This window comes from Streptomyces sp. CoH27, from assembly GCF_020181035.1.
GTDB lineage: Bacteria > Actinomycetota > Actinomycetes > Streptomycetales > Streptomycetaceae > Streptomyces > Streptomyces camelliae.
In genome coordinates this window covers 141,008-197,033 of record NZ_JAIQYY010000016.1, presented here as the reverse complement: position 1 = coordinate 197,033, position 56,026 = coordinate 141,008, and the positions used below count along the sequence as shown (strand labels likewise).

The following is a 56,026-nucleotide window of genomic DNA, read 5'->3' as shown; positions in this document are numbered from 1 at the left end:
GATCGTGGTGCATTCTCGGCCCGGACACAAGGGGCTTCGTTACTGGGTAGTAACGGCCGGATAACCGGAGGACGACCGACCGATCTCGGAGTGCGACGCACGGTGGCAACTCTGGGCAGAGCAAAGCCGTTGATCACTGGACGAAACCAGACAGATCAACGGCCCTGATTTACTCGGAGTAACAGCACCCGCGATTACCAAGATTTGGTAAAGCGCTGCCGCCCTGACGTCTCGTCGGCAAATCTTTCACCCCGGCATCACAAGCCGTGGCGTTTAGTGACTGGTCAGAACAGCGCCCGCGCCAGCGCCCGGCGCGCCCCGACCACCCGCGGGTCGTCGGGGCCCACGACCTCGAACAGCTCCAGCAGCCGCACCCGCACCCGGTCGCGGTCGTCGCCCGCTGTGCGCCGCACGGCGTCGATCAGGCGTCCGAAGGCGTCCTCGACATGCCCGCCGACCAGATCCAGGTCGGCGGCGGCGATCTGCGCGTCGGCGTCGGCCGGCTTGTCGGCGGCCTCCTGGCGCACCTTCTGCGGGTCGAAGCCCTGGACCCGCTGCAGCAGCTCGGCCTGCGCCAGGCCGAGCTTGGCCTCGGGGTGGGCCGGGTCGTCGGCCAGCACGTTCCTGTAGGCCTGCACCGCGCCGGCCAGGTCACCGGCGTCCAGGGCGTCGGCGGCGGCGTTCAGCGCCGCGTCGTACGGCCCCGCCTGCTCCTGCGCGGGTGCCGCCTGGCCCGGCTGGGCGTCCGGGTCGACCGTCAGGCCGGTGAGCCCGAACCGCTGCTCCGCGACCTGCACCAGCTGGTCCAGGGTCTGCCGGATCTGCTGCTCGCCGGCCGCGCCCTGGAACAGCGGCAGCGCCTGCCCGGCGACGACGGCGAACACCGCCGGGATGCCCTGCACCCCGAACTGCTGCATCAGCATCTGGTTGGCGTCGACGTCGATCTTGGCGAGGAGGAAGCGCCCGTTGTACTCGACGGCCAGCCGCTCCAGGACCGGGCTCAGCTGCTTGCAGGGCTGACACCACTCGGCCCAGAAGTCGATGACGACGGGAACCTCGGCGGAGCGCTGAAGGACGTCCCGCTCGAATCCGGCCTCGTCGACGTCGATGACGAGATCGGCCGGGGCGACGGCCCCCGTACCGCCCTGCCGGGCGGCTTCGGCGCGCGTCTGCTCGGCCTTGGCCTTGGCCTCCTGGGCCGCCTTCACCGCGGCGAGGTCGACGACGCCGCTCATGGACATGTTCCGTGGCTGCATGCGTCTATCCTCCCCCGTTCCCGCCCCTGAATGAAAAAGTCGTGCGCCGGGGCGCCGGGTCCCCACCCCACGCCTCGTGATCGCGCCCGTGTACGTCCGTCACGAGCTTTCGCTACGACTCGTAGCGTAATGCCATGGGAACCCCGCGCGACACCACGCCCCGGTGATCTCCCTCACGACACCACAGGACCCGCCGGTTATGGTCGGGGGATGCAGAGCCGCACCCCCGCCAGCCGTACCGGGCGCCCGCGCAGCGCCGCCGCGGACGCCGCGATCCTGGCCGCGACCCGGGAGGCACTGGTGGAGCTGGGCTGGTCCAAGCTCACGCTGGGAGACGTGGCGACCCGGGCGGGGGTTGCGAAGACGACCCTCTACCGCCGCTGGGCCGGCAAGAACGAACTCGTGGTCGACGCGGTGGCGGAACTCTTCGACGAGCTGGAACTGCCCGACCGCGGCAGCCTGGCCGCCGACATCGAGGGCGTCGTCCTGCAGTTCGCGGCGATCCTCGCCCGCCCGGAGGCCAAGAGCGGCCTGATGGCGGTGGTCGCCGAGGCCACCCGCGACGACGCCCTGCGCGAGCGCATCCGCCGCTCCATCGTGCAGCGCCAGATGCGGCTGGTCCTCCAGGGCCGCGCGCGGGCACAGAAACGGGGCGAACTCCCGCCGGAACCCGATCCGCGGGAGGCCGCCCGCACGGTGGACCTCATCTTCGACGTGGTGGCGGGCGCGGTGGTGCACCGCACCCTGGTGAGCGGCAAGGCGGCGGACGAGGAGTGGGTACGCAGCTTCACGCGCGTGCTGCTGGGTGGCCTGGCCTCGTCCGCCTGACCTCGCTCAGAAGCCCGCCGGCTCCGTGTAGACCCCCCATTCGTCCCGCAGCACCCCGCAGATCTCGCCCAGCGTCGCCTCGGCGCGTACGGCGTCCAGCATCGGCTCGATCATGTTGCCGCCCGACCGGGCCGCACCCAGCAGGGCGTCCAGCGCGGAGCGCACCGCGGCTTCGTCCCGCGCCGCCTTCCGGGCCCCGAGCACCCGCACCTGCTCCCGCTCCACCTCATGGCTGACCCGCAGGATCTCCAGGTCCCCGGTGACCGAGCCGGTGTGGACGTTGACGCCCACGACCCGCTTGTCGCCCTTCTCCAGCGCCTGCTGGTAGCGGAAGGCGGACTCGGCGATCTCGCCGGTGAACCAGCCGTCCTCGATCCCGCGCAGGATCCCGGAAGTGATCGGCCCGATCGGGTGACGCCCGTCCGGGTGAGCCCGAAGCCCCCGCTCCTTGATCTGGTCGAAGATCTTCTCCGCGTCCGCCTCGATCCGGTCCGTCAGCTGCTCGACGAACCACGAACCCCCCAGCGGATCCGCCACGTTGGCGACGCCGGTCTCCTCCATCAGCACCTGCTGCGTGCGCAGCGCGATCTCCGCGGCCTGCTCGCTCGGCAGCGCGAGGGTCTCGTCCAGGGCGTTGGTGTGCAGCGAGTTGGTCCCGCCGAGCACGGCCGCCAGCGCCTCCACGGCCGTACGCACCACGTTGTTGTACGGCTGCTGCGCGGTCAGCGAGACACCGGCCGTCTGCGTGTGGAAGCGCAGCCACTGGGCCTTCTCGGACTTCGCCCCGTACACGTCCCGCATCCACCGTGCCCAGATGCGCCGGGCCGCACGGAACTTGGCGATCTCCTCGAAGAAGTCCACGTGCGCGTCGAAGAAGAAGGACAGGCCCGGCGCGAACACGTCCACGTCCAGGCCGCGGCTGAGCCCCAGCTCGACGTACCCGAACCCGTCCGCGAGCGTGTACGCCAGCTCCTGCGCGGCCGTCGCGCCCGCCTCGCGGATGTGGTAGCCGGAGACGGACAGCGGCTTGTAGGCGGGGATGCCGGCCGCGCAGTACTCCATGAGGTCGCCGATCAGGCGAAGATGGGGCTCGGGCTGGAAGAGCCACTCCTTCTGCGCGATGTACTCCTTGAAGATGTCGGTCTGGAGCGTGCCGTTGAGGACCGACGGGTCCACGCCCTGGCGCTCGGCGGCGACCAGGTACATGCAGAAGACGGGTACGGCGGGCCCGCTGATGGTCATGGAGGTCGTGACGTCACCGAGCGGGATGTCCTTGAACAGGACCTCCATGTCGGCGGCGGAGTCGATGGCGACCCCGCAGTGCCCGACCTCGCCGAGCGAGCGCGGGTCGTCGGAGTCGCGGCCCATGAGCGTCGGCATGTCGAAGGCGACGGAGAGCCCGCCACCGCCGTTGCCGAGGATCATCTTGTACCGCTCATTGGTCTGCTCGGCGTTGCCGAACCCGGCGAACTGCCGGATCGTCCAGGTACGGCCGCGGTAGCCGGTCGGATGGAGCCCGCGGGTGAAGGGGTACTCCCCGGGCCAGCCGATCCGCTCGAATCCCTCGTACGTGTCGCCCGGTCGGGGCCCGTACACCGGCTCCACGGGGTCGCCGGAGAGCGTGGTGAAATCTGCGTCCCGCTTGCGGGCCGCGTCGTAGCGGGCCTGCCAGCGGCGGCGGCCCTCCTCGATGGCGTGAGCGTCCATACCCCCGAATTTACTTGGACGTCCTAGTAAATGTCGATGGCAGACCGCCGTACGCACGCGTACGGCGGTGGGGTCGCCCGGTGTCTCAGGCCTTCGCGGCGGCCGGGACCTGGCCGGCGACCTTGGCCTCCAGCTCGCGGCTGATCCTGCGCTCGACGAAGAAAGCAGCGGTGGGAATCGTCCCGGCCAGCAGGACCCACAGCTGCCGGCCGACCGGCATCTTGGCCTTGGAGCCCAGGTCGAAGGCGACGACCAGGTAGACGACGTACAGCCAGCCGTGGGCGATGGCGACGACCCGGGTGACGTCGGCGGCACCGCTGATGTCCAGCCCGTACTTCGCGATCATGCTCAGGCACAGCAGTACCAGGAGGACACCGGTGGTGTAGGCCATGACGCGGTAGCGGGTCAGCACGCTTCGTTTCATGCGATCGAGCGTAACCGCCCGAAAAACCCCCGCGACGGCGGGGACCACTACGCCCTTACGCGCCAGCGTGTCAGGACGCTCGGATCACCTCCGCAGCAGCGGAGACCAGCCTGCTGACCCAGGCAGAGCCTACTCCTCCTCGAAATCGTGCGCCGCGATCCGCAGCGGACGGAGCATCGCGAAGATCTCCGTGCACTCCTCCGCGTCGTAGACGCCCAGCCCGAAGTCCATGGCCATCAGGTCGCGGGTGGCCGCGTCGACCACCTCACGGCCCTTGTCGGTGATCACGGCGAGCGTGCCCCGGCCGTCGTTGGGATTGGGCCGCCGGGCCACCAGACCGGACTTCACCAGGCGGTCCACGGTGTTCGTCACGGACGTGGGATGGACCATGAGCCGTTCACCGATCTTGGACATCGGCAGCTCACCGGCCTTGGAGAAGGTGAGCAGCACCAGGGCCTCGTAGCGCGCGAACGTGAGTCCGTACGGCTTGACGACCGCGTCCACCTCGGCCAGCAGGATCTGCTGGGCCCGCATGATCGAGGTGATCGCGGCCATGGACGGCACGTTTCCCCAGCGCTGCTTCCAGAGCTCGTCGGCGCGGGCGATGGGGTCGAACGGAAGGCTGAGAGGCTTCGGCACGTCATCAGACCCTACCCGCCGGTCATATACCGGTCAGCCCCGTCTCGCCGATCGGTCGCCTCCCGTTCCTCGCCGGTCGCCTCTCGCCCCTCGGCCACCTCCTGCCCCTCGGTCGCCCGGGCAGCGACGGCCAGCGCGCAGCAGCACAGCGCCCCGGCCGCCCCGGCACCGGCGACCGCGGCCCGCACCCCCACCGCCTGAGCCGCCACCCCTGCCAGCGTCATGCCCACGCCCTGGACGGTCATCAGCCCGGCGCTGAGCAGGGTCATGGCCCGCCCGCGCTGCTCCTCCGGCACGGCCCGCACGAACCACTGGTCCAGGCCCAGGGTGTACGCCGACCCCGCCCCGGACACCACCAGGAGCAGCAGGGACGCGACGAGCCCGGGGCGCAGGGCGTAGCCGAGGTAGGGCAGGAGGGCGAGGCAGACGAGCGGGAGCGCCACGCGTTCGCGTGTCACGGGCCTCAGCCGCGCCCCGGCGAACAGCTCGCCGGCCACCGTACCGACGGGCAGCGCACACATCAGCAGCCCGAGCCCGGCGGATCCGCTGCCGAGCACGTCGGCGTACGGCGCGGCCAGCGCCTCGGGTACGACGGAAAAGGCGGCCGGGATCCAGAACAGCAGGAGCAGGACGCGGATCCGCCGGTCGGCGAGGAGCCGGCGCAGACCGGGCGCGGGGCCGGAGGCGTCGTACCGGCTGCGGGCCGGGCGGTGGCGGGTGCCGCAGCGGAGCAGGGCGGCGGAGGCGAGGAAGGTGCCGACGGTGATGAGGAGGGCGTGGCGGGGGGCGAGGACGGTGAGGAGCAGCCCGCCGAGGCCGTAGCCGACGAGCAGGGAGCTCTGGGCGACGATCCGCAGCAGAGAGCGGCCGAGCACGAACAGATCGCCGTCGCCGAGGACGTCGGCGAGGGTGGCCATCCGGGTGCCGGCGAACACCGGGGAGACGACCGCGAGAGCGCAGCGCAGCGCGAGCAGCACGCCGATCCCGGTGCCGGGGACGGTCATCACGGCCGCGCAGCCCGCGCACACCAGATCGCAGCCGACCAGCACGCGCCGGGCCGGGAAGCGGTCGGCGAGGGGCGCGAGCACGGTGCCGCCGACGGCGTACGGCAGGAAGCCCAGGGCGAAGGTGAGCGCACTGAGCAGGGGCGAGCGGGTGAGGTCGTAGACGAGGACGGACAGGGCGATCTCGCTGACGATCACGCCGAGCATGGACAGTACGTGGGCGGCGAAGACGGCCCGGAACTCGGGCACGGCGAAGACACGGCCGTAACCGGCGGGCGCCGGGGCCGTCTGCGGTGGTGCGGACATGCGAGGAGCGTGCCCGGGAGGCGGGCGGGGCCCTAGAGTTTCGGGTCCAGCCGAATGTTCAGGGGGTGTTCATGCCGTCACTTCTGCACTTCGGCGACGAGGACTTCCTGCGCTGCCGGTTCGCGATCTCGCCGATGTGGGAGACGCAGGAGGCCGTACGCACCCTCAAGCGGCCGGACCGGCACGGCTATCACGCGCCCTGGCTGCGCCGTATCCGGGAGGCGGCGGCAGGGCTCGACCTGGCTGCGCTGTGGCTGCTGATGCCCCGCCGGGGGCACTCCCCCGACTGGCTGGGGCCGCCGCCGATAGGTCCGGCCGCCACGTTCGAGGAGGAGATCGCGGCCGTACGGACGTCCGACCCGCAGGCCGCCCGCGAGGACACCGCGCTGTCGCTGGCCTGTACCCCGGGCGCGCTTGAGTCACGGCGCGGGCGGGCCTGGCTGGCGGATCCGGCGCGGATGATCGCGGAGCTGGCGGACGCCATGGAGGAGGCCTGGCAGGTGCTGGTCGAGCCGGACTGGCCGCGGCTGCGGGCGCTGCTGGAGGCGGACGTGGCCTTCCACTCACGGCGGCTGGCCGAGGTGGGCCTGGGCACGCTGCTGCCGGAGCTGGACCCGAGGCTGTCCTGGGACGGCCGCACGCTGACGCTGGCCCTGCGCACGGAGTATGCCCGTGACCTGGCCGGCCAGGGCCTGGTGCTGATGCCGAGCGTGTTCTCCTGGCCCGATGTGATCACCGGCTTCGAGCCGCCGTGGCAGCCCACCGTGGTCTATCCGGCGCGGGGCCTGGCGGGCCTGTGGACGGAGCCGGGCGCGCGCACGGCCGCGTCACTGGTACGGCTGCTGGGCCGCAACCGGGCCGGGATCCTGACCGCCCTGGCCGAACCGGCGACCACGACGGCGCTGGCCCACCGGCTGGGCCTGGCCGCGTCGTCGGTGTCGTCCCACCTGACGGTCCTGCGGGACGCGGGCCTGCTGACGGCGCGGCGGTACGGCCATCAGGTGCTGTACGAGAGGACGCCGCTGGGGGTGGCGCTGGCTTCCGGGGACTGAACGTCGTCCGGGCGCGAACGGCGCCGGGCGGCGGGCGTTCCCGCGAGCGGCGCCTTGAAGAGGGCGAGGTACACGGCGACGACCATCAGCAGCGGACACGGATAGGCCACGGTGTCCGCGTACGGCCCGAACAGGCGGAGCAGCGACTCCTGTCCCAGCCCGGTCACGCACAGGGTGAGGACCGTCGCGCGCACCACCAGCTCCGCGACCCAGTTGGCCAGGGCGCGCTCAGGGGTGATGCCCCGCTCCCGCCACAGCCGCTGCCGGTCGAGGGTCCAGGCGGTCGCCCAGCCGCTCAGCGGCCCCAGCAGCAAACGGTTGCTGAGACTCATGATGTTCCCCCAGGTCAGAACGTGCTTCGAATGATCGATCAAAGCATCGACCGGGAAACGTACATCGGCGTGGGCGACCGCTCAAAACGAGGGTCCGGCTAGCCGGCGAGGTGCCGTTCGACCGTCTCGACCTTGGAGGTCAGGCCGTCGGTCACGCCGGGCCGGATGTCGGCCTTGAGGACGAGCGACACGCGCGGGGCGCGCTCCTCGACGGCGGCGACGGCGCGCTTGACGACGTCCATGACCTCGTCCCACGACTCGCCCTCGATCGAGGTGAACATGGCGTCGGTGCGGTTGGGCAGCCCCGACTCGCGGACCACGCGGACGGCGTCGGCGACGTACTCCCCCACGTCCTCGCCGACGCCGAGGGGCGTCACGGAGAAGGCGACGATCATGCGTTCACGACCCCTTCCTTGCGGGCGCGGGCCGCGATGACGGCGTCCTCGGCCTCGCGGCGCAGCGTGCGCTCGATGATGAATCCGCCACCGGGGATGACCGAGTAGGCGAAGTAGAGGGCGGCCTTGCCCTTGTTCCACTTGGTGCGGTTCCAGGCGTCCGCCCAGAACAGGACGTAGAGAACGAACAGCACGCCGTGGATCGGGCCCAGCACCGGAGCGACGTCGAAGCCGCTGTCGACCGTGTACTTGATGACGGTGCAGGCCGCCAGGATGATCCAGGAGATGCCTTCCGGTACGGAGATCAGACGGAGGCGGCGGATGGCGGAGGCTGTCTTGAGGTCCACGGGTCACCTTCGGTGGGAGAGTCGCTGACGGCGCGAGCGCTGTGTGATCCGCTTTGTGAACGGAAGCACAAACGTCCGGCCATTGTGGCAAACGCTGCCCGTAGGGGTCCGCTCAGGGTCGGTGTCCACCTATGGGCCCTGTTCCGTCCACCCGCGCCGCCGCTACTTTCGCTGCGTGGCGATGTTCCGACTTCAAGGCAGCAGGGTGCTCGCCGTCGACATGACCGGGGACGCCGTGAAGGCGAAGAACGGCTCGATGGTCGCGTACGACGGGCAGATGTCCTTCAAGAAGCTGACGGGTGGCGGTGAGGGCCTGCGGGGGATGGTGACCCGCCGGCTCACCGGTGAGCAGATGACGGTGATGGAGGTGAAGGGGCATGGGACGTGCTGGTTCGCCGACCGGGCCTCGGAGATCAACCTGGTGAGCCTCCAGGGGGACAAGCTGTACGTGGAGTCGAGCAATCTGCTCGCGACCGACGCCGGGCTGCGGACCGGGACGACGTTCACGGGGCTGCGGGGCGCCTCGCAGGGCAACGGCCTGTTCACGACGACGGTCGAGGGGCACGGGCAGGCGGCCATCATGTCCGACGGCCCGGCGGTGGTCCTGCGCGTGAGCCCGCAGTACCCGCTGATCGTGGACCCGGGGGCGTACATCGCCCATCAGGGCAGTGTCCGGCAGTCCTTCCAGTCCGGTGTGACGTTCCGCACGTTCCTCGGGGAGGGCGGGGGCGAGGCCTTCCAGATCCGGTTCGAGGGCGACGGACTGGTCTATGTGCAGCCGAGCGAGCGGAACACGATCGCGGGGGATCTGTAGAGATGGCGTTCCGGGAGATCAACTCCAAGATGGTCGAGGCGACCGTGGTGCCGGGGCAGCGGCTGTTCAGCCAGCGCGGGGCGATGCTCGCCTACAAGGGGGACGTGTCCTTCACGCCGAACATCCAGGGCGGCCAGGGCGGGCTGATGTCCATGCTCGGGCGCCGGGTGACGGGCGAGGCGACCCCGCTGATGACGGTGGAGGGCAGCGGAACCGTCTTCTTCGGGCACGGCGGCCACCACGTCCACGTCATCCAGCTCACGGGCGACACCCTGTACGTCGAGGCGGACCGGCTGCTGGCCTTCGAGGGCACGCTGCGGCAGGGGACGATGTTCATGGGCTCGCAGGGCGGGGTGATGGGCCTGGTCCGGGGTCAGGTCACCGGGCAGGGCCTGTTCACCACCACGCTCCAGGGGCAGGGCTCGGTCGCCGTGATGGCGCACGGCGGGGTCTTCGAGATCCCGATCACCCCGCAGCACCCGGTCCATGTCGACCCGCAGGCGTACGTCGCCCATCACGGCGAGGTCCGCAACAGACTGTCGGCCGCGCTCGGCTGGCGCGAGATGGTGGGCCGGGGCTCCGGCGAGGCCTTCCAGCTGGAGCTGAGCGGCAGCGGCACGGTGTTCGTCCAGGCATCGGAGGAGAAGCTGTGAGCACGTACCCGGCCCCCGGTGCCCCTGTGGTGTACGACCCGATGACGCTGCCCGCCGACGACAACGTGAACAGGTACACGTTCTGCGTGGAGCTCAAGAGCGGTGAGTGGTTCCTGCAGAAGGGGAAGATGATCGCCTATTACGGGGCGATCGAGTTCAACGGGATCGGGCACGGGCGACTCGACCGACTTGTCCGCACCTCGTTCCATTCGCCACTGCACGCGAGCGACTGGGTCGTGGCGCACGGCTCGGGCAAGATGCTGCTCGCCGACCGGGCCTTCGACGTCAATTCCTATGACCTGGACGACGGGAACTTGACCATTCGCTCGGGCAACCTGCTCGCTTTTCAGCCAAGTCTCGCGCTGAAGCAATCGATCGTGCCGGGTTTTCTGACCCTTATCGGAACCGGCAAGTTTGTCGCCGCATCTAACGGTCCGGTGGTGTTCATGGAACCTCCGATCCGGGTCGATCCGCAGGCCCTCGTCGGGTGGGCCGACTGCCCGTCACCGTGCCATCACTACGACCACGGTTATCTGACGGGTGTACTAGGCGGTCTACGTGCGATGACGGGCTTCGGCGGGGTGTCCGGGGAGGAGCACCAGTTCGAGTTCGTGGGCGCCGGAACGGTGCTTCTGCAGTCCTCGGAGAGCCTCATGGGCGAGGTTGCGACGGGGGTTGTGCCATCCGAACCGGGGGTACCCGGGGGTGGCACTCCGGGTCCGGGCGGCCACGGTCCGCAATCATCCGGGGCACCGCGCCTTCCCGGACAGCTCGGCGACCTCCAGCGTCGCTTCGGGCTGTGAGCGGTAGTCTGCGGAGTGTGACGTCGAACGCGTGCGCACTGTCACATCATCCGAAGTAGTTCGTCATTCAACTTCTTAGGTAGACTTCATTCATGGAGACCGAGACGGCCACGCGCTGGCTGACCGATGCGGAGCAGTGCGCCTGGCGCACCCACCTGGAGGTCAACAGGCTGTTGACGTACCAGCTGGAGAAGGATCTGCAGCCGTTCGGCCTGACGATGAACGACTACGAGATCCTCGTGAACCTGTCCGAGTCGGACGACGTACGGATGCGGATGAGCGATCTCGCCTCCGCGACCATGCAGTCCAAGAGCCGGCTCTCGCACCAGATCACGCGGATGGAGAACGCGAATCTCGTGCGCCGCGAGAACTGCGAGTCCGACCGCCGGGGGCTGTACGCCGTACTGACCGAGCACGGCATGGAGACGATGAGGAAGGTGGCGCCACATCATGTCGCCTCCGTGCGACGGCACTTCATCGATCTGCTGTCGCCGGAGGCACTGACGGAACTGGACAAGGCCCTCAAGCCGATCGCCCAGCACCTGAGGGGGCAGCGGGGGCGCCCCTGAGCCTGGCTCGGGATCGGCCGGCCGGCGGTCCCTCAGCCCTGCGTGAGGCCCGCCACCAGCTGGTCCGCCGCACGATACGGGTCCAGTTCGCCCGCGACGATGCGCTCCGCGAGGGCGCTGAGGCGGCGGTCGCCGTGCAGGTCGCCGATGCGCTCGCGCAGCGCCGTGACCGCGATGGTCTCCACCTCGCGGGCGGCGCGGGCCCGGCGGCGCTCGGTCAGCACCCCGTGCTCCTCCATCCACGCGCGGTGCTTCTCCAGGGCCTCCACGACCTCGTCGACGCCTTCCGCGCGGGCCGCCACCGTCTTCACGATCGGCGGACGCCAGTCGCCGGGGCCCCGGGCCTCGCCCAGGCCCAGCATGTGGTTGAGCTCGCGGGCCGTGGCGTCGGCGCCGTCCCGGTCGGCCTTGTTGACGACGTACACGTCGCCGATCTCCAGGATGCCCGCCTTGGCCGCCTGGATGCCGTCGCCCATGCCGGGGGCCAGCAGCACCACGCTGGTGTCCGCCTGGGAGGCGATCTCCACCTCCGACTGGCCGACGCCGACCGTCTCGACGAGGATCACGTCGCAGCCCGCCGCATCCAGCACCCGGATCGCCTGCGGGGCCGCCCAGGCCAGGCCGCCCAGGTGGCCGCGGGTGGCCATCGAGCGGATGTAGACCCCGGGGTCGGAGGCGTGGTCGGACATGCGGACGCGGTCGCCGAGCAGGGCGCCGCCGGAGAACGGGGACGACGGGTCGACGGCCAGGACGCCGACCCGTTTGCCCTGTTTGCGATACGCCGTGACGAGCGCGGAGGTGGAGGTCGACTTGCCGACGCCCGGCGAGCCCGTCAGGCCCACCACATAGGCGTTTCCGGTCAGCGGGGCCAGTGCCGCCATGACCTCCCTGAGCTGCGGGGACGCCCCCTCCACCAGGGAGATCAGCCGGGCCACGGCCCGCGGCCGGCCGTCCCTGGCCTGGGCCACCAGAGAGGAGACGTCCTGCATCACACAGCTCCGTTCACTTCAGCGACGTAAAGGGGAACTCAGGCCTTCGGCACGCGCACGATCAGGGCGTCGCCCTGGCCGCCGCCACCGCACAGCGCGGCCGCGCCGACGCCACCGCCGCGCCGCTTGAGTTCGAGCGCCAGGTGGAGCACGAGACGGGCGCCGGACATGCCGATCGGGTGGCCCAGCGCGATCGCGCCGCCGTTGACGTTCACCTTTTCCGTGGACACGCCGAGGTCCTTCATTGACTGCACGGCGACCGCGGCGAAGGCCTCGTTGATCTCGATGAGATCCAGGTCGGAGACGTCCAGGCCGTCCTTCTTCAGGGCGTGCTGGATCGCGTTCGAGGGCTGCGACTGCAGGCTGTTGTCGGGGCCGGCCACATTGCCGTGCGCGCCGATCTCGGCGAGCCACTCAAGGCCCAGCTCCTCGGCCTTGGCCTTGCTCATCACGACCACAGCCGCCGCACCGTCCGAGATCTGCGAGGAGGTGCCGGCCGTGATCGTGCCGTCCTTCGTGAACGCCGGGCGCAGCTTGCCCAGGGACTCTGCGGTGGTCTCGGCGCGGATGCCCTCGTCCTTGCTGAACAGGACGGGCTCGCCCTTGCGCTGCGGGATCTCCACGGGGGTGATCTCGGCCTCGAACAGGCCGTTCTTCTGCGCGGCGGCGGCCCGCTGGTGGGACAGGGCGGCCACCGCGTCCTGCTCCTCGCGGCCGATGCCGAGGCGCGCGTTGTGCTTCTCGGTGGACTGGCCCATCGGGATGTTCTCCCACGGGTCGGTCAGGCCGTCGTAGGCCATCGCGTCGAGCATCTCGACGGCGCCGTACTTGAAGCCCTCGCGGGACTTCGGCAGCAGGTGCGGGGCGTTGGTCATGGACTCCTGGCCGCCGGCCACCACGATGTCGAACTCACCCGCGCGGATCAGCTGGTCGGCGAGCGCGATGGCGTCGAGGCCGGACAGGCACACCTTGTTGATGGTGAGCGCCGGGACGTTCATCGGGATGCCGGCCTTGACCGCCGCCTGACGTGCCGGGATCTGGCCCGCGCCGGCCTGGAGCACCTGGCCCATGATCACGTACTGCACCTGGTCGCCACCGATCCCCGCACGGTCGAGGGCGGCCTTGATCGCGAAGCCGCCGAGGTCGGCCGCGCTGAAGGACTTGAGGGAGCCCAGGAGTCGTCCCATGGGCGTGCGCGCGCCCGCGACGATCACAGAGCTGGTCGTTCCAGAAGGCATGAGCTGCGATCCCCTTACCGGCCTGCACAGCCGAGGAGTGAACGAGGGTTTACTTCGAATGTACTGAGTGGCACTCCGTGCCGTCATCGGGCCGTCGGTGTGATCGCGCGCACGTTGCGTAACCATCCGCCGAGCGCTGCACTGAATCCATGCTGACGCGAATCGACCACATCGGGATCGCCTGCCACGACCTCGACGCGACCGTCGAGTTCTACCGGGCCACATACGGCTTCGAGGTGTTCCACACCGAGGTCAACGAGGAACAGGGCGTGCGCGAGGCCATGCTCAAGATCAACGAGACGTCGGACGGCGGCGCCTCCTACCTCCAGCTGCTGGAGCCGACCCGCGAGGACTCCGCGGTCGGCAAGTGGCTCGCGAAGAACGGGGAGGGCGTCCACCACATCGCCTTCGGCACGGCGGACGTGGACGGCGACGCCGCGGACATCCGCGAGAAGGGCGTACGGGTGCTCTACGACGAGCCCCGGCGCGGCTCGATGGGGTCCCGGATCACCTTCCTGCACCCCAAGGATTGCCACGGGGTCCTGACAGAACTGGTCACTTCGGCCCCGGTTGAGTCCCCTGAGCACTGACCCCCGTACATAAGGGCCGGTAGGGTTGGGGGCGGTCGTCGCTCATCCCAGGGCGACCGTATGCCGGGGTCCGGGTTTCGGGGGACGAGCGTCGGGGCAGCAGCCCGTGCTCCGCCGCCAGTCTGACACCATTCCCCGGGGGCCCCGTTCGGCGGATGGACGGGGCTCGTTGTAGAAGCCGACCAGGGGACGGATGGGACCGCGCAGTGCGGGGCTACGAGAGCCAGGAGCGAGAGCCGGCGGCTGACGTCGACCACCTCTCTCGGTTCGAGGCCGAGATGAAGCGGCTGAGGACCGAGCGGGAGAAGGCGATCCAGCACGCCGAGGACCTCGGCTACCAGGTCGAGGTGCTGCGCGCCAAGCTGCACGAGGCGCGCCGCACCCTCATGACCCGGCCCGCCTTCGACGGCGGTGACATCGGCTACCAGGCCGAGCAGTTGCTGCGTAATGCCCAGATCCAGGCCGACCAGCTGCGCCAGGACGCGGAGCGGATGGCCGCGGAGGCCCGGGCGCAGACCCAGCGGATCCTCCAGGAGCACGCCGAGCAGGCCGCCCGGCTCCAGGCCGAGCTGCACCAGGAGGCGGTGAACCGGCGCCAGCAGCTCGACCAGGAGCTGGCCGAGCGCCGCGCCACGGTCGAGTCGCACGTCAACGAGAACGTGGCGTGGGCCGAGCAGCTGCGTGCCCGCACCGAGTCGCAGGCCCGCCGGCTCCTCGACGAGTCCCGCGCGGAGGCCGAGCAGGCGATGGCCGCCGCCCGCGCGGAGGCCGAGCGGCTGACCGAGGAGGCCCGGCAGCGGCTGCAGAACGACGCCGAGGCGGCGCGCGCGGAGGCCGAGCAGATCCTGCGCCGGGCCCGTACGGACGCCGAGCGGCTGCTGAACGCGGCGTCCACGCAGGCCCAGGAGGCCACCGACCACGCCGAGCAGCTGCGCACCAGCACCGCGAGCGAGTCGGACGCCGCCCGCCGGCAGGCCGCCGAGCTGAGCCGGGCCGCCGAGGAGCGGATGGCGGCGGCCGAGGAAGCGCTGCGCAAGGCGCAGGCCGAGGCGGAGAAGCTGGTCAGCGAGGCCGAGCAGGCCGCCGCCAAGACCCTGTCGAGTGCCGAGGCGGCGGGCGAGGCACGCACGCGTACGGCGAAGGAGCAGGTCGCCCGGCTGGTCGAGGAGGCCACCAAGGAGGCCGAGACCACCCGGTCCGAGGCCGAGCAGCTGGTCGCGGACGCCCGCGCCGAGGCCGAGAAGATCGTCACCGAGGCCGGCGAGAAGGCCCGTACGATCACCGCCGAGGAGACGGCGACCCAGCTGGGCAAGGCGGCCAAGACCGCCGAGGACGTCCTCAACAAGGCCTCGGAGGAGGCCAAGAACACCACCAAGGCCGCCGCCGAGGAGGCCGAGCGGATCCGCACCGAGGCCGAGGCCGAGGCGGACCGGCTGCGCGCCGAGGCGCACGACATCGCCGAGCAGCTCAAGGGCGCGGCGAAGGACGACACCAAGGAGTACCGCGCCAAGACGGTCGAGCTGCAGGAGGAGGCCCGCCGGCTGCGCGGCGAGGCCGAACAGCTGCGCGCCGACGCGGTCGCCGAGGGCGAGTCGATCCGTGCCGAGGCCCGCCGCGAGGCGGTCGCGCAGATCGAGGAGGGCGCCAAGTCCGCCGAGGAGCTGCTGGCCAAGGCCAAGGCGGATGCGGACGAGCTGCGTAAGAGCGCGACCGCGGACAGCGAGAAGGTCCGCACCGAGGCCATCGAGCGGGCCACGAGCTTGCGCCGGCAGGCCGACGAGACCCTGGAGCGCGGCCGTGCGGAGGCCGAGCGGCTGCGCACCGAGGCCGAGGAGCAGGCCGAGACGGTCCGTACGGCCGCCGAGACCGCCGCGCGCGAGCTGCGCGAGGAGACCGAGCGCGCCATAGAGGCCCGCCGCGCCGAGGCCGCCGGTGAGCTGACCCGGCTGCAGACCGAGGCGCAGGAGCGGCTCGCGTCGGCCGAGCAGGCGCTGGCCGAGGCCCGCGAGGAGGCTGCGCGGATCCGCCGGGAGACCTCGGAGGAGTCCGAGCGGCTGCGCGCGGAGGCCGCCGAGCGGATCCGCATGCTCCAGCAGCAGGCCGCCGAGGAGGCCGACCGGCTGCGCACCGAGGCCGCGGCCGACGCGTCCGCCTCCCGCGCCGAGGGTGAGTCCGTCGCCGTACGGCTGCGTTCCGAGGCCGCCGCCGAGGCCGAGCGGCTGAGGACCGAGGCGCAGGAGACCGCCGACCGGGTGCGCGCGGAGGCGCAGGCCGCCGCCGAGCGGCTCGCCGCCGAGGCGTCCGAGACGCTGGCCGCCGCGCAGGAGGAGGCCGTCCGGCGCCGTCGCGAGGCCGAGGAGACCCTGGGCTCCGCCCGCGAGGAAGCCGACCAGGAGCGGCTGCGGGCCCGCGAGCAGAGCGAGGAGCTGCTGGCCTCCGCCCGCAAGCGGGTCGAGGACGCGCAGGCCGAGGCGATCCGGCTGGTGGAGGAGGCCGACCGGCGCGCCGGCGAGATGGTCTCCGCCGCCGAGCAGCACGCCCAGCAGGTGCGGGACTCGGTCGCCGGGCTGCACGAGCAGGCGCAGGAGGAGATCGCCGGGCTGCGCTCGGCCGCCGAACACGCGGCGGACCGCACCAGGCGGGAGGCCGAGGAGGAGGCGGACCGGGTCCGCGCCGACGCCTACGCCGAGCGCGAGCGGGCGAGCGAGGACGCGAGTCGTATCCGCCGCGAGACGGCCGAGGAGACGGAGGCCGCCAAGGCGCTGGCCGAGCGTACGGTCGCGGAGGCGATCGCCGAGTCCGAGCGGCTGCGCGCGGATGCGGGCGAGTACGCCCAGCGGGTGCGCACCGAGGCCTCCGACGCGCTCGCCGAGGCCGACCAGGCGGCGGCCCGTACCCGGGCGGACGCCCGCGAGGACGCCAACCGCATCCGCTCCGACGCGGCCACCCAGGCCGACACCCTCATCACCGAGGCCCGGAGCGAGGCTGAGCGGCTCCAGAACGAGACGATCGCGGAGGCCGACCGGGTGCGCACGGAGGCGCTCGCCGAGGCCGAGCGGCTCCAGTCGGAGACGGCCGCGGAGGCGGAGCGGATCCGTACGGAGGCGTCGGAGACGCTCGCCGAGGCCGGCGAGGCGGCGGCCCGCGCCCGCGCGGAGGCCCGCGAGGACGCCAACCGCATCCGCTCCGACGCGGCCACCCAGGCCGACACCCTCATCACCGAGGCCCGCAACGAGGCCGAGCGGCTCCAGAACGAGACGGCCGCCGAGGCCGAGCGGGTCCGTGCGGAGGCGGTGGCGAACGCCGAGCAGCTGGTCAGAGAGGCCACCGACGAGGCGGAGCGGCTGCGCGCCGAGGCCGCCGAGACGGTCGGCTCGGCCCAGCAGCACGCCGAGCGGATGCGGGCCGAGTCCGAGCAGCTCCGGGCGGACGCGGAGGCGGCGGCCGAACGGCTCGTCAGCTCCGCGCGCGAGGAGGCCGAGCGGACCCTGGACGAGGCTCGCAAGGAGGCCAACAAGCGGCGTTCGGAGGCGGCCGAGCAGGTCGACACGCTCATCACGGAGACCACGGCCGAGGTCGACAAGCTGCTCACCGAGGCGCAGGAGCAGGCGCTGAAGACGACGGCGGACGCGGAGGCGCAGGCCGACACGATGGTGGGCGCGGCCCGCAGCGAGGCCGAGCGGATCGTCTCCGAGGCGACCGTCGAGGGCAACTCCCGGGTGGAGAAGGCCCGGACGGACGCGGACGAGCTGCTGGTGGGCGCCCGCCGGGACGCGACCGCGATAAGGGAGCGCGCGGAGGAGCTGCGCGACCGCATCACGACCGAGATCGAGGAACTGCACGAGCGGGCCCGCCGCGAGGTGGCCGAGACGATGAAGTCCACCGGCGACCGCTGCGACGCGCTCATCAAGGCCGCCGAGGAGCAGCTGGCCAAGGCCGAGGCCAAGGCCAAGGAGCTGGTGTCGGACGCCAACTCCGAGGCGGGCAAGGTGCGTATCGCCGCCGTCAAGAAGGCGGAGGGGCTCCTGAAGGAGGCCGAGCAGAAGAAGGCCAGCCTGGTCAAGGAGGCCGAGGAGCTGAAGGCCGAGGCGATCCGGGAGGCCCGGCGCACGGTCGAGGAGGGCAAGCGCGAGCTGGAGATCCTGGTGCGCCGGCGCGAGGACATCAACGCCGAGATCTCCCGTGTCCAGGACGTGCTGGAGGCATTGGAGTCCTTCGAGGCCCCCTCGGCCGGCAAGGACGGCGGAGTCAAGGCGGGTGCGACGGTCGGCGCCCCTCGTTCGGGTGGCAAGCCGTCAGACGGGTAACGGGAGCGCGGCGTTCCGGTAACGTCTGGGGGCTTTGCCCGAGTCCTTGGCCAGCCGTCCGGCCGTCAGCCACCCAAAAGGGGTCTCATTCTCCAGATCAAACACGTATCCGCGTGATGACACACCGCTTCGGCCCCTAGGATTCCACCTATCACCTCACCGGTCTCATTCGACAGGAACCCCATGAGCGACACTTCCCCCTACGGCTTCGAGCTTGTGCGGCGTGGGTACGACCGCGCTCAGGTGGACGAACGTATCTCCAAGCTCGTCTCCGACCGTGACAGCGCTCTCGCCCGGATCACCGCCCTGGAGAAGCGCATCGAGGAGCTCCACCTCGAAACGCAGAACGCCCAGGCCCAGGTCACCGACGCCGAGCCGTCGTACGCGGGTCTCGGCGCGCGGGTCGAGAAGATCCTGCGCCTGGCCGAGGAAGAGGCCAAGGAGCTGCGTGAGGAGGCCCGGCGGGCGGCCGAACAGCACCGCGACCTCGCCGAGTCGGCGGCCCAGCAGGTCCGCAACGACGCCGAGTCCTACGCCGCCGAGCGCAAGGCCAAGGCCGAGGACGAGGGCGTCCGGATCGTCGAGAAGGCCAAGGCCGACGCCTCCCAGCTGCGTGCCGAGGCGCAGAAGGACGCGCAGTCCAAGCGCGAGGAGGCGGACGCCCTCTTCGAGGAGACCCGCGCCAAGGCCGCGCAGGCCGCCGCCGACTTCGAGACGAACCTGGCCAAGCGCCGCGAGCAGTCCGAGCGCGACCTGGCCTCGCGTCAGCAGAAGGCCGAGAAGCGGCTGGCGGAGATCGAGCACCGCGCCGAGCAGCTGCGCCTGGAGGCGGAGAAGCTGCGCACCGACGCCGAGCGCCGCGCCCGCCAGACGGTGGAGACGGCCCAGCGCCAGGCCGAGGACATCGTGGCCGACGCCAACGCCAAGGCCGACCGCATCCGCTCGGAATCCGAGCGCGAGCTCGCCGCGCTGACCAACCGCCGCGACAGCATCAACGCCCAGCTGACGAACGTGCGCGAGATGCTGGCGACGCTGACCGGCGCGGCGGTCGCTGCCGCGGGGACCACGACCGACGACGAGCCCATCTCTCGTGGGGTGCCGGCGCAGCAGACCCGGTGACACCTGTGCTCGACGGTCGCTGAAGAGACCGAAGCCCTCTTCCACTCCGGTGGCAGGGGGCTTCGGCTCGTCTTAGCGTGGCCGCATGATCGAGCTGGCGGGCCTGACCAAGCGGTACGGCGAGAAGCTGGCCGTCGACGGGCTCACCTTCGCCGTCCGGCCGGGCATCGTGACCGGGTTCCTCGGGCCCAACGGGGCCGGGAAGTCCACCACGATGCGGATGATCCTCGGGCTGGACCACCCCACCGCCGGCGATGTCCGGATCGACGGCAAGCACTACGACCAGCTGGCGGACCCGCTGACGTACATCGGGGCGCTGCTGGACGCGAAGGCCGTGCACGGCGGCCGGAGCGCCTACAACCATCTCCTCTGTCTCGCGCAGAGCAACGGGATCCCGAAGCACCGGGTGGGTGAGGTGCTGGAGACCGTGGGGCTCACGGCCGTGGCGAGGAAGAAGGCCAAGGGATTCTCGTACGGCATGGGGCAGCGGCTCGGTATCGCCGCGGCGCTGCTCGGCGACCCGCGGATCCTGATGTTCGACGAGCCGGTCAACGGGCTCGACCCCGAGGGCATCCACTGGATCCGGAACCTGATGAAGTCGCTGGCCGCACAGGGCCGGACCGTGTTCGTTTCGAGCCATCTGATGAGCGAGATGGCGCTGACCGCCGATCACCTCGTGGTCATCGGGCAGGGACGGCTGCTCGCGGACACCTCCATGGCCGAGTTCATCCGGCAGAACTCACGGTCGTACGTGCGGATCCGCTCGCCCCAGCGGGAAGAGCTGCTGGACATCCTGCACGAGGCCGGGATCACCGTCGTCGAGGCGGGCGGAGGCGCGCTGGAGGTGGACGGCGGCAAGGCGGAGCAGATCGGCGAGCTGGCGGCGCGGCACGGGATCGTGCTGCACGAGCTGAGCATCCAGCAGGCCTCGCTGGAGGAGGCGTTCATGCGGCTCACGGCGGAGACGGTGGAGTACCACGCGCAGGCCGGCCCGGGCCCCGCCCCGCAGGACTGGGGCGCCGACTGGAAGGGGGTGTGAGCCATGACGGCCGTACGGGTGATCCAGTCGGAGTGGACGAAGATCCGGTCGGTGGCGTCGACGGTGTGGACACTGTCGCTGGCGGTGGTGGTCACGATCGCGCTCGGGATGCTCATCTCCGCGCTGTCGAGGAGCCAGTTCGACCGGATGCCGGTCCAGGACCGGCTCTCCTTCGACCCCACCCGCGTCAGCTTCGCGGGCATGACGCTGGGCCAGCTCGCCGTGATCGTGTTCGGGGTGCTGGTCGTGTCGAACGAGTACAGCACCGGCATGATCCGGGTCTCGCTGGCCGCCGTGCCGCGCCGGGGCACCTTCCTGTTCAGCAAGGTCGCGGTGGCCGCCGCGCTCGCGCTGGTCGTGGGCATGGCGACGAGCTTCGCCGCGTTCTTCCTCGGGCAGGCGATGCTCGGGCCGTACCGGGCGCACCTCGGGGACCCCGGGGTACTGCGCGCGGTGGTCGGCGGCGGGCTGTACATGACGCTGATCGCGGTGTTCTCCATGGGGGTCGCCGCGATGCTGCGCTCGCCGATGCTCTCGCTCGGCATCCTGATGCCGTTCTTCTTCCTGATCTCCACCATCCTCGGCAACGTCGACGCGACGAAGAAGATCGGCCGGTTCCTGCCGGACCAGGCGGGCAGCCGGATCATGGAGGTGGTGCCGAGGATCGGCGACGACCGGCCGTACGGGCCGTGGGGCGGGCTCGGGATCATGGTGCTGTGGGTGATCGCCGCGCTGGCCGGCGGGTATGTGCTGCTGAAGCGCCGGGACGCCCAATAGGACGCTCAGTAGACGGATTCCCTACGCTGCGTAACGCCTGGGCTTTACTTTCTTTTGGGCGGAACCGTCAGCCACTCGATATCCTCCTAACCCTTACGGGGGCGTGGGTGCCCTGCTGTCCTGAACCTTTTGATGGGTGCGGAGCATGATCGAGGCTGTAGGCCTGACGAAGCACTACGGCGACAAGACCGCCGTGCACAACCTTTCCTTCCAGGTGCGGCCCGGAGCCGTGACCGGCTTCCTCGGGCCGAACGGCTCGGGCAAGTCGACGACGATGCGGATGATCCTCGGGCTGGACAACCCGTCGTCCGGCACGGTGACCATCGGCGGCTACCCCTACCGCAAACTGCCCAACGCGGCCCGTCAGGTCGGCGCGTTGCTGGACGCCAAGGCCGTGCACGGCGGGCGGTCCGCGCGCAACCACCTGCTGAGCCTCGCGCAGCTGTCGGGCATCCCGGCCCGGCGCGTGGACGAGGTGCTCGGGGTCGTCGGTCTCCAGGGCGTGGCCAAGAAGCGCTCCAAGGGCTTCTCGCTCGGCATGGGCCAGCGCCTCGGTATCGCGGCCGCGCTGCTCGGCGACCCGCAGGTGCTCCTCTTCGACGAGCCGGTCAACGGCCTCGACCCCGAGGGCATCCTCTGGGTCCGCAACCTGATGAAGGCGCTCGCGGCGGAGGGCCGTACGGTCTTCGTCTCCTCGCACCTCATGAGCGAGATGGCGCTGACCGCCGACCACCTCATCGTGATCGGGCGCGGTCAGCTGCTCGCCGACATGAGCGTGAAGGACTTCATCTCGGCCAACTCCGCCGACTTCGCGCGCGTCCGCACCCCCGACACCGAGCCGCAGCTCCGCGAGAAGCTCACCTCGGCCCTGACCGAGGCGGGCGGCCACGTCCTGCCGGAACAGGACGGCGCGCTCCGGGTGACGGGCCTCCCGCTCCCCCGCATCAGCGACCTGGCGCACGAGGCGGACGTACGCCTCTGGGAGCTGTCGCCGCACCAGGCCTCGCTGGAGGAGGCGTACATGCGGATGACGCAGGCCGCCGTGGACTACCGCTCCACGGTCGACCAGAAGGCGGGCCTCCAGCAGCCGCTGCCGCCGGGCGCCCAGCCCCCCATGCCGGTCCCCGGCCAGGGCCAGCCCGGCTGGTACGCCCCACCGCCGCCCCAGCCCACCGTCTCCGGCCCGTACGGCGTCGGCCAGGCGCCGGGGGCGGGCCAGGTGGCGGGTGCGGGTCAGGCGCCGGGCGCGGGTCCTGCGGCTCCCGCCGGCCCGTACGGCGCCGGCCAGCCGGGACCGTACGGCGCCCCGGGAACCCCGGCCGCCAACCCGTACGCCCAGGCGGCCCCGCAGGCTGCTCCGCAGGGCCAGCCGCCGGTCGCCGCCCCGCAGCCTCCGCAAGCCCAGCCGCCGGTCGCCGCCCCTCAACCTCCGCAGAGCCAGGTACCGGGCGCGGCCCCAGCAGCCCCCGCCGCTCCCCCGGCACCGGCACCGGCGCCGGCCCCCGCCGCCGGAACCCCCGCTCCCGCACCCGCACCCGCCGACCTGACCAAGCCCGAGGACGCCCGATGAGCACGCACCAGCCCCCGATGCCGCAGGCCCCCGCCGCCGCGCCCGCATGGCAGGCGGCGCCCGGCGGGTCGTACCCCGGATACACCTCGCCGATCCCCGTCGTGCGCACCCACCTCGGGCACGCGCTCGCCTCGGAGTGGACGAAGATCAAGTCGGTGCGGTCGACGATGTGGACGCTCGGCGTGTTCGTGCTGCTCGTCGTCGGCATCGGCCTGCTGACCGGCGCCTTGGTCAAGGCCCACGCCGACAGCTCCAACATGGACGGCCAGAACCCGCTCACCTTCGGCTTCTTCGGCCTGCTGCTCGGCAGCATGTGCATCATCACGCTCGGCGTGCTGACCACGGCCTCGGAGTACGGCACCGGCATGATCCGTACGACGATGACCGCGTGCCCGAGCCGGACCCGGATCCTCGCAGCCAAGTCGATCGTGTTCTTCACCGTGGCCTTCGTCGTCACGCTGGTCGCGTCCGCCTTCGTCGGCATGATCCACGCGTCCATGCTGAGCGGCACCGGCGCCCGCACGCCCTCTGGGAGTGACTGGCTGAAGGACACCGTCGGCGTCAGCCTCTACATCGCGTTGCTCGGGCTGCTCTCGCTGCTCGTCGGCTCGATGATCCGGCACTCCGCCGGCGGCATCACGATCATGATCGGCGCGGTGCTCGCGCCGCTGGTCATCGCGCTGTTCATGGCCACGTCCTCGCTGCACTCGGTGCAGGAGTTCCTGTTCAAGTACTCCATCCCGAGCCAGCTGGGCGTCTTCTACGACAACACCCTGAGCGGCTCCGGCCCGACCGGCTGGGACCCGCTGTGGATCATGCTGGCCCTGACGGCGGCCGCGTACGCCGGCGCCTTCGCGCTGCTGCAGAAGCGGGACGTGTGAGCCTGACAAGTCCGACCGCTTGACCGACCGAGGGCCTCCCGGGCGTATGACGCCGACGGGGGGCCTTCGTGTTTCACCGTCGGACCCACTCCTGCACACAGGAGGCGCACAGAAAATCCATAACCTTCTGTACGAGCCCACCCGTGTATGCGTAAGGTAAAGCCGCGCATGACCGGATCATGACCAATCCGCGTCCGAGCGCGCACGCACATCACTCAGCGACCGGGGGAACACCGTCGCTCACGGGGAGGGGTTGCTTCACCATGCCGTCGTACCGGCCGTCCGTACGCGCCATCCAGTAAGAGCGCTCTCTGCTCCCAGACCGTCGGCCTCCGCCCGGCGCACCCCCTGAGGAAGAAAGGGACGCTCTTTTGCGCTCCAAGCCTTGGTTCCGCCTGCGCGGATCACGAAGACCAGGGAAGTTCACCTCCGCCATAACCTCCGTGGCCGCGCTGGCCGTTGTGGCGGGGCTCGCGGTGCGCCCGGGGTCGACCCCGCCCCACGCCAAGCCGGTGGACGATTCCTACCCCTGGTATCAGGACACGGCTGCCGAGCAGTTGCGGCAGGACCAGTGCCTGATGGCCGACGTACTGCGACTGGGCGGGCCGTCGATGGCCGCGACCGCGCAGGACGGCCTCAACCAGCCCGCCGACAAACTCCATGTCCTGGCCAACCGGGACCACTGGGAGAAGACTCCGCTGGCCGTCGCGTACCAGAAGGACCGGGACGCGGCGAGCAAGCAGATGGACGATCTGGCTGCTCAGCGGGAGGGATGGAAGAAGCCTCTCGACGGCCTGGTGACCCCTGGCGGGTTCACGGACGCCGCGTTCCACTGGCCGCCCGACGGTGAGCAGAGCTTCTACAACCAGACCGGTCTGAGCAAGTGGGTCGCCGACCGGTTCTGGATGAACGACTACGACTTCTACCAGGACGACACTCCCAAGTCCGACGACGCGACCCTGAAGGCCGTCGACACCATCGGCAACCCGCTCTACGGCAAGGACCCGGACCCGACCGGAACAACCCAGCAGGAGTGGAACCGGGCGCTGGCCGAGCACAACGCGTTCCAGTGGATGCACGGCGGCCCGGCCACGAACGCGGGCGCGGACGACGCGCGGATCTTCCTGTCCTCCGGTGGTTTCCCGCGTACCGCTCCGCAGCCGGGCACGCCGGAGTACCGCATCGCGGTGGAGGACGTGAAGTCCCGCTTCGCCGCGTGCGGTTGGCGTGACCCGCTGGACCCCGACAGCGTACTCGGGGACGTCACCTCCACCGCGGCCGGCGAGTGGCAGCAGGAGGTCTCCTCCCAGGCCACCCAGCGCAACCAGATCCTGGACGCGAACAAGACCGCCGTCGACGCCCTGGCCAAGGGCGCGAAGGCGCTCAGCGACATGCTGGGGCACTCCTGGGTCGCCGACCACCTCACCCGCTGGCAGGACTACTGGTCCCCGGGCGGCATCGGCTGGATCGGTGACTCCTCGCTGGTGATGAGGGTCGAGGCGGCCAAGGGCAAGTGCCTGGACGTCCAGGGCAGCGGGACGGCCAACGGCACCCCGGTGCAGATCTACACCTGCAACAACAGCGCCGCCCAGGAGTGGAAGCTGTGGGGCTCCTACGACGGCGGCTACTCCCTCTACAACACCAACGCGCGCAAGTGCCTGGACGTCGCGGGCGGCAACAACGCCAACGGCACGAAGATCCAGCTCTGGACGTGCAACGGCAGCGCGCCGCAGCAGTGGCAGTTCGACGTCCGCGCCGCCGGTGAGCTGCGCAACGCCGCCACGAACAAGTGCCTGGACCTGCACACGTTCACCAACGGCAACGACACCCAGCTGTACACGTGCAACGGCACCGACGCGCAGAAGATCCGTATCGTCCCGCAGGGACATGACGGTGACGGCAAGCTGGACTACCCGGACAAGGCCCAATTCACGAAGGCCACTGCCGGTGTCTCAGCCGCGCAGGCGGGCGCGAAGAAGCAGCTCGCCGTGCTCCAGGGCCAGTTGGCGGCGGCGCAGAAGGCCGGGACCAGCTCCGACACCGCGCTTCAGGCCGCGTACGGCATCGCGGACGCGGCTGGTGCGCCGCGGGGTCGTGGCCTGCTGGTGGGCCAGCAGAAGGCGCAGGTGACCCGGGGTGCGGTGGCCGCGCTGACGGCGCTGGAGAAGGCCGGTGAGACGGCCGAGGCCGCGACCCGCGCCTCTGCCGGTGACAGCGCCACCATCGCGCAGCGGGCGCTGGCCCAGGCGGCGCAGGCGAAGGCGGAGTTCCGCAAGGAGGCCGCGAAGGCCGCCGAGGAGCAGGCCAAGGCCGCGGCGGATGCGGCGAAGGTCCATCGTGACAACGCCAAGGCGGACAAGGAGACCGCGGAGTCCAAGCTCGCCGTCGCTCTGAAGGCCGAGGGCGATGCGAAGGCGGCCGCCGCCGACGCCCACGCCAAGCGGCTCGACGCCGAGGCCCAGGAGAAGACCGCCAAGGCCGAGAAGGAGACGGCGGCGGCCAAGCAGGCCGAGGCCGCGGCCGACAAGACCGCCGCCCAGGACCAGGCGGCCAAGGCCAAGGACGCCAAGGACAAGGCCGACGCCGCCGAGAAGACCGCCGAGAGCAAACGCGACGACGCCAACACCGCCCGCGACAAGGCCAAGGCCAAACGCGACGACGCCTGGGACGCCGAGCAGAAGGCCGACGCCGCCCGCGCCAAGGCCGACGCCAAGGACGCCTACGCCGACAAGGTCGACTCCGGGGACGCCGCGACCGCCGCCCGCAACGCCGCCAACGACGCGGACAAGGCCGCCGACGACGCCGAGACCGCGGCGAAGAACGCCCGCGCCGACGCCGACGCCGCCACCCAGGCCGCAGCCGACGCCGACGCAGCCGCCACCCGTGCCGAAGCAGCCGCCAAACGCGCCCGCTCCGACGCCGACGCAGCCCAGGCGGACAAGCTGAAGGCGGACGCGGCGGTCAAGACCGCCACCAGCGCCGCAGCCGACGCCATCAAGGCCTCCCAGGACGCCGCCACCGAAGCCAAGACGGCCGTCAAACTCGCCGACGAGGCCGAAGCGCACGCCAAGGACGCCAAGTCCCAGGCCGACGCGGCCAACACCGAGGCCGGCAAGGCACTCGCAGCCTCGGCGAAGGCGGCGGGCTACGCGCACGTCACCGCCCAGGCCGCCGTGGACGCGGGCAAGGCAGCTGAGCAGGTCGCCAATCCGGCCAACGACGCGATCCAGCTCGGCTCCGCGTACGCCGACACCGACTCCGCCGCAGGCCTGGTCGTCCTGACCGGACAGGCCTCCAAGTCCATCGCCGACCAGCAGCAGGCCGTCGCCGACGCCCACGCCAAGAACGCCCAAGCGGAAGCGGACGCGGCCAAGAACCTCGCCGACCAGGCCAAGGGCGACGCCAAGGAGGCCTACCAGCACGCCGCCAACGCCGCCCAGTACGCCGCCGACGCCCGCACCTACTCCAAGGAGGCACTCGGCTACGCCGCCGACGCCGCCAAGGCCGCAGCAGCCGCATCGGCATCCCTGGCCCGCACCATCGACTACGACAAACAAGCCGCCGACGACGCAGCAGCCGCCGACACCGCCGCCGGCAACGCCGAGGGCTACGCCAAGGACGCCCGCGCCTCAGCCGACGCCGCCGCACTCGACGCCGCCGCCGCCCGCAGCGCAGCCGCCCAGGCCGAACAGGACGCCAAGGACGCCCGCGCCGCCGCCGACCGCGCCGACGCGGCGGCAACCGAGGCCGAACAAGCCGCCAAGGACGCCGCCAAGTACGCCAAGGAAGCCCAAGACGCGGCCGACCGCACCGAACAGGAGGCTGCCAACAAGCAGGTCTCCACGGGTGCCGGTACTGGCACCGGCGGCGTCTTCTACGTCATCGACGAAGTGAAGTCGGAGATTCTCTCCGGGAAGCAGACCAAGAACTGCGCGCTCACTCTCCAAGGCTGCGACGTTGCATACAAGGTCAACGCCAAGCTGGTCGTCGACTTCTACCTGTGCGCCGACGACACCGCCCTCGCCACCGCTGCCGGCTGCCCGAAAGCGGCGTGGCAGTGGCTCGACCGCAAAACGGTGACGGCCGAGGACGTCGACTGGGAGCACCACTTCACCGCTGGTCAAATCACCCGCCTGGGCTGGCAGAACCTCTTCGGTGACACCCTCGGCAGCGTCCTGTACGACGTGATCCTCGGCGACGCCATCAAGTGCTTCCACGGGTCGGCGACGGCGTGCGCCTGGACCGCTGCCATGTTCGTCCCACTTGAGAAGCCTCTGGCCGCGCTCGCCGACGCTGTCAAGGCAGTGGACGCCTCCATGCGTACCGGCATCGGAGTCGCCGACGCACTGAAGGCGCTGCGCACGCTGGACGTCGACGCAGGGGCGCTGGCAGGTATCGAGCGCTCGGCGAACCTCTCCGAGGAGTTGCGGACCGCCTGCCGGACCAACAGCTTCCCCGGCACCACCGAGGTGCTCATGGCGGACGGCTCACACCGGCCCATCAGCCAGGTGGGTGTGGGGGACCGAGTCGAGGCCATGGATCCGGCCACCGGCCAGTTGCAGCCCCGGCAGGTCACCGACACCTTCAAGCACGACACCAAGCGGCTGGTGGACATCACCGTTGCTGACGGGGGGAGGCTGGCCAGCACCACCGGCCACAGGTTCTACGTGGTGGACCGAGGGTGGACGCTGGTTTCCGATCTGCACGTCGGCGACCGCCTGCGCACCCCGGACGGCTCCGTCCACGCGGTGACCGCCCTCCTCGACCGCTCGGGCCTGACTCCGCGCAGGGTCTACGACCTCACGGTCGACGACCTGCACACGTTCTTCGTGCTGGCGGGTGCCACTCCGGTCCTAGTCCACAACTGCAAGGTGGCGTTGGGGTGGCAGAGGGGTGGGAAACTCGACGAGTGGGCCGCACTGCCCGAGAACAAGTTCACCACCTTCTCCAACGTGTCCCCGAGGGACTTCGCCCGTATTGCGGAAATGGCCATCGCAGACCCGAGCGTGACGCTGCACATCAACATGACGGGACTGGCCAACGAGGGAACCTTCATAGAAGCTGCCCAGCGTGGCCTGACGGCCGGTGAGGCCGGACGTGCCACGGACTACGAGATGTCCATGATCGCGAGGGCCCTCGCCAATGGTCAACGCACGTGGGAATCGGTCAAGTTCTATTCCCCGTCGGGTCCAGATGGAGCCATGGTGCTGGATGCCCCGACATCTATGCCGGATCTATCGGTGTTGAAGGGAGACCTTAGCCCTGTGAGGGGTTCGGTCATCGGTTACTGTCACTGCTGAGGAGTCGACCGTGGATACCCACCGGAAAGACCTGTACCCGGACGTGACCGCTGCGGGCGGCCTTGTAGCGGCGATGAAAAAGGCCGCGAACCTGGGAATGGGTGAAATCTGGCCAGTTCCCTCGCCTACCGACGAAATTATCGGTATCGAGACGGCAAGGGGCACCGTGTCAGTCGTTCCCGCGACCGAGGAGCGACTGTTCCGGGTGCGTGTTCATATTCCCGGGATCCTCTGGGACGTTCCCGGGTTCAATTGGGAGATCGGCTCGACGGACGACTTCGGGTTGCTCGTGGAGGCGGTCGTCGCATGGCGGGAAGGCGTACCGCTCGACGAGTTGGCAGCGAGATTCACGTTCCTGGAGCTCGATGAGTTCGCCAGGGCGATCGAGAGGGGAGAGCCCACTTCTTTGCAGTGGGCCGACCTTCTGTCGACCGAATTTCACCGGAGGCAATGGAACCTTCTGCGTCGCCTCCAGGCAGACGAGGTACTACGGCATATGTTCCCGACGATCTCGCACGGTGCCGTCCGCCTGTGTGTGGATCTGTTCGACGGAGCGAGCCGTCAGGTCCTGGTGTACGAGCCGGACGCAGAGCGTTATGAGGTCATCCGCCCCGGGGTACCCGGGGCGGACTGGGTCGAAGTGCCGACCGGTGATCTGATCACCTACCTGCGAGCTGCCCTGGGCCAGGAATGATCTCGGCAGATCGATGAGGTCGAAACCCCGGCAGGTAGTACCTGGCGGGGTTTCTTCATGCTATTTACGCGTATCCCGCCGCCGGTACGCCCGCTGCGGGACGCGGAGTTGAGCCGGGCGGTCGTGGCGGAGAGCGAGGATCACGCCGCCGGCCTGGAGGCCGCAGCTCCGGGCCTGGACGTCGGCCTGGAGCAGATCGTCGTCCAGGCCCACGCCGATCTCGGCTTCCGTCCTTTCCTGCAGGCGCTGAAGGCGTCCCGCATGGAGATCGGGAAGGAACGCTACGACCGGTTCCTCGGCCTGGCCGAGCGGCTGGGATATCCGCTCGCGGTCGTACGGAGCAGGCCGTCACCTGGGCAGACCCCGACCTGGGGTTCCGCCTGTTCCTGCGGGCTCTGACGGAACTGGCCCTGCCCCTCACCGAGGAGCAGTACGCCCAGTGCGAGGCCATCGCTCAGCGGTTCGGATACGGCGAGTTCCACCTCCTCCAGGCCGAGCAACTGATCCGGCGGAGCTGAACGGCTGGATCATGGAGTTCCCGTATGCCAAGTCGCCGACGGGACTCGTCCGGTTCGAACACGGCTACGTCAAGGGTGGGAGCGAATGTGGCATGACTGACGGGAACCCTGAACACCTCTTCATCCGCGCGGGAGCCGGCCGGTCCCTGACCGAGTGGGCACAGTCCTTCGCCGACGGCGGCTTCGCGTCCCGGCCGGCGTTGCGCAAGCACGTCAAGCGGGGACTGGAGATCGCCCGGAGGGCGGCGAGGTTTCTCGGCCCCCGTTGGGTGGTGCGCTACTGGGACGAACAGCACCAGGACGAGAAGTTCGTTTGCTGGGGTTGCGACCGGTTCCACTGGACGGCCGACACTCACGCCAACCCGCCGCACCCGCTCGACATCACCGTGGAGGGTGAAGCGGGGATGGACCCCTTGCGTGCCGAGGCGTCCGGGTACTTCGCCCCCGACGACCCCGCCGCCGGCCTGCATCTCCCCGACGACCTCGTCACCGCCTTCAAGGCATGGGTACGGCAGATCGACAAGACGTTGGAACTGGACCTTCCATACCAGGAGGAGGACAGGCACGACGACGAATGGCAGCGCCTCTTCCGCGAGGGGAGGGACCTTTCGGAACAGCTCGCCCGCGAGCTGGGCCCGGCCCGTACCGTCACCTACAAGGGACTGGCCAACGGCGGGCCGGCCACACTCACGTCGGAGACCTGGCAGGGCGACCGGCAGGTGAAGCCTCGCTGACGGCCGCGGTCAAGATCCTGATCCGCCGTCGCTCGTGCGGGACTGTCTCGACGACCGACCGGACCGACAGACAAGGGCTGGCCTAGAACCTCGGCCCGTTCCTGGACCGCTGCGCCCTCGTGGTGCGGCGGTCCTTCGCGTTCCAGCAGGCCTTGTGCCAGTGGCGGCGGTCGTCGACGCCCGCATGTTCCGGCCAGGCCACCACGTGCGGGACGCCGGAGGGGATCAGCTGGTCGCAGCCGGGGCAGCGGTAGGTCTTGCCCTGCGCGCTCGCCCCGGCGACATGGCGCACGCTCCAGTCCTCGCCCTGCCAGCTCTCGGACGACTGCCAGCCGCCGTACCGGCCGGCGCTGTCGTCCTCGGCGCTCCGGCCCGACGATCCGGCTGCCTTCGGTCGGTTGCGACGCGGGGACACGGGACACCTCTCGGGGCTATACAGGAAACACGGGCTTCGTCCAGCGTACGCGCCGCAAGGCGGGGTACGCGAAGGGCACAAACTCGCCCAAGTCCCCCTCCGGGGCCCTTCATTCTGAAGACAATCCGCAAATCTCTCCGCCAGGCCGTGTCCTGGGCACGTGTCAGACGGTTATGCCGAGTGGGGGAGCTCCGAGCCGGAGCCAAGGAAGCAGGAAATGCGATGTACGTAGGAAGCTTTGTGCTGGGCGCCCAGTTCCCGGGCCAGGGTCCGGGAGAAGCCCTGCACCGGGCGGTCCGCTCCGCGGAGGTCGCCGAGGAGGCCGGGCTGGACGCGGTCTGGCTGGCCGAGCACCACTTCGTGCCGTACGGCACGTGCCCGTCCGCGGTCACGCTGGCCGCGTATCTGCTCGGCCGTACCCAACGTGTCCGCGTCGGTACGGCAGTCAGCGTACTGCCCACCGCGCACCCGGTGGCCCTCGGCGAGCAGGCCGCGCTGCTGCATCTGACGAGCGGCGGCCGGTTCACGCTGGGCGTGGGCCGCGGTGGGCCCTGGGTGGATCTGGAGGTGTTCGGCGCGGGACTCCAGGCGTACGAACACGGTTTCCCGGAGTCACTCGATCTGCTGCTGCGCTGGCTCCGGGAGCCCCGCGTGGGGGCCGACGGGGAGCGGTTCCGGTTTCGCGAGGTGCCGGTCGTACCCCGCCCCGCGGACGGTCTGACGGAGACGCCCGGGCCCGAGGTCGTCGTCGCCTGCACCTCCCCGGCGAGCGTACGGCTGGCCGCCGAGCGCGGGCTGCCGATGCTGCTCGGCATGCACGTCGGGGACGAGGAGAAGGCCGAGATGGTCGCCATGTGGCGGCGCTACGCCCTCGCGGCGGGCCGGCCGGGCGAGGAGATCGTGGACGCCGCCCATGTCTCGGCCGGGGTGTGCCAGCTCGCGGACCGGCGCACGGACGCGGTGGAGACCCTGCTGAAGGCGATGCCGGGCTGGCTGAAGCAGGGCCTGGAAGCGCATGTGACGGTCGACGGCCGGGTGCGCGCGATGCGCGATCCGCACGCCTACACCGAGCTGCTCTGCGGGCTGCACCCGGTGGGCACGCCGCGGCTGGCCGCCGACCGGCTCGCGGCCACCTCCGAGCGCACCGGAATCTCCCGTTTCGCCCTCCTCGTGGAAGGCTCGGGCGATCTCGCCGCGACCGAGGAGAACCTCCGGCGGCTGGGCGCCGAGGTGCTGCCTCAGCTGCGCTGACCCGGCCGGCCCGCGCGCAAGCCACCTGGGGGGCTTGCCGCCCCAGCACTGAATGCACCTCCCGCGAGTGGAGCGGCAAGCAAGCGCCTCACTTGCTCCCGTAGGGTCAGCAGTCCCGAAGCTCCGGCGACTGGTTCAGCAACTGGCTGCGCACCGACGTGAAGCGGGCCAGCGTCTCGTCCGCGGCCGGGTCCAGCGGGAACACCGCGACCCGGTGGCAGTTCTGGAAGGCGAGACGCACACCGAAGTGCCGCTGCAGCGCGCCGCGAATGGCGTCACTCGCGAGCGCACGCAACAGCTGACCGCGTGCCTGCTCGTCCGGCGGGGGCGTCAGGTTGTCGGCGAACGGACCGCCGTCGACCTTCAGCCGCGCCACCAGGGAGCTGATCATCTCCCATGCGTAAGGCAGGGAGGTCCGGACGCAGTCGACGAATTCAGCTTCGTCGACCTCGCCTCGCTCGGCCTGTTCGAGTAGGGCCGGTGAGACGTCGAGCGACATGGGTTCTCCTCTCGCACCCCCGCGGGGAGCAGGGGTTGCCGGACAGGTAAGGGAGTTCGCGATGTCGAACACGCTCAGTACATACGCCGCGACCTCACGTTCCCTACGGTAGGCAACCGTCGGTGACCACACCAGCAGAATGCGTATATGGAACGGTCCGCTCTGAAACACAATCGGCCATGGATCGACCAGGGATGAACAAGAGTTTCCAGGGACAATTGGGGCGATACACAGGGAGCAGGACGGGCGCATCGCATGCACCGGCGCGCGTCGAGTAGCGTTGCCGACCATGCGTCTCGTCATTGCCCGATGCTCGGTCGACTACGCCGGCCGGCTCACCGCCCACCTGCCCTCGGCACCCCGCCTGATCCTGGTCAAGGCGGACGGCAGCGTCTCCATCCACGCGGACGACCGGGCCTACAAGCCCCTCAACTGGATGTCGCCGCCCTGCACACTGAAGGAAGGCAGCGACGAGGACGAGGGCGTCTGGACGGTCGTCAACAAAGCGGGCGAGAAACTGATCATCACGATGGAGGAGATCCTCCACGACTCCTCGCACGAACTCGGCGTGGATCCGGGTCTGATCAAGGACGGCGTGGAAGCACACTTGCAGGAGCTGCTCGCCGACCGCATCGAGACGCTCGGCGAGGGCTACACGCTGATCCGCCGCGAGTACATGACGGCCATCGGCCCGGTGGACATCCTGTGCCGGGACGCGGACGGCCAGACGGTGGCGGTGGAGATCAAGCGCCGGGGCGAGATCGACGGCGTGGAGCAACTCACCCGCTACCTCGACCTGTTGAACCGCGACCCCCACCTCGCCCCGGTCCGTGGCGTCTTCGCCGCCCAGGAGATCAAGCCCCAGGCCCGCGTCCTCGCCACCGACCGCGGCATCGACTGCCAGATCCTGGACTACAACGCGCTGCGGGGCATCGAGGACGACAAGCTCCGCCTCTTCTAGCGGGTCGTGTCCTCCGCCGCCCCCTTCGTTCGGACGAAGGCGGGCGGCGGAGGAGCGTCAGGCCACTGTGGGAGAGGACTGCGGCGCGCTCTGGGAAGCCGGTGCGCTGCTCGTCGCGGTGCCGGCCGTCGTGCCCGTGGAGCCCCCCGTGCCGGTGCTGCCGGTGGAGCCGCCCGTCGAGGTACCGCCGGTGCCCCCGGTCGTGCCGGTGCCGCCGGTCGAGCTCCCTCCGCCGGTCGTCGTGGAGCCGCCGGTGGAGCCTGTGCCCCCGCCCGTCGAGGTACCCCCGGTGCCCCCGGTCGTGCCGGTGCCGCCGGTCGAGCTCCCTCCGCCGGTCGTCGTGGAGCCGCCGGTGGAGCCTGTGCCCCCGCCCGTCGAGGTACCGCCGGTGCCCCCGGTCGTGCCGGTGCCGCCGGTCGAGCCACCCGTCGAGGTACCGCCGGTGCTCCCGCCCGTACCGCTGCCACCCGTCGAGCCGCCGCTCGAACCGGACGACCCCGAGGGCTTGGTCGGCGAGGGCGACGTCGTGCCGGAGCCGGTCGGGCTGATGCTCTCCGACGGGCGTGCCGGGTCCGTCGACGGGGTCGAGCCGCCCGGCGTGCCGCCCGTGCCCCCGGCCCTCGGCCGGCCGGTCGCCCCGCCCGTCGTGCCGCCGGTGCTCTGGTTCGGGTCCGCGCCCAGGGTGCCGTCGCCCGTGCCCTGGCTGACCGAGGGGTTGACGTCGACCTTGCCGGCGGGGTTCTTGCCGTCGTTCTCGTGGGACGTCATGCCCAGCGTCACCACCGTGCCGAGGACGGCCGCCAGCAGCGCCCCCGAACCGGCCGCCACCATGTTGCGGCGGGCCAGCCGGCGGATGCCGCCGCCCTGCGCCGCGGCGGCCGGGATCCGCTGGGTCACCAGTGCCTCGCCCAGCGGAGCGTACGGCGGCGGGGCCGACTCCTCGTGCCGTATCTCCGGCAGCTCCTCCCCCGCCGTCACTGTGACCCCGGGCAGCTCGCCGGAGCGGTCGGCGACCAGCGCGAGCGCCCGGCGCCCGGCGACGGTGCCCCGCTTGTCGGCGAGCGCCCCGCGCAGCCCGATGGACGCCTCCAGCTCCGCGCGGGCCCGGTCCAGCTGGTCGGTGCACAGCGCCAGGACACCCAACTCGTGGTGGAAATATGCCTGTTCGTGGACCTCGCCGGTCTGCCGGGAGGCCTCCGCGCCGGAGCGCAGCGCACGCTCCCACGCACCCCAGTGGAGTCCCGCGGCGAAGGCGGGCGCGGCCGTACGGGCCAGTCGTACGGCGATGCTCTCCTCGCCGTCAGCCGGAACCGACGTCTGCGGGACCACGGCGGCCAGCGCGGCCAGCACCGCGTCCGCCTCCGCGCTCACCCGCTCGGGGGTCACCGAGGGGTGCCCGGACCACCAGGCGTAGTGCTCGGCCGCGGCGCGCGCCTGGGCCGGGGCGTCGTCGGCGTACCCGGCGGCCTCCAGCTGGGTCTGCACCCCGGTCGCGAGCCGGTAGCGGGAGCCGACCGGCGAGACCAGCCCGCAGCCCGCCAGCTCGCCGAGCGCGGCGTCGGCGTGGGTGTCACCGACCAGCGCCGGCAGATGCGCCTGGTGCGGCACCTCACCGCCGAGGGCGACCGCGAAGCGCAGGGTGGCACGGGCGGAGGCGCTGAGCCGGGAGGCGAGCAGCGGGGCGGGCGCGGCGGCCTCGCCGAGGGACGGCAGGGGGACGTCGTCCTCCGGCACCAGGGGGATCTCCACCGGCGGGGGTACGTCCTCGAAGACGCCGTACTCGTCCACGGCGCCCGCGCCGGCCCGCAGCTCGTCGCGCTGCCGGAGCAGGGCGCCGGCCTGGACGAAGCGCAGGGGCAGGCCCTCGGACTCGAACCACAGGTCGCCCGCCCAGTTGGCCTCCTCCTCGGTGAGGACGCGGCCGACGGTCCGCTCCAGGATCTCCACGCCGCCGGCCCGGTCGAGGCCGCCGAGGAAGACCTCCTCGACGGCGGACTGGGCGGCCGGCGCGGGCACCTCGGGAGTGGCGCCGATCAGGAACGCGCACTCGCGGGCGACGTCGAGGAGTTCGTCCAGGGCGGCGCCGCCGAACTCGATGTCGTCCAGGACGACGACCGCGCCGATCTCGGCGACGAGCGCGTGCAGCTCCTCCCGTGCGGGGCGGTGGCCGGGGGCGTCGTAGACGGCGTGGAAGAGGTCGTGCAGCAGGTCGCCGGCGGTGCGGTGGAAGCCGGAGAGCCGGACCACGCCGTCGGGGGCGAGGTCCTCGCAGTCCTCGGCGACCAGGTCGAGCAGGGCGGTGCGGCCGGAGCCGCCGGGGCCGGTGAGCCGTACGGAGCGGCCCCGGGCCAGCAGCCGGACCAGGCGCTCGCGTTCGTCCTGGCGCTCCAGCAGGGACGGCGCGGGCTGGGCGGGGCCGGCCGGCGCGGGAGGCCTGGCGGCCCGCTCGGTCTCGGCGCGCTCGGCGGCCGTCCGCTTACGGGGACCGCCGGGCCGCTCGGCCGGCGGGCAGGGCTCTATCTCGCTGCCGTCGACCGGGTTGACGGTGAGCAGCAGATCACCGGCGACGAGCCGCGCCGTGCGGGCGAGCGCGGGCGCGCCCGGGCCGAAGTCGGAGGTGAGGGATTCCCGGGGCGGGCGGCGGCCGGACGTGTGGCCGTGCCCTTCGGGTCCCTGATCGATCGGGTCGATGGGTTCCCTGGGTTCCATGGGTTCAAGCCCCCCAAAAGCGTCGTGTGCCCGTGACTGAAGGCCCCTCCCCCGGCCTTGTCGCACACGCGCTGTCGCTTCTGGTCCGGGCCCGCTCGGTCGAGGGTTGCGAGGCAGCGGGCGACCGAACCCTAAACCTTGGCTCAGTATCTCCGACAGGGTGGGGTGCCGTGCGGCCCGAGACGTCACGGTCCGGTGTGGATTGCCCTTGGCCTGTCCCGCCCTGCGCACGGATCCCGCCCGCACGGCGGATCACACGCGGGGCAGTTCACACGCGGGGCAGTGACTCCAGTCCGATGCCCCCCTCGATGGCCAGGATGCGGTGCAGCCGGGTGGCCACCAGCAGGCGCTGCATCTGCGGCGGGACACCGCGCAGCACCAGACGGCGCCCGCAGCGGCCGGCCCGCCGATGGGCACCCATGATCACCCCGAGTCCGGTGGCGTCCCAGGAGTCCAGTTCGGACAGGTCGAGCACCAGGTCGCCGACGCCGTGATCGACTGCCGAGTGCAGGGCCGTACGGGCGTCCGCCGCGCTGCGGACGTCGAGGCGGCCCCCGACGACCAGCTCGGCATGGTCGCCCCTGATGTGCATATGCGCTCCCCGTTGAGTGCGGTTGGCGTACTCGTTGTTGACTGTGCGAGTGGCGGTGCGGTTGCTGCTTGTAAGCGAACCGATACCGAATTCACCCCGGGGAGTGATACTCCCGGGGGTGAGTTCCGGCGGATTTCCGTACAGAGGGTGCTCAGTACTTGTAGAAGCCCTGCCCGCTCTTGCGGCCGATGTCACCGGCATCCACCATCCGGCGCATCAGCTCCGGCGGGGCGAACTTCTCGTCCTGGGACTCCGTGTAGATGTTGCCGGTGGCGTGCAGCAGGATGTCGACGCCGGTGAGGTCGGCGGTGGCGAGCGGGCCCATGGCGTGGCCGAAGCCCAGCTTGCAGGCGAGGTCGATGTCCTCGGCCGTCGCGACCCCGGACTCGTAGAGCTTGGTGGCCTCGACGACGAGCGCGGAGATGAGCCGGGTGGTGACGAACCCGGCGACGTCCCGGTTGACGACGATGCAGGTCTTGCCGACGGACTCGGCGAACTCCCGCGCGGTGGCGAGGGTTTCGTCGCTGGTCTTGTACCCGCGGACCAGCTCGACGAGCTGCATCATCGGCACCGGCGAGAAGAAGTGGACGCCGACGACGCGCTCGGGGTGCTCGGTGGCCGCCGCGATCTTGGTGATCGGGATGGCGGAGGTGTTGGAGGCGAGCACGGCCTCCGGGCGCACGATCTTGTCGAGCGCGCGGAAGATCTCGTGCTTGACCTCCAGCTTCTCGAAGACGGCCTCGACGACGATGTCGGCGTCGGCGGCGGCGTCCAGCTCGGTGGTCGGGGTGATGCGACCGAGGGCGGCCTCGGCGTCCGCCGCCGCCAGCTTCCCCTTGCTCACGAACTTGTCGTACGAGGCCTTGATGCCGTCGGTGCCACGCTTCAGTGCCTCGTCGGTGACATCGCGCATGACGACGTCCCAGCCCGCCTGCGCGGCGACCTGAGCGATGCCGGATCCCATGAGACCGGCTCCGATGACGGCGAGCTTCCGTGCCACTGACGACTCCCTTGAAAGCGCTCCAAGTCTGCTTCTCCGGCGGACCATAGCGCTCTGGAGCCGCTGTGTGACTGGTTAGTAACGCGCGTCACGTCTCAATGGGCGGACATCACACCGGCAGCGGTACGCGGCACCCGAGCGGGCCCGTCGTACCCAGAAGCGGCTTTGCTCCTCAATGAGTTGCATCACAGGCGGTTTGCGCCCCGCGCACCGGGTGGCGCGAGGTAGCGAGGCCCGGCTCTTTCGCGGCATTGTTCCGTAACCCTCCGATCACGTGGCGTGGTGGGCCATAGCCGGGTCATCCTGACCTCCCCCTCCTCATGGAGCCTCAACAATGCTCTTCAGGTGGGCAGTTGGACTCTGTTCTGCTCACGGAATCGATGTGTGATGTCGAGTAAGAAGGTGGTGACCGTCGCCGTCCTGGTGACGGTCCTCGCATGGAGCACGGTGATGGCCGTGCTGGGACAGGTCGCCGCCGTGGCCACCCTGCTCCCGTCCCTGGGCCTGCTCGTGCAGCAGATCGTCCAGGCCCTGACCGGCCCCGAGGGCTCGCGTACGCCCGCCGGGACCGGCGGATCCCACACGCCCGGCGGCCCCGACCCCGCCGCCGGCGACGGTACGGAGCCGCCCCGATGACCCGGGCGACCCGTACCGAACAGCCGCCCGCGGGGCGGACCGCCGGCCGGCGGGGCCGCAAGCCGGGCCCCATCTCCGAGACCGCCGGCCGCACGCACCGGGCGTGGCTGGAGCCGGTGCGCGACGCCGTCTTCTCCCGCGGTCTGACCCTGGACGACGTCGCGGACCGCTCCGGCTTCTCCAAGACACGGATCAGCGAACTCCTGCGCGGCAACGGCTACTACCCCGCCTGGGAGATCACCTTCAGCGTGATTCGCACGCTCGGCCTGCCGGTTCAGCCGATGCGGCGCCTGTGGAGCGCGGCGGCGCGCGAAGCGGGCAAGGACCCCGGATGGATCCGGCAGTGCCTCCAGCAGGTCGCCTGCGAGCCGGAGACCCCGCCCCTGCCCTACCAGGCCTTCACCGAGAGCGTGCGCGCCGCCTACGCCTCCTACGCGCGCGCGTTCCTCCAGACCGACGACCGCGCCCGCAGCGCGGTCGCCGAGACCTTCGACGTGCTCTGGCTGTCCTGGGGGACCGCGACCGGCGAGGAGAACCTCCGCCGCCACGCCTGGCGTCTGCTGCGCGCCCGCGTCCTGGCCGGCGCCGCCCGCCGCGACGGTCACCCGGACCTGCGGCCCGCCGTCTTCTCCACCGGCGAGGTCCACGAGAGCGTCCCGGGCCACTTCGTCGTCCTGCCCGACCTGGTGGACCTCTTCGACGCCATCGCCCGCCTGCCCCTCGACCAGATGGACGTCGTGGTGCTCGCCCGGCTGTGCGGCCTCGACCTCGCGGAAACGATCCCGTACGTCACCGGCCAGACCCCGGCCTTCTGCCGCTCCCTCGCCCACCTGCTCCACTCCTTCTGGACGGAAACGGCACGCTGATCATGATCCCGTTCGATACGCTGCGTGTTCATATCGCTACACGTGAGTTTCGGGGGTGTGCCATGCCGGCGCGAAGGGTGGTCACCGGCCGCAGCCAGGAGCCCAGGCGGCGTTACGCGGAGGAGCTCCGCCGGCTGCGCACGGCACGGGGCTTGAGCCTGCGGGCGCTGGCGGAGGCGGTGGGCTGGGATCCGTCGCTCTTCGCGAAGCTGGAGAGCGGGGAGACGCTGGGGAGCCCGGAGGTGGCGGAGGCGCTGGATCAGTTCTATGGCACGCCTGGGTTGTTGCTGGCGATGTGGGAGATGGCGCTGGGGGATCCGGCGCAGTTCAAGCAGCAGTACAGGCGGTACATGATGCTGGAAGCGGAGGCGATGAGTCTCTGGCACTTCGGGGTGAGCATCCTTCCGGGCCTGTTGCAGACGGATGCCTACGCACGCGAGGTGCTCACCCTCGGTGGCTACAAGGACGAGGAACTGGACCAGCAGGTGGCGGCTCGCAGCGGCCGGCGGATGCTGCTGGAGGGCAAAAACGCGCCGCCCTTCCGCGCGCTCATCGCCGAGACGGTGCTGCGCACGCCGCTGCGTGACGCGGGTGCGTGGCGGGAGCAGTTGGAGTATCTCCTGGAGGCGTCGGAGCGCCCGAACATCACGTTGCAGGTGCTGCCGAACAGCGCCGGTATGCATGGCTTGGTCAGTACCGCCGTCATGTTCCTTCGGCTGACGGACGGCACTACGGTGGCGTACACGGAGAACGCGCACCGAGGCGAACTGATCGAAGAAAACGCCGCAGTTGAGAAGCTGCAACGTGCGTACGATGCGATGCGCGACCAGGCGTTGAACCCGGCCGAGTCGCGGAAGTTCATCCTGCGGATGTTGGAGGAAGTGCCGTGCGATCCATCGACCTGAGCGGCGTGACCTGGCGCAAGAGCAGCTACAGCAACCCCGACGGCGGCGAGTGCCTCGAAGTCTCCGACGACCTGCTGGCCACCGCCCACTGGCGCAAGAGCAGCTACAGCAACCCCGACGGCGGCGCCTGCCTCGAAGTCTCCGACACCATCCCCTCCGCCGTCCCCGTCCGTGACAGCAAGGCCCCCGACCGCCCCGCTCTCCTCTTCGCCCCCGCCCCCTGGACGGCGTTCGTCGCCGCCGTCCAGAGCGGAACGTTCCACTAAGTCTGCTTGGGCGAGTCGGATGCGCGCTTCGCGTACGTGAGGACCCGGTCGCCCTCCTGCTCGGGCGGGTGCTGTGCGATGCCACGGTCTTCGTCTTCCAGGCGGTGCTGCTGGTGCTGGCCGCGCTGGTGATGGGCCTGCGCGCACCCCTGGCCGGCATCCTGATCGGCTTCGCCTTCGTCACCCTGCTGGCCCTCTCCCTGGCCTCGCTGTCGTCCGCGCTGGGGATGACGGTCCGCACCGTTCCTAGGGACTGAGCGGGAGTGAGTCCTGTTGCCAGGACTCGTGCTCAGCCGGACGTCCCGAACGGTGTTGGGCGTCCTGGTCCACCGCGTTCGCTCCGCGTCCGGCGCGCACGGATCGTGTCCGTGGTCCGGGGACGCGGGGGCGGTTTCCCTCACGCCCTGGGAAACCCGGTCTGGCCTGGACGGTCCGATGCCCTGCACGATCACTCCGGTCGTGCAGGGGCGGTGCCGTCCGTCGCCGGATCGGGTGCCCCAGGGCGCGCCTGCCGATCGCCACGGCGGCAGCGTCGTGGCGGGTGGTCTTGCGAGTATTGGTGGTGAGAGGTTTCTGCCAGTGCTGGGCGCCCCACTTGGAGGTGTAGGCGGGGTCGACGGCGATCACGGGGATGCCGAGTTCGGCCGCCATGGACACCAGCCGGGCCCGAAGCCTGGACACCGGCATGCCGGAGATCAGCTTGCGGAACTTCTTGCGGCGGCCGTGCTTCTCGCGGGTCTTCTCCGCCTGGAAGTCGAGGTCCTCGACCGCGATGGACAGCCCGTGGCGTTTGGCCCAGTGCAGCAGCCGGATCAGGGCGTGGCGGACCTGGGCGTCGCGATGGGCTGCGGTGCCGGACAGGTCGAAGAAGAACCGGTGGGGCTCGCCGACGGGGTTGCCGTGGGTGTCGAGGCGCCAGGCGGCGAGGTGGTCGGCGTTGGTGTCCACGCCGACCAGCCCGTTCGCGCGGGCCGCCGCCAGGGGGACGGTCTTGACCGGGGGAATCGTCCACGACGCGGTCAGGTACCAGCGGCCGCGCGTCGTGTCTTCGTGGATGCGGTAGGCGACCGCCCGGTTCGCTGCGACGCGGTCGGCCCACTGCTCACCCCGGTGTGCGAACGCCACCCTCGCGGCGAGCACGTACCGCCCGTGCGGGGCGTTGGCCAGGTGCGCCAAAGGGGCCGGGAGCTTGATGCCCACCTCGCCGTCGGGGGTGACACGGATGGTCTCGTTGCCGAACCGCTTGCCGGACTCGCCGTCCGCCGCGAGGAAGCGGCGCTCGGCCTGCCACCGCGCACGCCACCGCTCCTCGCTGAGATCGGCGGCTTCCAGGTGGTGGCGGGTGTTCAGCAGCCTCTTCCCGCCGCGCACCACCCGCACGACCCCGGCCCGCCACTCCGCCCGCGCGGCAGCCAGCCGGTCGGCCAGCACGTGCAGGCGGCGCGCTTTGGCGTGCCACTCCCGCCTGCTGCGGTAACCGCCCGGCGCCTTCTTCGAGCCCTTCTCCCCGACCGGCAAGGAGAGGCGGTGCTTGATCGTGGCGATCCCGGCTTCCAGGCTGTGGATGTGGGCGAGCCGACCACGCCGGGCGAGCGCCCACTGATCGTGGGAGGCCTTCGTGATCGACCCGGCCCACCGGGAGGAGGACTCCCGCGTCAGCACACGCTTACGCTCGGCCCACCGCTCGCTGTCATGGTCCAGCCCCGCCGCGCACCGCGCTTTGAGGTCGCGGCAGGCGAGGATCCCGAGCAGATCACCGACCAGGCGCAATACCTCCTCGTCCTCGGCGGTCAGGTCCTTGAGCCGGGTGCGGACCGCCACCCCGGAGGGCCCCAGGACGACGAACGGCGCCGCCATCTCCCGCAGTCCGCCCATGCCCTCACCCCCGTCCCCGCGTCAGTCGAACATCCCGTCACCACACCCAACGACCGCCACCGGCAGAGGTTACGCATTCGATGGGCGAACACACATTCAACTTCAGGGATTGCGAGTCCCGCGGCCAGGGCGCTCACTCATGCACCCCAGAACGTGCTCATCCGCAGTCGGCGGACAGCAGTTCCCAACCCCGCAGGAGCCCGCTGATCAACATGGTGTCGATGCCGTCGATGCTGCTTTCCGGCCTGATGCTCCCGATGACCCTGGCCCCCGGCTGGCTGGACGTGCTCTCGCACTTCGTGCCGTTCCGCTATCTGGTCGACGCGGTACGCGACGCGTACGTGGGCCACTACGCCACCGCGCACATGCTCTACGGCGTCCTCGTCGCCGTCGGCTTCGCGGCGCTCGCGGTGACGGTGGGCACACGGGTCTTCCGGACGGCCGGAGCGTAACTAGGCTGGTCACATGGTCAATCTGACGCGTATCTACACCCGGACCGGCGACCAGGGCACCACCAGCCTCGGTGACATGAGCCGGGTGCCCAAGACGGACCTCCGCATCTCCGCCTACGCGGACGCCAACGAGGCCAACGCCGTCATCGGCACCGCGATCGCGCTGGGCGGCCTGGCGGCGGAGATCGTCCAGGTGCTCACCCGCGTCCAGAACGACCTGTTCGACGTGGGCGCGGATCTGTCGACGCCGGTGGTGGAGAATCCGAAGTTCCCGCCGCTCAGAGTCGAGCAGTTCTACATCGACCGGCTGGAGGCGGACTGCGACCGCTTCAACGAGCGGCTGGAGAAGCTCCGCTCCTTCATCCTCCCCGGCGGCACCCCGGGCGCGGCCCTGCTCCACCAGGCCTGCACGGTCGTACGCCGGGCCGAGCGCTCCACCTGGGTGGCCCTGGAGGCCCACGCCGACACGATGAACCCCCTGACGGCCACCTACCTCAACCGCCTGTCCGACCTGCTGTTCATCTTGGCGCGGACGGCCAACCAGGAGACCGGGGATGTCCTGTGGGTGCCGGGCGGGGAGCGCTGAGCAGTACCCGCGCTCCCCGCCGGGTCACCGGTCCGCCGTGCTCTTCGCGTCGCTGTCGGCCGCTGCTGCGGCGGACTCGGCCGCGTTCACCTTCTGCTGCATCTGCGCGTATCCCGAGGGCGTGCCGGAGGGGGCCGGAGCCTTCGGGGACGCGCTGTCGTGGTGCGCGCAGCCCGCGGTGAGCGCCACGAGCAGCGCCACCGCCGGCAGCACGGCGTGCCGGGCCCGCATCAGCTCGCCGCCGCCTTGCCGGCGGCGTTGTCCTTGCACCAGGTGGAGACGGCCGCGAGGTCCTTCTGCCGCTGCTGCAAGTTCGTGACCAGCGACTTGCGGAAGTTCAGCCGGTCCTGGAGATAGGTGGCGATCGCGGTGTGGCCCGCCTTCTTCGCGTTGTCGACGCGCTTCTCCAGCCGGGCGATCGAGCCGCGCGTGCCCGGTCCCGCCTCCAGCCGCTTCAGGGCCCGCTCGATCCGGCGGTCGATCTTCGGCACCCGCTTGCACAGCCCGTGGGCCCCGTCACCGGTGGGCGCCGGCTTGGGGGTGCTGTCGGCCGCGGCCGCCGTCCCCGCCGCGCCGCCCGCCAGGACGGCCGTCACGGCGAGCCCCGCGAGCAGCGTGCGCGTGCGTCGTCGTCCGTACATCTGCCTCTCCGTTCACTTCCGTTCGGTTCCGGGCGGCCGCGGTCGGCCGTCCGTCCGTGCCGGAGGCTAGGCAGGGTCTTTGGGGAAACTCTGTGACCGGTTTGCCCCGGCTGTACCGATCAGCCAGTCCCGCCGGCCGGGAGGGCCGGGCAGCTCGCCGCCGCCGCGGGGCAGCCGTACGACGAAGCGGGCGCCGGTGCCGTCCGGCCCGTCCGTGACGGTGACACTCCCCCGGTGCAGCGCCGCCTGCTGGGCGACGAGGGTGAGGCCGAGGCCGGAACCCGCGCTGTCCGGGCCCCGCTGGAACCGCTCGAAGATCCGGGCGCGGGCGTCGGCCGGAACGCCGGGCCCCTGATCGTCCACCGTCACCAGCATCTCTCCGGCACCGCCCGTCACCCCCACCCGCACCACCGCCCGGCCCTGCGCGTCCCGGCCGTGGGCGAGGGCGTTGGCCAGCAGGTTGTCCAGCAGGAGCCGCAGTCCCGGCTCCCAGCCGTGCACGGTGAGCCCGGGTGCCGCGTCCAGGGTGATCTCGGCATCGGGGGCGCGATGCCGGGCCTCGGCCACGGCCGCGTCGGCGGTGTCGGCGAGGTCGACGGCCCGGAACGCCTCCGCCTCCACCAGATCGCCCCGCCCCAGTTCCCGGAGCATCACCAACAGGCCCAGAAGCCGGGCGTGTTCGTGGCGCAGGTCGGTCACGACCTCGGCGCGCTCGGCTGCGGGCAGGTCCGGATGCCCGGCCAGGATGTCGAGGTTGGTGCCCATGCTCATCAGCGGGGTGCGCAGTTCGTGGGCGGCGGCGGAGGAGAAGGAGCGTGCGGTGTCCAGGGCCTCGGCGGTGCGCGCGGCCTGTTCGTCGTAGCGGGCGAGGACGGTGCGTACGGTGGCCGCCAGTTCGTCGACCTCGACCACTCCGGTCCGCCACTGCCCGAGCCGGGCGCCGCTGGTGCGCGGGTCGAGTCCGGCGGTACGGCGGGTGAGCCGGCGCAGCGGCGCGCTCGCCCCGGCGGCCAGGCCCCAGGCGAGCAGGCCGGAGACGGGGGCCGCGAGCAGGGCGGTGGCGATCACCCGGCGGCGGACGAGCGGGATCTGGACCCGGGCGGCGGTGTCGGGCGAGAACAGCCACAGCGTGCCGGTGACCGTACCGGCGTGCACCGGCCGGGCCAGGGCCCGCCAGGTGCGGCCGTCGGCGCGTACGGCGACGAATCCGGATGTGCGGTCGGGCAGCGCCGCCGCGGGTCCGGGCTGCGGGCCGCCGCTGAAGGTCCCGTCCGGGCCGACGACGCGTACGCCGACGTCGAGGGCCGCGTCGAAGAGCTGCCGTTCGCGGGTGTCGGCGGCCTTGGGGCGGCCGTTCGCGGCGGCCCGCAGCAGGGCTCGGGCGTCCGGGGCGACGGCGGTCGCGCGCCGGCCCAGGTGCTGGTCCTCGGCCCGGCGCAGATCCTGGGCGACCAGGTGCAGCAGCAGCCAGCCGCCGGCCAGCACCAGCAGCGGGACGGTGCAGCCGACGGCGAGGCCGATACGGGCGGAGAGTCTCACGGTGTGTCCCGGGGTTCTCTCAGTACGAAGCCGACGCCCCGCACGGTGTGGATCAGCCGGGGGCGTCGCTCCGCCTCCAGTTTGCGCCGCAGGTAGCTGACGAAGGTGTCGACGGTGTCGGTGCGCACGTCGAAGTCGTAGCCCCAGACCCGTTCCAGCAGCTGGTCGCGGGTGAGGACGAGCCCGGCGTTACGGGCGAGGACCTCCAGCAGCTCGAACTCGCGCCGGGTCAGCTCCAGCGGGACGCCGTCGCGCGCGGCGGTACGGGCGCCCGGATCGATGGTCAGCCCCGCCACCCGCAGCATCTCCCGTCCGGCGGGCGGGCGGCGCCTCAGCAGGGCATGCAACCGCAGCACCAGCTCCTGCAAAGCGAAGGGCTTGACCAGATAGTCGTCACCGCCCGCCTGGAGCCCGGCGATCCGGTCGGCGGTCTCGTCGAGCGCGGACAGCATCAGCACGGGCAGATCCCGCCCCTCGCCCCGCAGCCGCGTGCACACCTCGATACCGCTCATCCCGGGCATGGAGACGTCGAGGACGAGCACGTCGGGCGGACTGTCCTCGATCGCCGCCAGCGCCTCGGCCCCGCCGGCGGCGGTCCGCACCCCGAACCCGCTGAGCCTGAGCCCCCGCTCCAGCGACCGCCGGATCGCCGCATCGTCGTCGACGACCAGCACCGCCCCGACCCTGTCACCCATACGCCCTCCTCACCGCCGGGCCAGCGTACGACCCTCGGCAACCGGGTCAGAGGCGGCGGTAGGTCTCCCGTCGGTGCCCGACCTCGGCGACGAGGACGACGAGCTTGCCCGCATCCACGCGGTGGGCGCGGGCGAGGTCGCCGTAAGCGAAAGTCGCAGTCCGGGACCCTTCCGCAGGAGCAGTCGGACGCGGCGGCGAGCGTGTTGGATGGGGGCATGGCACGAGCGCTCTCCCGCCCCCACCGCGACGACCTGCGCATCGCCGTGGGCGGGCTGCTCGGCGGGATGGTGCTCTGGGCGCTCGGGATCCATCCGCGTGTGGTCGCCGACCCGCTGGTGCTGTGGCACCCGGCCTGGGCGCCGCTGCTGCCGCTGGTGGTGACGGCGGCCTGCGAACCGCTGCGCCGCTCAACGCCGCGCGTCGGCCTGTTCATCGGCACGCTCGCCCTGACCCTGGACACGGTCACCCAGGGCAACGTCGTCACCGTCATCCTGTACACCGACCTGGTGTACGCGGCCGTCCTGTACGGCAGCCTCGCCTCCGCCCGCCGGATCTGCTGGATCACCTGCATGCTCACCGTCCTCGGCGGTGTCGTCCCGGCAGCCCTGCTCCGCGACGCCCACGCACTGCTGATCGGTGTCGGCATCGGCATCCTCTCGTTCGCGCCGGCCGCGACCGGCTGGGTGGTGCGCAACCACCGGGACGCCGCCGAGGCGGCCCGGCTGCGCGCCGAACAGACCGCGCTGCTGGCCGAGATGGACCGCACCCAGGCGGTCACCGCCGAACGGGCCCGGATGGCACGGGAGTTGCACGACATGGTCGCCAACCACCTGTCCGCGATCGCCATTCACTCCACGGCCGCGCTGTCGCTGGACGATCCGCAGACCTCGCGGGACGCCCTCGCCGTCATCCGGGAGAACAGCGTCGAGGGGCTGGCCGAGATGCGGCGGCTGATCGGCATCCTCCGCGACAGCAGCGGGGATGTGGAGCCCGCCGTGACGCCGACGCTCGACGGAGTGGCCACGCTCGTCAAGGGCGCCCGCGCCAACGGCCTGGACGTCCGCCTGGCGGACGGGCACAGCCGGGTGCCCGCGCCGGTCGAGCTGGCCGCGTACCGGATCGTGCAGGAGTCGCTGACCAACGCCCTCAAGCACGCGGCCGAGGGGCCCGTCGAGGTGGCACTGCGGCAGGACGACGGCACCTTGCGGGTGCGTGTGACCAACGCCTACCGGGCCGGTGACGGCTCCCGCGCCCCCGGCTCGGGTTCCGGCCTGACCGGGATGCGGGAGCGGGCCGCGCTGCTCGGCGGGCGCTTCGAGGCCGGACCGCGGGGGCAGCTGTGGGAGGTACGCGCCGATCTTCCGCTCACCGAAGGAGAGACCCCCTGATGATCCGCGTCCTGGTCGCCGAGGACCAGTCCGCCGTCCGCGCCGGGCTCGTCCTGATCCTGCGCAGCGCGCCCGACATCGAGGTGGTCGGGGAGGCCGGGGACGGTGAGCGGGCGGTCGCGCTGGCCCGGGAGCTGCGGCCCGACCTGGTGCTGATGGATGTGCAGATGCCGCTGCTCGACGGGGTGTCGGCGACCCGGGCGATCGTCGCGGAGGAGCTCGCGGACGTGCTGGTGCTGACCTCCTTCGACCTGGACGCGTATGTGTTCGGGGCGCTGCGGGCCGGGGCGGCGGGGTTTCTGCTGAAGAGCGCCGAGGCCAGGGAGCTGCTGACGGCCGTGCGGACGGTGGCCGGCGGGGAGGGGATCGTCGCGCCGGCCGTGACCCGGCGGCTGCTCGCCGAGTTCGCGGCGGCCCCGACGCGGGAGCCGGACGCCGACCCGGCCGTGCTGGACGGGCTGACCCGCCGCGAGCGCGAGGTGCTGTCCTGCCTCGGGCAGGGCCTGTCGAACGCGGAGATCGCGGCCCGCCTGGACATGGCGGAGGGCACCGTGAAGACCCACGTCAGCCGGTTGCTGGCCAAGCTGGGGCTGCGCAGCCGGGTTCAGGCGGCCATGCTGGCCCGGGAGCTGGCGGTGTGAGGGACCCGGCGGCCGCGTCGCGGACGGATCCGAGCCGATGGGCCACCATCCGGAAGCCGGGCGGGTGCGGGCCGACGAAGGCGACGGCGCACCGGTGGTCCGGGCCCGCCGGCACGTCGGCGAGCGGGAGCGGGGGGTGGGGGGCCGGGCGGCCGCGCCAGTGGAGCAGGGCGGCCGGTGTGTCGGGGGCGCTCACCGTGAGGTCGGCCGGGTTCACCAGCAGGCCGTCGCCGGTGGCCTTCAACAGGGCTTCCTTGCGGGCCCAGTAGCGGGTGAACGCGGCCGGGGCGTGGGGCTCGGGAAGGACCGCGAACGCATCTCGCTCGGCCTCGGACAGCACCCTGTGGGGCAGCAGGGCGCGGTCGCCGGACAGGTCGCCGACGGCCTCGACGTCCACCCCGACGGGGCGGCCGGAGGTGACGGCCACGGCGACCAGGCCGGCGCAGTGGGAGAGGGAGAACTCCAGGTCCGCGGGCGGGTCCGCGAGACGGGGTTTGCCGTGCGCGCCGCCGCAGCCGCGACAGGTCCGGGCCAGCCGGATCCGCCACGGCTGCGCGCCGGTGTGTGCCGCCAGGACCAGGCGGAGCAGGGCGTGGGCGGCGGTGGACAGCGTCCGGGCCTCCTCGCGGAGCAGGCCCCGGACGCGGTCCCGTTCGGCGGGGTCGAGGAGGTCCAGCAGCACCGGATCCGCGACGGCCGGGGCCAGCCAGACATGGCACTCGGCGGCTCCGGTCAGTCTCGTGCCCACCCTCGTTCCCTCCCCCACGGCATCGGTCAGGCTCCGGCCCGGCGGGCGGCCGCCCGCTGGGCGCGGCGGGAGACGCGGCCCTGGCCGTCGCCCGCACCCGGCCGTGCCGTGTCGTCCTGGGCGAAGCCCATCTCCTCGCCGAGCGCGGCGACGAAGGACCGTACCGTCGGGAACTCCACGAACGCCGAGGTCCGCACCTCGTGATCGAGTTCGTCGCCGAGCGTGGCGATCACCTCGATCAGGATGAGCGAGTCCAGCCCCATGTCGAACAGGTTGCCGTCGAGGTCCACGTCGAGGGGATCGGCGGTGCCGAGCACCGTCGCGATCTCCCGCTGGACGAACTCCGTGATCAGCGTGGCCTTCTCCGCGTCGGGGGCATCCGCCACCCGCTCGCCCAGCCGGCCGGCGGCGGCCGGGGCGGGCCGGTCGGCGGCGCCGTCCGGCTCGATCCAGTAGCGCTCGTGGTCGAAGGCGTACGGGGGCAGCGGCACCCGGCGCACGGGCTCGCCGTCGTACACCGCCGACCAGTCGACGTCCTCGCCCGCCGTCCACAGCCGGGCCAGCAGTCCCAGCAGGAACTCCGTCCCGGTGCCGCCGGTCGGCAGGAGCGGCAGGGCGGCCCCGGCCTCCGCGGCACCGGGCTGCGGCAGGTCGGCGTCCGTCAGCAGGGTGCGAGCCGGTTCGGGCAGGGCGTCGGCGCCGGTGACGGACACCGCCGCCCGCACGCCCCACCCGGTGAGCGTGCGCAGGGTGGCGTACTGCACCGCGAAGGCCGCCCGCGCGTCGCCCGCCGCGAGCAGGGCGGCGGTGTCGGGGAGGCCGAAACGCTCGGCGCAGTGCGCGAGGTGCTCCCGGAAGGCCGGCACCCGCTCCTGGAGGTCCTCGGCGTGCTCCCGGGAGGCGATGGCGCCGGCGTCGAGCAGCAGGACCGGACGCGGGCCGTCCGTCACCGACGTGAGCACCCGGCTGTCGTCGCCGAGGGCGAGGGCGAGCGCCGCGTCCCGCGTGCCGGTGGCGACCAGCGCCCGCCGGTGGGCGTGGATCCGGCGGCCCAGGGCCAGCGTCTGGGCCACGTCGGTCAGTTCGAGGCCCCGGTCCTGGCGCAGCTGCCGGGCCAGACGCGCGGTCGCCGTGTCGAGAGCGGCCGGGGTGCGGGCCGACAGGACGAGCAGCCGCGGACCGGCGGCCGGGGCCTCGGGGCGGGCGGCCTGGGCGGGTGGCTCCTCCAGGACGATGTGGGCGTTGGTGCCGCCCACGCCGAAGGAGCTGACTCCGGCCCGGCGCGGGCTCGCCCCGGCCGGCCACGGCCTGGTCTCGGTGTTGACGTAGAAGGGGCCGGCCGCGAAGTCGATCTCGGGGTTGGCGGACTCGAAGTGGAGGCTGGGGACGAGCGTGCGGTGCCGGAGCATCAGGATCGTCTTGATCAGGCCGGCCATGCCCGCGGCGGTGTCCAGGTGGCCCACGTTGGTCTTGACCGAGCCGATCGCGCAGGAACCGGCCGGCGGCCGGGTGCCCGCACGGGTGAACGCCTGGTTGAGCGCGGCGATCTCGACCGGGTCGCCGAGCGGGGTGGCGGTGCCGTGCGCCTCGACGTAGGAGATCGTCGCGGCCGGGACGTCGGCGATCTCCTGGGCGTCGGCGACGACCGTGGCCTGTCCATCGATGCTGGGCGCGGTGAAGCCGGTCTTGGCCGAGCCGTCGTTGTTCACGGCGGTGCCCTTGATGACGGCGTGGATCCAGTCGCCGTCCGCCAGCGCGTCGGTCAGCCGCTTGAGCACCACCACGCCCACGCCGTTGCCGATCACCGTGCCCTGCGCCTTGGCGTCGAAGGCCCGGCAGTGACCGTCGGGCGAGAAGATCATCCCGTCGTGGTGGAGGTATCCCTCGCGCTGCTCGGCCTGGAGGTGCGCGGCGCCCACCAGGGCCATGCCGCAGTCGCCGGACAGCAGCGCCAGACAGGCCTGGTGCACGGCCACCAGGGAGGTGGAGCAGGCGGTGTTCACCGACAGGGCCGGGCCGCGCAGGTCGAGCTTGTACGAGACGCGGGTGGCGGTGAAGTCCTTGTCGTTGGCGACCATCATCCGGTAGCGGTCCACCGAGGACGCCGTACGGTGCCGTTCCGCCAGGTTGTGCAGCAGGTAGGTGTTCATGCCGACGCCCGCGTAGACACCGATGCGCTCCTCGGTGCGCTCCGGGTCGTAGCCGGCCTGGTCCAGTGCCTCGACGGCGCACTCCAGGATCTGCCGCTGCTGCGGGTCGATCAGTTCGGCCTCGTCGCGGGTGATGCCGAACAGGCCGGCGTCGAACCGGTCGGCCCCGGCCACGATCTGGCCGGCCTTCACATAGCGCGGGTTGCTCAAGCGCGCGTCGCTCACGCCGGCCGCGCGCAGCTCCTCGTCGGAGAAGTAGGTGAGGGTCTCGCGGCCCTCGGTGAGCACCTCCCAGAACCGCTCCGGGGTGTCGGCGCCCGGGAACCGGCACGCCATGCCGATGACGGCGATGTCGGACTCCCTGGTCTCACCGCCCGCCTCCGGCTGTGGCGTGCCCTCGGTCCGTATGTCCTGTGCGTTCACTGTCTTTCCCTCAGCCTTCCCCTCAACCGACCTTGATTCCGAGATCCGCGGCGACCTTGCGCATGTCCAGGAATGACTCCGCCACGAAACCCGCCGCGTCCTCGGTGGCATCCATCCGCATGAAGAGGTCCACGAGGGCCGCCCGGTGCTCCTCGCGGTCACCCGTGCCGGCGGCGATCTCCATCACCACCCGGCCCAGCCGGTCCTCGACGTCCGGCAGATCGAGCGACCGGGGGAACCTGATGCTGAACGTCGACCGGTCGTAGTTCTCGTTGCGATGGACCGCGCGCACATAGCTCGACGCGTTGAGCTTGTAGAACATGCAGCCCCAGTTCTTGAAGGAGTAGTAGTTCAGCAGCGGGAACAGGGTGCAGTGGGTCTCCATCGGGGAGGACTCGTACAGCCCCTTCTCCTTCAGTTCGCGCACCATCCGCTCGGGGTCGTACTCGTGGCGCAGCGCGATGAACGGGAAGACGATCTTGGGGAGTTCGTCGTCCTCGGCGAACAGGACGTCCTCGATCGCCCCGTCGAACAGCTCGCTCGCCAACTCCGGGCCGAAGGTGCGGTAGAAGCCGCGCACGACCTCGCGGACGTTGGACTCCATGGTGAGGATCTGCTGCGGGTCGGCGCACAGCACGATGTACGGGATGCGCTCGCGGAAGGCGTACAGGATCGCCCGGATGACGAAGAAGGTACGGCAGGACACGCACGGCAGCTTCTCGTCCAGGTACGCGCCGGGCTTGCCCGGCCGGGGCCGGTTGAAGACGTCCCGCATCATCTTCTTGATGTTGTCGTCGTCCGAGTCGAAGACGAAGGTGGCGGGCAGCTTCTCGCGGGCCAGCTGGATGTTGCGGGCCGCGTGGCTGCTCTCGAACGGGACGTCGAAGGTGTAGGCGAGGGTCCGCTTGCCGTACTCGTTGACGAACTTGTCCAGCATGTAGGTGCTGTCCTTGCCGCCGCTGTACATGAACAGGCAGTCGTGGTCGCCCGCCGGGTTGGGTGGCGCCTGCTGGAACTCGGTGAAGACCTGGTTGGTGTAGCGGTAGTTGTCGAGGAGTTCCCCGGCGACGTTCAGGTTGCACAGGTTGCACACCTGGTCCTCGTCGAGGACGACTCCGGGGTGTCCCTCACCGAGTGAGCAGATCCGGCAGCGCGCGGCGGTGGGTTGCATGGTGTCTCCCTTGGTTCGTGTGGTGGGGTGGGCGGCCGGGCTCACCGGTCGGTACCGGCCCGGCGCCGGCGCTGGGCCAGCAGCGCGCGGCCGCGGCCGTCCGCCCGCGCCCGCGGCACCGCCGGTACGGCGTCGCCGGCGCCGCCTGCGCCGTCGGCGAGGTGGCGGGCCAGGGCCCGCACGGTCGGGTACCGGAGCATGTCCAGCCGGCTCACCTCGTGGCCCAGGTCCGCCCGGATCCGGGCCACGACCCGGGTCAGCCGCAGCGAGTCCCCGCCCGCCTCGAAGAAGTTGACGTCGACGGGCACCGACGGGACGCCGAGCACGTCCTGCCAGACCGCGGCGATCCGTTCCTCCGGGCCGCCCTCGGGCAGGGCACCGGCCGGTACGGCGACCGGGCCCGCCCCGGGCGCGGGCAGTGCCCTGCGGTCGAGCTTTCCGTTGGGGGTGCGCGGCAGCCGCGGCAGCGGTACGACGGCGCCGGGCAGCATGTAGGCGGGCAGGCGGGCGGCGGCGCGGGTGCGCAGTTCGGCGGCCGGGGGGCAGTCGTGCCCCGCCGCCGGGACGACGTAGGCGACGAGGCTGCCGCCGCCGTCGGCGTCCCGGTGGACGACGACCGCCGCGTCACCGATGCGCGGGTCGTCCCGCAGGACGGCCTCGATCTCACCGGTCTCGATGCGGAAGCCGTTCAGTTTGACCTGGCCGTCGGCCCGGCGCAGATATTCCAGGCGTCCGTCGGGCAGGTGCCGTACCAGGTCGCCGGTGCGGTAGACGCGGCCGGGCCGGAAGGGGTCGTCGAGGAACCGCTCGGCGGTGAGCTCCGGCCGCCGGTGGTATCCGTCGGCCACGCCGTCGCCGCCGATGTACAGCTCCCCGGGGGTGCCCGGCGGGACGGGCGCCAGGTGCCGGTCGAGGACGTACATGCGTGTGTTGGCCAGCGGGCGGCCGATCGTGACGGGCTGTCCGGCCGTCACGCCGTCGGCCGAGGACCAGATGGTGGTCTCGGTGGGCCCGTAGACGTTCCACACCCGGCGGGCGCGGGTGACCAGGGCGTCGGCCAGGTCGGCGGGCAGGGCCTCGCCGCCGCACAGCACGGTCAGTCCGGGGCTGCCCGGCCAGCCCGCGCCGATGAGCATGCGCCAGGTGACCGGGGTGGCCTGCATGACGGTGGGCGCGGTCCGCTCGACCAGCTCGCGCAGGGCGAAGCCGTCGGCGGCGGCCTCGGCCGGGGCCACCCGAACCCGGCCGCCGGTCACCAGGGGCAGGAACAGCTCCAGGGCCGCGATGTCGAAGCAGGCCGTGGTGACGGCCAGCAGGGTGTCCGTGCCGGTGAAGCCTGTGGTGCGCGCCATGGCGCACAGCAGGTTGGTCAGCGCCCGGTGGCCGACCCGCACGCCCTTGGGGCGGCCGGTGGAGCCGGAGGTGTAGATCACGTAGGCGGGTGCGTCGGCACTCGCCCGGTCGGGGGCGGGGGCGGCGGCAGCGGTGGCGTCCTGGTCCGGCGCGGAGTCCGGCGTGTCGAGCAGGAGCAGCGGTGCGGGGCAGTCCCCGGCCAGGTCCGGTGCGAGTGCCGACTCGGTGAGCACGAGGACGGCCTGCGAGTCCTCGGTCATGTAGCGGATGCGCTCCCGCGGGTAGAGCGGGTCCAGCGGTACGTACGCGGCACCGGTCCTGAGCACCGCGAGCAGGCCGGTGAGCAGGTCCGCGGTGCGGTGCAGATACACGCCGACCAGGGTGCCGGGGCCGGCGCCCTGCCGGGCCAGCCGCGCGGCCAGCCGGGTGCTGCGGCGCCGGAGTTCACCGTAGGTCAGCTCGGTGGTCCCGGCCAGGACGGCGGGCGCGTCGGGACGGCGGCGGGCGACGTCGTCGACGAGCTGGTGGACACAGCGGTCCCGCGGATAGTCGGCCGCCGTGTCGTTCCAGGTGTCCAGGACCCTGCGCCGCTCGTCGGCGGTCAGCAGCCGCAGCCGGTGGGCGGGCTCCTCGGGCCGCTCCCCGGCATCGGCCAGCAAACTCCCGAAGCGGGTGGCGAGTTCGCGCACCCATGCGCCCGACGACGGCTCGGACGAGGCGAACTCCACCGCGCGCACCGGCTCACCGTTCCCGCCGAGCCGTACGACGAGCCGGGTGCCGTCCGGCACGGGGGCGGGCCCGCTGCCGTCGTGGGCGGACAGATCGATCACGACCGGGTACGCCCCGGTCCACCGCCCGCTCAGCCGGGGCTCGCGCAGGGCCAGCCCACGCAGGGGGGCGTGCCGGCGCGCCAGGTCGGCCAGCCGCCGGGCGACACCGTCCGCCAGTCCGGCGAGCGTGTCGTCATCGGCGAGCTCCGGGACGGCGAAGGGAACCAGCGGCTCCAGCGGCCCAGGCACCCCTGCGTCGGCCCAGGACTCCTGCGGCCGACGCAGCCCGACGTCGAACCCGCCGTCCTCCCCCGACACCCGCCCCAGAAAGACCAGCACCGCAGCCAGCACCCGAGCGATGGCCGCCTCGGGAGCGAGCCCGGCGATGGTGCCGGGCACGGCGCACTGGGCCGTGGCAGGGGGTGGGGTGAGGGGGGTGGCCGGTTGGGGGGTCGGGGGCGGGGCGGTGGCCGAGGGCGTGGTGGACGAGGACGGTGGGATCGGGAGGGCCGGCGGCGGGGCGACGGGGGTGGCCGAGGGCGTGGTGGATGAGGACGGCGGGGCCGGGAAGGACGCCCCCGGGGCGACGGGGGTGGCCGGGCGCGGAC

General features: G+C 71.6%; 50 protein-coding genes and 2 pseudogenes. 28 read left to right on the top strand and 24 right to left on the bottom strand.

Annotated features, from left to right (window positions below; genetic code table 11):
- Positions 1 to 284 precede the first annotated feature (284 nt).
- Positions 285 to 1,256 (bottom strand): tetratricopeptide repeat protein, encoded by a 972-nt coding sequence (locus LE548_RS27085; RefSeq protein WP_225099567.1) that lies wholly within the window; start codon positions 1,254 to 1,256, stop codon positions 285 to 287.
- Positions 1,257 to 1,466: 210 nt separating this feature from the next.
- Here LE548_RS27085 and LE548_RS27080 point away from each other — a divergent pair, with 210 nt between their 5' ends.
- A complete protein-coding gene (locus tag LE548_RS27080; protein ID WP_225099566.1) occupies positions 1,467 to 2,084 on the top strand; it encodes a TetR/AcrR family transcriptional regulator in 618 nt (205 codons plus the stop codon).
- Positions 2,085 to 2,090: 6 nt separating this feature from the next.
- Here LE548_RS27080 and LE548_RS27075 read toward each other — a convergent pair whose 3' ends face one another.
- The 4 genes from LE548_RS27075 to LE548_RS27060 form a co-directional block, all read right to left on the bottom strand.
- The gene (locus LE548_RS27075) at positions 2,091 to 3,791 is read right to left on the bottom strand and encodes a methylmalonyl-CoA mutase (RefSeq protein WP_225099565.1); all 1,701 of its coding nucleotides are present in this window, start codon (positions 3,789 to 3,791) and stop codon (positions 2,091 to 2,093) included.
- Positions 3,792 to 3,876: 85 nt separating this feature from the next.
- Positions 3,877 to 4,215, bottom strand: coding sequence for a DUF3817 domain-containing protein (locus tag LE548_RS27070; protein ID WP_225099564.1), 339 nt, complete (start codon positions 4,213 to 4,215; stop codon positions 3,877 to 3,879).
- Positions 4,216 to 4,344: 129 nt separating this feature from the next.
- Positions 4,345 to 4,854: a MarR family winged helix-turn-helix transcriptional regulator gene (locus tag LE548_RS27065; RefSeq protein WP_225099563.1), complete on the bottom strand. Its 510-nt coding sequence runs from the start codon at positions 4,852 to 4,854 to the stop codon at positions 4,345 to 4,347.
- Positions 4,855 to 4,865: 11 nt separating this feature from the next.
- Positions 4,866 to 6,164 carry an MFS transporter gene (locus LE548_RS27060; protein ID WP_225099562.1) on the bottom strand — a complete coding sequence of 433 codons (1,299 nt, stop codon included), beginning with the start codon at positions 6,162 to 6,164 and terminating at the stop codon, positions 4,866 to 4,868.
- 71 nt (positions 6,165 to 6,235) lie between these two features.
- On the opposite strand from LE548_RS27060, the gene LE548_RS27055 reads away from it, so the two are divergent.
- The gene (locus LE548_RS27055) at positions 6,236 to 7,216 is read left to right on the top strand and encodes a DUF5937 family protein (RefSeq protein ID WP_225099561.1); all 981 of its coding nucleotides are present in this window, start codon (positions 6,236 to 6,238) and stop codon (positions 7,214 to 7,216) included.
- Here LE548_RS27055 and LE548_RS27050 read toward each other — a convergent pair.
- The 3 genes from LE548_RS27050 to LE548_RS27040 form a co-directional block, all read right to left on the bottom strand.
- Positions 7,162 to 7,548, bottom strand: coding sequence for a hypothetical protein (locus LE548_RS27050; protein ID WP_225099560.1), 387 nt, complete (start codon positions 7,546 to 7,548; stop codon positions 7,162 to 7,164). The two genes, LE548_RS27055 and LE548_RS27050, sit on opposite strands and share 55 nt — an antisense overlap.
- Before the next feature lie 98 nt (positions 7,549 to 7,646).
- On the bottom strand, positions 7,647 to 7,943 hold the full coding sequence (locus LE548_RS27045) for an MTH1187 family thiamine-binding protein (RefSeq protein ID WP_225099559.1): 297 nt from the start codon (positions 7,941 to 7,943) through the stop codon (positions 7,647 to 7,649).
- Positions 7,940 to 8,290, bottom strand: a complete 351-nt coding sequence (locus LE548_RS27040; protein WP_225099558.1) for a DUF3817 domain-containing protein — start codon at positions 8,288 to 8,290, stop codon at positions 7,940 to 7,942. Before LE548_RS27040 ends, LE548_RS27045 begins: the two co-directional genes overlap by 4 nt.
- Before the next feature lie 181 nt (positions 8,291 to 8,471).
- Here LE548_RS27040 and LE548_RS27035 point away from each other — a divergent pair, with 181 nt between their 5' ends.
- From LE548_RS27035 to LE548_RS27020, 4 genes are all read left to right on the top strand, one after another.
- Positions 8,472 to 9,104 (top strand): AIM24 family protein, encoded by a 633-nt coding sequence (locus tag LE548_RS27035; RefSeq protein ID WP_225099557.1) that lies wholly within the window; start codon positions 8,472 to 8,474, stop codon positions 9,102 to 9,104.
- Positions 9,105 to 9,106: 2 nt separating this feature from the next.
- The gene (locus tag LE548_RS27030) at positions 9,107 to 9,757 is read left to right on the top strand and encodes an AIM24 family protein (protein WP_225099556.1); all 651 of its coding nucleotides are present in this window, start codon (positions 9,107 to 9,109) and stop codon (positions 9,755 to 9,757) included.
- Positions 9,754 to 10,560, top strand: a complete 807-nt coding sequence (locus tag LE548_RS27025; protein ID WP_225099555.1) for an AIM24 family protein — start codon at positions 9,754 to 9,756, stop codon at positions 10,558 to 10,560. The genes LE548_RS27030 and LE548_RS27025 overlap by 4 nt, the downstream gene beginning before the upstream one ends.
- A 92-nt stretch (positions 10,561 to 10,652) precedes the next feature.
- Complete coding sequence (locus LE548_RS27020; protein WP_225099554.1) at positions 10,653 to 11,129, top strand: MarR family winged helix-turn-helix transcriptional regulator; 477 nt, start codon at positions 10,653 to 10,655, stop codon at positions 11,127 to 11,129.
- Positions 11,130 to 11,161: 32 nt separating this feature from the next.
- Here the strand turns inward: LE548_RS27020 and meaB are convergent, their stop codons facing one another.
- Both meaB and LE548_RS27010 read right to left on the bottom strand, forming a co-directional pair.
- Positions 11,162 to 12,118: a methylmalonyl Co-A mutase-associated GTPase MeaB gene (gene meaB / locus LE548_RS27015; RefSeq protein WP_225099553.1), complete on the bottom strand. Its 957-nt coding sequence runs from the start codon at positions 12,116 to 12,118 to the stop codon at positions 11,162 to 11,164.
- Positions 12,119 to 12,156: 38 nt separating this feature from the next.
- Complete coding sequence (locus LE548_RS27010; protein ID WP_225099552.1) at positions 12,157 to 13,356, bottom strand: acetyl-CoA C-acetyltransferase; 1,200 nt, start codon at positions 13,354 to 13,356, stop codon at positions 12,157 to 12,159.
- Positions 13,357 to 13,505: 149 nt separating this feature from the next.
- Between LE548_RS27010 and mce the strand changes: the two genes are divergently transcribed.
- The 11 genes from mce to LE548_RS26955 all read left to right on the top strand — a co-directional run bounded on the left by mce (position 13,506) and on the right by LE548_RS26955 (position 30,885).
- Complete coding sequence (mce, locus tag LE548_RS27005) at positions 13,506 to 13,946, top strand: methylmalonyl-CoA epimerase (RefSeq protein WP_225099551.1); 441 nt, start codon at positions 13,506 to 13,508, stop codon at positions 13,944 to 13,946.
- A 206-nt stretch (positions 13,947 to 14,152) separates the two neighbouring features.
- Complete coding sequence (scy, locus tag LE548_RS27000; RefSeq protein WP_225099550.1) at positions 14,153 to 18,253, top strand: polarized growth protein Scy; 4,101 nt, start codon at positions 14,153 to 14,155, stop codon at positions 18,251 to 18,253.
- A gap of 183 nt (positions 18,254 to 18,436) precedes the next feature.
- The gene (locus tag LE548_RS26995; RefSeq protein WP_225099549.1) at positions 18,437 to 19,372 is read left to right on the top strand and encodes a cellulose-binding protein; all 936 of its coding nucleotides are present in this window, start codon (positions 18,437 to 18,439) and stop codon (positions 19,370 to 19,372) included.
- Between the two features lie 85 nt (positions 19,373 to 19,457).
- Positions 19,458 to 20,411 carry an ABC transporter ATP-binding protein gene (locus tag LE548_RS26990; protein WP_225099548.1) on the top strand — a complete coding sequence of 318 codons (954 nt, stop codon included), beginning with the start codon at positions 19,458 to 19,460 and terminating at the stop codon, positions 20,409 to 20,411.
- A 3-nt stretch (positions 20,412 to 20,414) separates the two neighbouring features.
- Positions 20,415 to 21,188, top strand: a complete 774-nt coding sequence (locus LE548_RS26985) for an ABC transporter permease (RefSeq protein ID WP_225099547.1) — start codon at positions 20,415 to 20,417, stop codon at positions 21,186 to 21,188.
- A gap of 145 nt (positions 21,189 to 21,333) precedes the next feature.
- On the top strand, positions 21,334 to 22,758 hold the full coding sequence (locus LE548_RS26980) for an ABC transporter ATP-binding protein (RefSeq protein ID WP_225099546.1): 1,425 nt from the start codon (positions 21,334 to 21,336) through the stop codon (positions 22,756 to 22,758).
- The gene (locus LE548_RS26975) at positions 22,755 to 23,639 is read left to right on the top strand and encodes an ABC transporter permease (protein WP_225099545.1); all 885 of its coding nucleotides are present in this window, start codon (positions 22,755 to 22,757) and stop codon (positions 23,637 to 23,639) included. The genes LE548_RS26980 and LE548_RS26975 overlap by 4 nt, the downstream gene beginning before the upstream one ends.
- 578 nt (positions 23,640 to 24,217) lie before the next feature.
- Positions 24,218 to 28,939: an RICIN domain-containing protein gene (locus LE548_RS26970; RefSeq protein WP_374116180.1), complete on the top strand. Its 4,722-nt coding sequence runs from the start codon at positions 24,218 to 24,220 to the stop codon at positions 28,937 to 28,939.
- Positions 28,940 to 28,949: 10 nt separating this feature from the next.
- Complete coding sequence (locus LE548_RS26965) at positions 28,950 to 29,633, top strand: hypothetical protein (protein ID WP_225099544.1); 684 nt, start codon at positions 28,950 to 28,952, stop codon at positions 29,631 to 29,633.
- 57 nt (positions 29,634 to 29,690) lie between these two features.
- Positions 29,691 to 30,032: a hypothetical protein gene (locus LE548_RS26960; protein ID WP_225099543.1), complete on the top strand. Its 342-nt coding sequence runs from the start codon at positions 29,691 to 29,693 to the stop codon at positions 30,030 to 30,032.
- Positions 30,033 to 30,243: 211 nt separating this feature from the next.
- A complete protein-coding gene (locus LE548_RS26955; protein ID WP_225099542.1) occupies positions 30,244 to 30,885 on the top strand; it encodes a hypothetical protein in 642 nt (213 codons plus the stop codon).
- Positions 30,886 to 30,967: 82 nt separating this feature from the next.
- On the opposite strand, the gene LE548_RS26950 is transcribed toward LE548_RS26955, so the two are convergent.
- Entirely contained in the window at positions 30,968 to 31,300 is a 333-nt protein-coding gene (locus LE548_RS26950) for an ATP/GTP-binding protein (protein ID WP_225099541.1), read from the bottom strand.
- A 222-nt stretch (positions 31,301 to 31,522) separates the two neighbouring features.
- On the opposite strand from LE548_RS26950, the gene LE548_RS26945 reads away from it, so the two are divergent.
- Positions 31,523 to 32,551 (top strand): LLM class flavin-dependent oxidoreductase, encoded by a 1,029-nt coding sequence (locus tag LE548_RS26945; RefSeq protein WP_225099540.1) that lies wholly within the window; start codon positions 31,523 to 31,525, stop codon positions 32,549 to 32,551.
- 106 nt (positions 32,552 to 32,657) lie between these two features.
- Here LE548_RS26945 and LE548_RS26940 read toward each other — a convergent pair whose 3' ends face one another.
- Complete coding sequence (locus LE548_RS26940) at positions 32,658 to 33,050, bottom strand: SCO5389 family protein (protein ID WP_225099539.1); 393 nt, start codon at positions 33,048 to 33,050, stop codon at positions 32,658 to 32,660.
- A gap of 289 nt (positions 33,051 to 33,339) precedes the next feature.
- Between LE548_RS26940 and nucS the strand changes: the two genes are divergently transcribed.
- On the top strand, positions 33,340 to 34,011 hold the full coding sequence (gene nucS, locus LE548_RS26935) for an endonuclease NucS (RefSeq protein WP_225099538.1): 672 nt from the start codon (positions 33,340 to 33,342) through the stop codon (positions 34,009 to 34,011).
- Between the two features lie 57 nt (positions 34,012 to 34,068).
- On the opposite strand, the gene LE548_RS26930 is transcribed toward nucS, so the two are convergent.
- From LE548_RS26930 to LE548_RS26920, 3 genes are all read right to left on the bottom strand, one after another.
- Entirely contained in the window at positions 34,069 to 36,720 is a 2,652-nt protein-coding gene (locus LE548_RS26930; RefSeq protein ID WP_225099537.1) for an ATP-binding protein, read from the bottom strand.
- Positions 36,721 to 36,988: 268 nt separating this feature from the next.
- On the bottom strand, positions 36,989 to 37,312 hold the full coding sequence (locus LE548_RS26925) for an STAS domain-containing protein (RefSeq protein ID WP_225099536.1): 324 nt from the start codon (positions 37,310 to 37,312) through the stop codon (positions 36,989 to 36,991).
- Between the two features lie 151 nt (positions 37,313 to 37,463).
- Complete coding sequence (locus LE548_RS26920) at positions 37,464 to 38,312, bottom strand: 3-hydroxyacyl-CoA dehydrogenase family protein (RefSeq protein WP_225099535.1); 849 nt, start codon at positions 38,310 to 38,312, stop codon at positions 37,464 to 37,466.
- A gap of 387 nt (positions 38,313 to 38,699) precedes the next feature.
- Between LE548_RS26920 and LE548_RS26915 the strand changes: the two genes are divergently transcribed.
- From LE548_RS26915 to LE548_RS26895, 5 genes and pseudogenes are all read left to right on the top strand, one after another.
- On the top strand, positions 38,700 to 38,948 hold the full coding sequence (locus LE548_RS26915) for a hypothetical protein (protein ID WP_225099534.1): 249 nt from the start codon (positions 38,700 to 38,702) through the stop codon (positions 38,946 to 38,948).
- Positions 38,945 to 39,814: an XRE family transcriptional regulator gene (locus tag LE548_RS26910; protein ID WP_225099533.1), complete on the top strand. Its 870-nt coding sequence runs from the start codon at positions 38,945 to 38,947 to the stop codon at positions 39,812 to 39,814. The genes LE548_RS26915 and LE548_RS26910 overlap by 4 nt, the downstream gene beginning before the upstream one ends.
- Positions 39,815 to 39,876: 62 nt before the next feature.
- The gene (locus LE548_RS26905; RefSeq protein WP_225099596.1) at positions 39,877 to 40,719 is read left to right on the top strand and encodes a helix-turn-helix transcriptional regulator; all 843 of its coding nucleotides are present in this window, start codon (positions 39,877 to 39,879) and stop codon (positions 40,717 to 40,719) included.
- Positions 40,701 to 40,985: a DUF397 domain-containing protein gene (locus LE548_RS26900; protein ID WP_225099532.1), complete on the top strand. Its 285-nt coding sequence runs from the start codon at positions 40,701 to 40,703 to the stop codon at positions 40,983 to 40,985. Before LE548_RS26905 ends, LE548_RS26900 begins: the two co-directional genes overlap by 19 nt.
- Before the next feature lie 44 nt (positions 40,986 to 41,029).
- Positions 41,030 to 41,227, top strand: a pseudogene (locus tag LE548_RS26895) (ABC transporter permease); the annotation flags it as partial.
- A gap of 4 nt (positions 41,228 to 41,231) precedes the next feature.
- Here the strand turns inward: LE548_RS26895 and LE548_RS26890 are convergent.
- Positions 41,232 to 42,860 carry an IS200/IS605 family accessory protein TnpB-related protein gene (locus LE548_RS26890; protein ID WP_225099531.1) on the bottom strand — a complete coding sequence of 543 codons (1,629 nt, stop codon included), beginning with the start codon at positions 42,858 to 42,860 and terminating at the stop codon, positions 41,232 to 41,234.
- A 200-nt stretch (positions 42,861 to 43,060) separates the two neighbouring features.
- Here LE548_RS26890 and LE548_RS26885 point away from each other — a divergent pair.
- A pseudogene (locus tag LE548_RS26885) lies at positions 43,061 to 43,312 on the top strand (ABC transporter permease); the annotation flags it as partial.
- 13 nt (positions 43,313 to 43,325) lie between these two features.
- A complete protein-coding gene (locus tag LE548_RS26880; protein WP_225099530.1) occupies positions 43,326 to 43,898 on the top strand; it encodes a cob(I)yrinic acid a,c-diamide adenosyltransferase in 573 nt (190 codons plus the stop codon).
- 24 nt (positions 43,899 to 43,922) lie between these two features.
- Here the strand turns inward: LE548_RS26880 and LE548_RS26875 are convergent, their stop codons facing one another.
- From LE548_RS26875 to LE548_RS26860, 4 genes are all read right to left on the bottom strand, one after another.
- A complete protein-coding gene (locus tag LE548_RS26875; RefSeq protein ID WP_225099529.1) occupies positions 43,923 to 44,129 on the bottom strand; it encodes a hypothetical protein in 207 nt (68 codons plus the stop codon).
- Positions 44,129 to 44,539: a hypothetical protein gene (locus LE548_RS26870; protein WP_225099528.1), complete on the bottom strand. Its 411-nt coding sequence runs from the start codon at positions 44,537 to 44,539 to the stop codon at positions 44,129 to 44,131. Before LE548_RS26870 ends, LE548_RS26875 begins: the two co-directional genes overlap by 1 nt.
- A gap of 66 nt (positions 44,540 to 44,605) precedes the next feature.
- Positions 44,606 to 46,078, bottom strand: a complete 1,473-nt coding sequence (locus LE548_RS26865) for a sensor histidine kinase KdpD (RefSeq protein ID WP_225099527.1) — start codon at positions 46,076 to 46,078, stop codon at positions 44,606 to 44,608.
- On the bottom strand, positions 46,075 to 46,773 hold the full coding sequence (locus LE548_RS26860; RefSeq protein WP_225099526.1) for a response regulator transcription factor: 699 nt from the start codon (positions 46,771 to 46,773) through the stop codon (positions 46,075 to 46,077). The genes LE548_RS26865 and LE548_RS26860 overlap by 4 nt, the downstream gene beginning before the upstream one ends.
- Before the next feature lie 216 nt (positions 46,774 to 46,989).
- Between LE548_RS26860 and LE548_RS26855 the strand changes: the two genes are divergently transcribed.
- Together LE548_RS26855 and LE548_RS26850 are read left to right on the top strand one after the other, a co-directional pair.
- The gene (locus LE548_RS26855) at positions 46,990 to 48,162 is read left to right on the top strand and encodes a sensor histidine kinase (RefSeq protein WP_225099525.1); all 1,173 of its coding nucleotides are present in this window, start codon (positions 46,990 to 46,992) and stop codon (positions 48,160 to 48,162) included.
- A complete protein-coding gene (locus LE548_RS26850) occupies positions 48,162 to 48,803 on the top strand; it encodes a response regulator transcription factor (RefSeq protein WP_225099524.1) in 642 nt (213 codons plus the stop codon). Before LE548_RS26855 ends, LE548_RS26850 begins: the two co-directional genes overlap by 1 nt.
- On the opposite strand, the gene LE548_RS46120 is transcribed toward LE548_RS26850, so the two are convergent.
- Genes LE548_RS46120 through LE548_RS26830 form a run of 4 tightly spaced genes read right to left on the bottom strand, consistent with a single transcriptional unit; the run spans position 48,727 to position 55,817 of the window.
- Complete coding sequence (locus LE548_RS46120; protein WP_225099523.1) at positions 48,727 to 49,551, bottom strand: 4'-phosphopantetheinyl transferase superfamily protein; 825 nt, start codon at positions 49,549 to 49,551, stop codon at positions 48,727 to 48,729. The two genes, LE548_RS26850 and LE548_RS46120, sit on opposite strands and share 77 nt — an antisense overlap.
- A gap of 26 nt (positions 49,552 to 49,577) precedes the next feature.
- Positions 49,578 to 52,124: a type I polyketide synthase gene (locus tag LE548_RS26840; RefSeq protein ID WP_225099522.1), complete on the bottom strand. Its 2,547-nt coding sequence runs from the start codon at positions 52,122 to 52,124 to the stop codon at positions 49,578 to 49,580.
- A 22-nt stretch (positions 52,125 to 52,146) separates the two neighbouring features.
- The gene (locus tag LE548_RS26835) at positions 52,147 to 53,295 is read right to left on the bottom strand and encodes an OzmP (RefSeq protein WP_225099521.1); all 1,149 of its coding nucleotides are present in this window, start codon (positions 53,293 to 53,295) and stop codon (positions 52,147 to 52,149) included.
- A gap of 41 nt (positions 53,296 to 53,336) precedes the next feature.
- Positions 53,337 to 55,817, bottom strand: coding sequence for an amino acid adenylation domain-containing protein (locus LE548_RS26830; protein ID WP_225099520.1), 2,481 nt, complete (start codon positions 55,815 to 55,817; stop codon positions 53,337 to 53,339).
- Positions 55,818 to 56,026: the final 209 nt, after the last annotated feature.

Bases quoted from the DNA above. Each gene is read 5' to 3' on its own strand.
- LE548_RS26835 (WP_225099521.1), bottom strand. From the start codon at position 53,295: ATGCAACCCACCGCCGCGCGCTGCCGGATCTGCTCACTCGGTGAGGGA.
- LE548_RS26925 (WP_225099536.1), bottom strand. From the start codon at position 37,312: ATGCACATCAGGGGCGACCATGCCGAGCTGGTCGTCGGGGGCCGCCTC.
- LE548_RS26870 (WP_225099528.1), bottom strand. From the start codon at position 44,539: ATGTACGGACGACGACGCACGCGCACGCTGCTCGCGGGGCTCGCCGTG.
- LE548_RS27020 (WP_225099554.1), top strand. From the start codon at position 10,653: ATGGAGACCGAGACGGCCACGCGCTGGCTGACCGATGCGGAGCAGTGC.
- LE548_RS26850 (WP_225099524.1), top strand. From the start codon at position 48,162: ATGATCCGCGTCCTGGTCGCCGAGGACCAGTCCGCCGTCCGCGCCGGG.
- LE548_RS26980 (WP_225099546.1), top strand. From the start codon at position 21,334: ATGATCGAGGCTGTAGGCCTGACGAAGCACTACGGCGACAAGACCGCC.
- LE548_RS26975 (WP_225099545.1), top strand. From the start codon at position 22,755: ATGAGCACGCACCAGCCCCCGATGCCGCAGGCCCCCGCCGCCGCGCCC.
- LE548_RS26990 (WP_225099548.1), top strand. From the start codon at position 19,458: ATGATCGAGCTGGCGGGCCTGACCAAGCGGTACGGCGAGAAGCTGGCC.
- LE548_RS27030 (WP_225099556.1), top strand. From the start codon at position 9,107: ATGGCGTTCCGGGAGATCAACTCCAAGATGGTCGAGGCGACCGTGGTG.
- LE548_RS27085 (WP_225099567.1), bottom strand. From the start codon at position 1,256: ATGCAGCCACGGAACATGTCCATGAGCGGCGTCGTCGACCTCGCCGCG.
- LE548_RS27055 (WP_225099561.1), top strand. From the start codon at position 6,236: ATGCCGTCACTTCTGCACTTCGGCGACGAGGACTTCCTGCGCTGCCGG.
- LE548_RS26955 (WP_225099542.1), top strand. From the start codon at position 30,244: ATGACTGACGGGAACCCTGAACACCTCTTCATCCGCGCGGGAGCCGGC.
- LE548_RS26970 (WP_374116180.1), top strand. From the start codon at position 24,218: ATGGCCGACGTACTGCGACTGGGCGGGCCGTCGATGGCCGCGACCGCG.
- LE548_RS26945 (WP_225099540.1), top strand. From the start codon at position 31,523: ATGTACGTAGGAAGCTTTGTGCTGGGCGCCCAGTTCCCGGGCCAGGGT.
- nucS (WP_225099538.1), top strand. From the start codon at position 33,340: ATGCGTCTCGTCATTGCCCGATGCTCGGTCGACTACGCCGGCCGGCTC.
- LE548_RS27035 (WP_225099557.1), top strand. From the start codon at position 8,472: ATGTTCCGACTTCAAGGCAGCAGGGTGCTCGCCGTCGACATGACCGGG.
- LE548_RS26915 (WP_225099534.1), top strand. From the start codon at position 38,700: ATGTCGAGTAAGAAGGTGGTGACCGTCGCCGTCCTGGTGACGGTCCTC.
- LE548_RS27050 (WP_225099560.1), bottom strand. From the start codon at position 7,548: ATGAGTCTCAGCAACCGTTTGCTGCTGGGGCCGCTGAGCGGCTGGGCG.
- mce (WP_225099551.1), top strand. From the start codon at position 13,506: ATGCTGACGCGAATCGACCACATCGGGATCGCCTGCCACGACCTCGAC.
- LE548_RS26940 (WP_225099539.1), bottom strand. From the start codon at position 33,050: ATGTCGCTCGACGTCTCACCGGCCCTACTCGAACAGGCCGAGCGAGGC.
- meaB (WP_225099553.1), bottom strand. From the start codon at position 12,118: ATGCAGGACGTCTCCTCTCTGGTGGCCCAGGCCAGGGACGGCCGGCCG.
- LE548_RS26855 (WP_225099525.1), top strand. From the start codon at position 46,990: ATGGCACGAGCGCTCTCCCGCCCCCACCGCGACGACCTGCGCATCGCC.
- LE548_RS26930 (WP_225099537.1), bottom strand. From the start codon at position 36,720: ATGGAACCCAGGGAACCCATCGACCCGATCGATCAGGGACCCGAAGGG.
- LE548_RS27070 (WP_225099564.1), bottom strand. From the start codon at position 4,215: ATGAAACGAAGCGTGCTGACCCGCTACCGCGTCATGGCCTACACCACC.
- LE548_RS26905 (WP_225099596.1), top strand. From the start codon at position 39,877: ATGCCGGCGCGAAGGGTGGTCACCGGCCGCAGCCAGGAGCCCAGGCGG.
- LE548_RS26960 (WP_225099543.1), top strand. From the start codon at position 29,691: ATGCTATTTACGCGTATCCCGCCGCCGGTACGCCCGCTGCGGGACGCG.
- LE548_RS27010 (WP_225099552.1), bottom strand. From the start codon at position 13,356: ATGCCTTCTGGAACGACCAGCTCTGTGATCGTCGCGGGCGCGCGCACG.
- LE548_RS27045 (WP_225099559.1), bottom strand. From the start codon at position 7,943: ATGATCGTCGCCTTCTCCGTGACGCCCCTCGGCGTCGGCGAGGACGTG.
- LE548_RS26985 (WP_225099547.1), top strand. From the start codon at position 20,415: ATGACGGCCGTACGGGTGATCCAGTCGGAGTGGACGAAGATCCGGTCG.
- LE548_RS27080 (WP_225099566.1), top strand. From the start codon at position 1,467: ATGCAGAGCCGCACCCCCGCCAGCCGTACCGGGCGCCCGCGCAGCGCC.
- LE548_RS26880 (WP_225099530.1), top strand. From the start codon at position 43,326: ATGGTCAATCTGACGCGTATCTACACCCGGACCGGCGACCAGGGCACC.
- LE548_RS27060 (WP_225099562.1), bottom strand. From the start codon at position 6,164: ATGTCCGCACCACCGCAGACGGCCCCGGCGCCCGCCGGTTACGGCCGT.
- LE548_RS26890 (WP_225099531.1), bottom strand. From the start codon at position 42,860: ATGGGCGGACTGCGGGAGATGGCGGCGCCGTTCGTCGTCCTGGGGCCC.
- LE548_RS26875 (WP_225099529.1), bottom strand. From the start codon at position 44,129: ATGCGGGCCCGGCACGCCGTGCTGCCGGCGGTGGCGCTGCTCGTGGCG.
- LE548_RS26860 (WP_225099526.1), bottom strand. From the start codon at position 46,773: ATGGGTGACAGGGTCGGGGCGGTGCTGGTCGTCGACGACGATGCGGCG.
- LE548_RS26995 (WP_225099549.1), top strand. From the start codon at position 18,437: ATGAGCGACACTTCCCCCTACGGCTTCGAGCTTGTGCGGCGTGGGTAC.
- LE548_RS27075 (WP_225099565.1), bottom strand. From the start codon at position 3,791: ATGGACGCTCACGCCATCGAGGAGGGCCGCCGCCGCTGGCAGGCCCGC.
- LE548_RS26910 (WP_225099533.1), top strand. From the start codon at position 38,945: ATGACCCGGGCGACCCGTACCGAACAGCCGCCCGCGGGGCGGACCGCC.